Consider the following 57,671-nt stretch of genomic DNA (forward strand, 5'->3'; position numbering starts at 1 on the left):
AGGAAGGAAAGTAGACCAGTAGACAAGGAAGCTTTTTCACGAAAAACAGGGCGTTTCGGCTTTTTACAGTTAGCTTGACAGAACAAAATTCTGTACGGTTTTCCTCCCTTGTCTTCTTGTCACCTTGTCCCCCTTGTCTTGTCCCAACCCTAAAATAAAAAACCTACACCTGTAAGGTGTCAACCCCCCCCTAACGGCACAGGGGGTTCCTCTAGGGGACGAATAATCGTGGGGGCGGGTTCTTGTTCAGGTTGCTGAAAGATTCCCTCCAGCGCCTTTTCTAAACTTTCCGCCATAACGATGCGATTTTCATAAACAACAATCACCCGCGCTAAAATAGGCAAGCTATTGCGTTCGGCTTCCAGGTAAAGCGGTTCGACATACAGTAAGGATTGCTCAATCGGAATCACTAACAGATTCCCCTGAATCGCCCGTGAACCTTGACGATTCCACAGTGAAATTTGCTGAGAAATTACCGGATCTTGATTAATTAAGGCTTCAATTTGTTCGGGTCCGTAAATCAGTTCTTGTTTGGGAAACTGATATAAAAATAATTTGCCATAATTCTCACCATCTGAACGCCCTGCCAACCAAGCAATTAAATTATTACGTGCCTGAGGTGTAAAGGGATGGAGGAGAATGAACTCCTCATTCGTAGCCGTTGGCAATTTCATAATCAGGTAGTACGGTTCCAGAGGTTGCAACTCCCTGCCGTAAATCTCCTGGGGAATCCGCCACTGGTCTTCCCGATTGTAAAATACTTGGGGGTCAGTCATGTGATAGGTGAGCAACCGTTCCGACTGAACACTGAAGATATCAACCGGATAGCGAATATGACGTCGCAGTGCCGGAGGCATAGCATCTAATGGTTGGAATAGCGTGGGAAAAATCTTTGTCCAGGTTTGAATAATTGGATCGTCGGGGTCGGCAACATAGAATGTAATAGTACCGTCATAGGCATCAATGACGACTTTAACCGAATTGCGGATATAGTTAAATTCATTATCACCAGGGTCAGAATAGGGATAATGTTCGCTGGTGGTGTAGGCGTCAACAATCCAGTAAAGATAGGTTTGATCCGTTTCTACTTCCCCACCCTGAGGGTTAACACTGACAATATACGGATCGCGATCATAACGTAAGAACGGCGCGATCGCCCGAATCCGTTGGTTAATGTTGCGACGGAATAATACCTTGGTTTCCGGCGTAAAGTTGTCCGTAAACAGCATCTTCCAATCTTTGAGATACTCGGCAAACAACAGCCTGCGCCATAGTGAACTAATCTGAACACCCCCATTGCCATCGTAGGTGTTGTAAACATTATCCTCACCACTGGGATAATCGAATTCCCGCACTTTAGTGGGAGTCATCACATAATTTTCCGTGAGTTGTCCGTAGTAAATTCGTGGCGCACCAATCGGAATACTTTCGCGAATCAGTTGGCTAGACGTGGATAAATCTCCACCAACACCGAGATCAGCACCGGTGCCAATATCTTTAACAAAATAGTTGGGCAATCCACCACTCCCCACCCGATTCACGGGACTCATCGTAAAGCCATAGCCGTGGGTATAAACTAAGTGTTGGTTAACCCAGGTTTGGGCTTGTTCGGGAACCGATTCGTAGGATAATTCCCTCGGTGCAATAATCACCTGTTGCTTTTCAATCGTGAAACCGGGTGTGGGTACGGTTAGGGAAATCTCTGTGTCTTCTGCTTCTAGTTCATCGACTTCTTCTCCCGCAAAGGAAGGGGGAACACCCGTCACTTCTAACGGTAGTCTGTAGCGATCAATATCAGCATCTGGAAATTCGTAGTAGAGACGGATACGTTGTAGCTGACGATTAGTTTGCAGGATGGGACGAGCATCCCAGAGGCGGATATTGCGAATCGTTAAAATATTTTCATCTAAATCAGCACTGGTGAGTTCGCCTTCGGGGTTAAAGATTTCCACATTAATACTATCCAGATCAAACGCCGCTCGACTCAGAGCGATACTGCGTTCAATATAGGGGCGTTCCCGTTCCAATTCATTCGGCTGCACGCCAAACCGTTGCACCGTAGCCGGGATTAGCCAGCCTGCGATCGCGACCATCATCACATACAATCCCAGTAGGGAGAGTGTTCCCTTGCCACTCCTGTGCAGCGACTTAAACCCGATTATCGGTCTTAGGAGTAAAAATAAAGCAATCCCTAGGGCGAAAACACTTAACCCGGTATTAATCGGTAACTGGGCCTTAACATCGGTATAACTAGCCCCATAGGTAACGCCACGAGTGGAATACAGCAGTTCATAGCGCGATAGCCAATAATGGAACGCTACCGTCGCCATCGCCAATGAACCCAATCCATGTAAATGATAAAGTTGATGATCAGAAAATCCGGGAAACCGCCCATGAGACAGGCTATTTCCAGATACCAAATAGGTTAAGGTTACGGCGACTAAACCAAACAGACACAGCCCCCCCAGCCAAAAGTTTAATAGTTGCCACACCGGAAGTTTAAAGACATAGAAACTAATATCCGTGCCAAATAAAGGGTCATTCGCGTTAAAGGCGGTTGGCTGGAAATATTGCAAAATCCTTCCCCATTGTCCGAATACCACTAAGGCAAAAACTACTGGAAAAGCAACAGCCATCGCCGTTAACCAGAATTGGGAATTAACGACCAATGCGATGACAATGATGACTAAAACAATGAGTTGTATTATCTGTACCAGCAGCCGTAGCAATACATCGTGTATGGAACTCCAATCAAAAGGAGTTGGTAGGGGTGGGGTGACACTGGGTAAATTAAAATCAGGTTGCCAAACGGAGATAGCCACTTCGCCGTAATGGAGTAGCATTATCCCCACGAGTACGTCGAGGCAGAGTACGATTGGCAAGAGTAATCCTAACCTCAGCGCTAACGCTCCCTTTATCAGGTTGACGGGTGTAGAGTCTTGTGTAGGAGTCTTTGGTAGGGTTGGATTGAGTTGAGTAGTCCCCGGAGGTATCCTCGTGGCGTTGCCAACCTCCTTGGCGATAGTGGCGGGATACTTCAGCCGATTGGCGAGAAACAAATTACTGAGTAAAAATCCAGCGGATAAGCAGCCAACAAACGCCCACAAACCTAGCTGAGTCCGTAAGCGTAACCAGAATGCTGACAAATAGTCAAGCTCAATGAACCATAAAATTTCTGCAACCAGGTGAGCCAGCAAATCCCAGGCTAGCCACAACCCCAGAAGTAGGATGATAACTTTAAAAATGTGGTTCCCGAAGCGTTTAAACATATTGCTACAGAGCAGCGATAATATAAGTTATAGTAGTCGCCATCAAGCTGAGGACGAATGGCACTGACTTAAGCTGGGTCTGTAGTCGGCACGAAGCGTGCCAGCAGCGAAGACAGCACTGAATACAAACTCTACAGTTAGTATTATTCAGCTTAGGACAGGTTGAATGGCTCTCGCAACCACGTACCAGTAATCAACCTTTGTCAATAAGCTCTCATCTTTTCAAGGCTTGAAGGGGGAAATGCTTTGCCTGCCAAGCTTTTGAGCTGCTTGTCACCCCTTCAGGTTCCAGCTACAAATGGTTAGCAAACAAAATGATGATAATACGAAAAGCTACAGAAGCTGACATTCCTAACATCATAGCAATTGATCATATTGCAGTTGAAGAGGATGATCGAAAACAGCATATAAAAAAATGGGTGCTAGAGGGGAATACGGTAATTGCATTAGATGATGCCGATTTAATTGGTTACGCTGTGCTTGAATACACTTTCTTCTTCCAGGGATTTATCGCAATGTTGATGGTGAAACCGTCAAATCGAAGAAAAGGTGTTGGTACATCTCTAATCTCGCATTTAGAAAGAAATTGTAAAACAAGCAAGTTATTTACTTCAACGAATGAGTCCAATAAACCAATGCAAGAACTAATGGTGAAAATGGAATATCAACCGAGTGGGACTGTATATAATCTTGATGAAGGTGACCCAGAATTATTTTATTTCAAACTCCTTAAAAATGACTGCTAACAAATTTCTGAAGCCGAGGGCATTTAGGCCGCCGGTATCACCTAAAAATTTGTTTAACACGTAGTCCGTGGTAGCGTCAATACCTTGCTAGCCCCCTTACAAGGGTATGTATCATTCCAATAGGATATCCGAGATCGGATAGCGATGGAGCATGATTTTGACATCATGATACAGCAGAATCTTGTGGCAAACGGTACAACTACCATAAGTTTTGCTCAACTGTCAAGAAAAAGCCACTATTAATTCTATTGAGTCAAAAATAGCTAAAACCCTACCTGTCACAGGGATTCAATCTGGAGAAGAAAAATATTTTCAGTAACTTGTAATATCTAGCGTCATACAGGGAACACTTGCTAGAGTAAAGTCTAGACAGCAAAACAGAAAGGAAAACACCTCTGTATTCCGAGCAAATGGGCAAGCCAGAAATTAGGGATTGGTTTACAAGTCCCCTGTAAAAAGTCCTCCCACAAAAGCCGTGGGTGGCGTAACCAAGCGAAATGGTATCTACTGAGTTGCCTAAATACCCATAAGTCTTATGTCTGAATACACCGCCGCCAGCTTTGCCCCTGTACAAGGATTTATCGAAAAATCCCGCAAACTTCGAGATTTGTATGGATCTTCGCTAATCTTATCCTTTTTGAGTTTTAAACTGGTGCAAAAGGCAGAATGCTTAGGACTCACGGTAATTTCCCCAGGATTGCCCAATGTGGCGAAGGGAATGCCGAATCGGATTCTAGTTCGAGGGAAATTTGACCGCAATCTTGTCCAAAATACTCTCCTAAAAGAATGGCAGACTATTCTAAAGATTTGCCGAGTGTGGATAGAAGATAACTTGGGTATCCCCAAAAACCAGTATTGTTGGTCACAAACTCAAGGAAAAACAGGACAAAGCAAAGGGGAATGGGAACGCTGGGAAAGTTACACTTGGGAAGTCTTTTGGGGATATGGGGACTCGGTTCAAGCCGCCATGGATGACTTGGAAACTCGCAAACTGAGGCGGGATTGGATTGCCATAAACTGGGTGGGCGAGAGTTCCAGTTTAACCGGAACCGATGCGATCGCGTGGCATCAGTTGGGTAAGCTAGACTCTAATCTTGGTCGTTTACTCAGCCAATCGGAACAAGAAGAGATGGAACTATTTTATCGTCGCTTGTCGTGGCTTTTGGATAACCCCGATGAACGAGTCGGACAACCAAGTTTGTCTCTGGAAGAGTTGAGAAAAAAGCAATCTCCACCTGATCAGAATCGCCAATATTTTGAGCAAATTGGCAGGTATGTTGCGCCGAATGAACGCCTGAGTATTCCGGAACTGGTTAAGCGTTTAGTTACCTACGACGTGATTGCTGATCACATTGGTATCGATAGACTCAAAGCCAAAGATGATGACCCAGAATTTAAAGATATTATCCGGGAACCGGGATATTGGACTGCTTGGTTTATGGGGGATGGTGATAAAGTTGGGGATAAGTTGAAAGTCCTGGCGAGTCGCCATGATCATGATCCCCAGCAGCGAGACAAGGAACTCAAACATTTTACCGATTTAATTCGGAAATGGGGACAGGAGTTTCAGAGAAAGCCAGACTTATTTTCCCAGGGAAAAGGACGGGTCATCTATGCGGGTGGGGATGACTTCCTCGGCGTATTGTACAGTAACGAAACCCAATCATCAGAAACACCGGAGAAGCTAAAACCGATAGAGGCGTTGCAGTGGTTATTAGCCTTAGAATCCCACTGGGAAAACCAGCAACAGCAGATTAAACAAGACCTAAATCTGGATTTTACCTATAGTGTTGGCTTTGTTTGGGCAGGACATCAAGTTCCCCAACGGGATATTTTACAGCATTGTCGAGACGCTGAAAAACGGGCAAAGAATCAAGGACGCGATCGCGTGACGATTCGGGTGGTTTTTAATAGTGGTCAATCTGTGCAGTGGACTTGTCCCTGGGATTATCTGCATGTCTTAACCAACTATCGCGATCGCGATGGCAAGACCTGGAGTCAGGAACCGAATTGGGGTCATATTTACAGCGATTGGGCGCAGCTAAAAGCCCGTCATGCTATTCCCTTAAATGATAAATTCGGTAACGCTGATGACTCTATTGCCCTGGCTATCTTTGATTTATATTTTCGCGATCGCTCTCCCCGAACTGACCCAAAAAAACCGATTAACAAAGACTACCTCACCGATAGCGATAACTCTAAACATATTATTGGGCAGGATGCTTTAGAAGCAGATTTTATTCAATGGATTGATGGCTTAATTAATATTGGTTGGCAGTTATGTTCAAATTCTTAATTACAATTCAGCCTTTGGGCTTGATGTACGGCAGTTCTGGGGCATTTCTTTCACCGGAAAACTTAGTCGGGCGATCCGGAAGAAAGTTTCCGCCAGATGCAGCCACATTATCCGGTCTTTTCTTCAGTACCAATAAATCGATAGGCTTGGTGGAGCATAAAGAACTTCGAGAGAACTTAGTTATCGCCGGACCCTTTTGGGCAAATATAGATCAAGTCGATGATTTTTATGTTCCCCTCCCCCATCATAAGCTAATTGGTAAAACTACGTCTGATGAATGGCAAATTGTTGACCATCAATGGCGTCTCAAGTCCCAAGCCAGAAGCGATGAGATTGAGCCAGACGCGATAGAGTCGAGTGAATCCGATTATCACTGGCTCAGATTAGACTATTGGGATGATGAACCCGAACTTATTCAACAGGATGCTAAAGGAGATTCGCCTGCCGTTGCTGAGAATTCCTGGAACTATGTTTCTATCTTACACCCTCGTCTGAAAAAAGATGAGCGACATGTTTTAGGCGAAGATGGATTATTTCTGGAAACAGCAGTTCAGATGAAGGAAGATACCTGCTTAGTTTACCTTTCGACCTATGAATTACCCAAGGGTTGGTATCAATTTGGCGGCGAAAGTCATATTGTCGAAGTCAATAGTATAGAATTAACTCCAGAAACTCCAATCCAACAACGATTGCAACAGCCAATCAAAAAAGCATTTGCTTTAATTACCCCTGGGGTTTGGGGTTCAAAAGACCTATCCTATCGATATCCTAAGTATAAAGACTTTGCCCGTGACTACAACAAAATAAAGCTACTGACTGAAAAAGCCGTTCCCTACCGCTATCGAATTGGTTATGGAGAGCAGAAAAAAGAATCCTTTAAAACCCGCGCTCCCGGTCGTTTATCTCGTGGGCGTTATGCCGTACCAGCGGGTAGCGTTTATGTGCTTCCGGAACCCTTAAATAAGACATGGTGGGATTTTCCTACAGCCTGGTTTCCGGAAAAAGGGTTGTTGAAAAAGTTTGGTGTTAGTTTGTGTTTGCCGATTAATATTGAAGGAGTAAATGGTTAATGTACAAGAAAGCTTATGGTGTGATCGAAACCCTTGCCCCATTGCATGTGGGCGCAACAGCGGGTGAAGAAAGTGGGAATTTAAACCTAATTTTTAAGGATCAGTTTACGCAAACGGGGATTATTCCCGGTAGTTCGATTCGGGGACGATTGCGCTCCCAAATGCGACAGTCTCATGATGAAGCGGAAGCTAGCTATTGGTATGGACATGAAGCCGAATCAGAGTTATCAGAAAAGACAACCGAATCAGTCGTAAAATTTGAATATGCCTCAATTTTATGGTTACCTGTGTTTTGTCCAGGACAGCCGATAGTCTGGGTAAGTTGTCCGAAGTTGTTGAAGCGATATAAACGGATAGCTGGAAATCTTTCAAACTTACCTGACCCAGAACGTCTGAAATATAAAGGCTCACAGACCTTGACGCCCCTGAATATCAATGGGGAGAATAAATTATTTTTCAATTTTGGGTTTCTTACCGTTGAAGGAACGGAAAATTTATCAGCTTGGTTTCCTCTGGGTAACGAACTCCCATCCGTTGTCGTCGGTGATGATGAAATTGGCATGATTCACGATATGGCGTTGTATCGACAAAGTAGAGTGGCGTTGGAAAAAAATCAAAAACGGGTAAAAGGTAAGGCGTTTTTTAATACGGAAGCTTTACCAGAAGGGACGTTTATGGTATTTCCGATTGCGATTAAACAGTTAAATCCCCGTGAACCCAATGGTGAACCCAAATCCTGGCAACCCTTTGGCAAAAGCCACCAAGGGGACGTCTATCTTGGTGGATTAGAATCCATTGGCTTTGGTCACTGCGAAATCACCGTAAAGGGGGTATAAATATGGCTTTTGAAGCTTATAAATTAGATAAAATTGCCCACGATTTAGTGTTTGAGCATTGCGATAAAGGCGCTCATAGCCAAGTCTATAAGATGCGAACAACCGCCTCCTATGGACTGGAGCGATTTTGGGGAGAACAATTGCGACTGTATGATAAGCAAAAAGATATTTACTACCCTACAGCCGCCAGTAACTATTGGGCAGAGACTTGGCAACGGTTTTGTGAAATTCTCTCCCCTGCGGGGATTGAACTGCCTTCAGAGAAACTTGAACCCACGGATAAAGACGCCATCAAACGCATTACCGATTATCTCTGGGCTTTTGATCAAAAGCAGCGAAAAGTAGCCTTAGCGGTACTCATTCAACTGTGTGATTGCATGGTTTGGTGGTCACAACGGTATAAGCCCTTAAAACCAGACAATGATTCTCAGGAGAAGAAGGATGACTGATTCCGATGCTAATCATGTTCCGCTAATGTTCCAGGCACAAATTCCTGATCGCGGTAAAATTCAATATGCGGGTAATGTTAAACCTGCATCAAAATGGGTAGATCAATGGTTGCGAGGGTGTCCCCCATCACCTGCACAAGTTGACAAAACGATTCCAATTTGGAAACGTCGCCCCGTTCAACCCACCGTTAAATTACCCGAATTTGGTGACTCGGTAGAAACCCAAGACTATAAAATTCGCTGGCGGTTGATTACCAATAGTGGTCAAGATGAAGACGTAATTCGTCCGATAATTGGGGCGAAGGGATTACCCTTTTTCTCCGGTTCTAGCATGAAAGGGGCATTCCGTCGTGCTTGCTTAACCGATGCTGAACGCGATCGCTATTGTGGTGGTGAGGAGATTACTCCCCAAGGGGAAACCAAAACCGTTCCCGGTATCCTGCGTTTTCACGGCGGCTATCCGGTGGATATGACATCCTGGGCAAAGCGCGATCGCTTGGTTGATGTGGTTCACGGTCAACAACCCTATCAAGTGATAGATAGTGGTGCGAATCATAGCGCCAATGTGCAAATTTCCCTGTACCAATCCCAATTAAGGTTTGGGATTTCTAGTGTAGAACCCCTGAGTCAACAGGATTGGCAGCAGATTTGGCAGATTTGGGAACGGGCGCTATCCTATGGGATTGGGTCACGGGTGAGTGCTGGTTATGGCTATGTGGATAAAGTGAACCCAAATGGTTCAATTGTCCCCCTTAGCACTTCAGATCGCCGGATTCTCGTGGCTGAGTTGAAAGGAGAGGGACTCGCCTCTCAACTGCTGAATAAAGTCGGCGAGTTTCGCCCCAATATGTTCAAAGCCGTGTTGCGCGGACACACTCTACGCCTCTTAGCCGGGATAACGAATGAAACTGTGGCGCAAGCCTTAACCCAAAGGATTTGGGGAGGGATTGATGGGGATGCAACGGTGGGGAAGGTGGGGATTTTGTTTACCGTAGATGAAGGGAATCTACAGCCAGGAGAACATGTCTATAGACCTAATCGTAAGCCCATCTCCATGCCCACCTATACCCTCAAACAAGGCAGGTTAGAACTCTTGGCATACGGCGACATTTCCCCACAACTGCGGAAATTCCTGCGCTATCTGCTGCGCTTCTCCATGCTACTGGGCGGTTTTGGCAAATCCTGGCGACGGATTCACCACGGACTATTTTATCCTAGTTATTTCCAAAGAGGGGATAAGCCGATGATTGGGTGTCATTGGGAATTTTTACCCGGATCAAAAAAGCTATGGGTATTTAACAATGTGCCTAATCTGGCTTTAGTGACTCGCTTTTTAGAGGAAACCCGACAGAGTGCGATCGCGTGGCTGGAGTCAGCAGGCTATGAACCCCAAGGTTATGTGCAAGACTGGCGGGAAACTTGGCATCCGCATCGGGTTCAGGTTTGGGGACGTATTGCTAAAAATCAGCAGGATAGTCAAGCGGTTGAGTGGTTTCATCGGGCTTATTTTGCTCAACAGTCGATTAAAGATACCGAACTCACTGGATGGGCGGCTAAAAAAGGATTTGACAGTCAAGTGGGGCGAATTTGGCATCGCATGTATCCTCGGTATGTGAAGACGAGGGCGGGGGAATTGATTCGTCTTAAGGATGAATATATTGAGTTGCTGACGGTGTTTCCAGATGACTCAGAAGAAACAGAACAATTTTTGGAATTTTTGGATGAAACCAATGAATTCACCCCCCTTTGGGGAAGAAATCACGTAGGGACATAAGGCTTGCGTCCTTCCCCAAGCTTGCACTATAAATGAGGATCAATAACCATCATGAACATTTGGATTATTACAATAGGCAATAGTGATGTTCAACTCTGGACAAAAGACCATTGGACAAATCTGTACAGAACAGTTAGGAGTCAGTTAGGTGATCGTGGATTTACACCCACAGAGGGAACAGATGACCGCTTTTTAGTTCCTGGGAGAGTGATGGGTACAGTGTATGGTCAATCTCAGGCACAGGACTATTGGCATGACTTAGCCTTTCCCTTACTCGATAATTTTGTTGGGCTTGTTCAGCACGAAAACATAAAAATCGACCAAATTATTTTAATTTTGACCGACCAAGAAGTCGTATTTAGTCGATCACAACGGCGATCAACCCAGTCGGCTTACTGGCAAGACACCTGTACCTTGGAGCCAATTGTAGCAACCTATCTTAAAGACAAACTTCCTCAAGCCCAACTTAAATCCCTCTTACTGCAACCCCAATCCCCAACCGAAGGGTTAGATGATTGGGATAGTGTTCTGAAACTAATTCAGTCAGAATTAGCTCAACTTGACTTTCCTGATTCTGCAACAATTTATGTCAGTCACCAAGCCAGTACCCCAGCTATTTCTTCAGCCGTTCAATTTATGAGTCTCGCCCGATTTGGCAAACGGGTGCAATTTTTAGTCAGTAATGAATATAACCTAGAACGTCCGGCGAATGTTATTGGTAACTCCCAATATCTGCGGGGAATTCAAGTACAACAGGTGAAGGGATTAATTCAATCTGGGACTCCTGGTGCGGCGTTGCACTTGTTAGAATTCGCGGAACTTAAGGGAAGTTTAGAGGCGTCGGTAGTTGCTGAGTTGGAAAAACTGGTGGATTTTTTCAATCTGAATCGTTCCCTAACAGATAAGTCAAGTGAATTTGACGTTCAAGCAGCAACGGCGCGAATTGTTGATGGGATTGCCTTGATTGAACGATTATTTGAGCAAAAGAATTATCTGCCCGGAATTGCGCTATTGGCGGCGGCGCAAGAGACGTTTTTGCGGTGTGCGATTACCACGGAGATTAAGGGGCGTTCAGTTTCGTTATCGATTAATGGAACTCAGCAAAGTTTTCCGGCGGCGGATTTAATTCAATGGCTAAGGAGAGGGTTACAGTTTGTTTCTACGGATGACTTGAAGCACTATTGGTCTGTATCGGGTTCGAGTAAGGAAGCGGTTAATCAAACTATCAAGACGCTGAAACTAGAGACATTAAAGCAATTACAGTTTCCTATTGATGACAACCGATTCAAGCGTCAACCCAACCAAATCGGCAAAAATGAATTTATGCTCAAATGGCTGTGTCATCTCCGGTCAGATTTTCAGCCGTGGGAGTTATTGCAATGGTCATGTATCAAGAAAAATGAAGAAGAAGAATATGAAGATGATATCCGTAACAAATTGATGCATAATTTGCAAGGAGTCAAGCCGGAGGATGTGGTTAAGTATTTATTGGGTAATCAAAAGAGTCCTGATACATCGGTTATCCAGGTGTATCAGACCCAGATAAAACCGCAATTTATCGCAGCGATTCATCTATGGGGTTTGCCGTTTACTGAACCGAAGTTGGCGGAGAGGTTGCAAGGTCTGGCGGATGGGATTCGGATTCAATCAACTTATGATAAGTAATTTATTTTCTCTGGGCAAATTGTCAGTTATTTTCCCGATTAAATAGTTACTGAATTCGATGAACCGATTACTGGACTGGTGTTCTAGGGAGACTTCAGATCAACGATACCGTGCCGCAACTGCTTGTGCGGCTTGGCGATGCTTTTCCACTAAATCGGGTGGGGAGAGGACTTGAGCGCATCCCATATAACGGTAGACCCAGCGACTGAACTCGTGGAAGGAACGCGGGGGAAGCTTGATCATGTAATCGACGTGAATATATTCACCGTTGCTATCTTTCTTGGCACGAAGTTTTTGATGGGGGTGGCGACATTCACCTTCTAAAATAAAAGTGGTTACTGGGGGAAAAAATCTAACTTTCACCTCTTCTAATAATAACTTTCCCTGCCGTTCTAGTTGTTGGTCACAGGGAGTTCCCAGATAAATACCCCAGCCAGTGGTCATCAGCTTTTGCGCTTCCTTGAGACTTTCTCGCTGTTTTTGCTGTCCTCGTCCTGTTGGGTCAATATGATGGCAGTAGTCTTTAAACCGATCTAATCGTCCTACCTCTAGATGTTGGTTTTCTGAGTATTCGTAAAGCAGATACCAGGCAATGTCATGGTAAAACAGTTGTAAGGGATAAACCTGGATATAGCCCGTTCGCTGTCCATAGGGTTCCCGATGGCGGTAAAGTTCGACTAACTGACCTTTGGCGATCGCGACTTCTAATGCATCTAAGCAGTGAAATAAGGTGTGGCGGTTCTTGCCTTTGGCTTGCATTTGCTGGGGGTCAGTGTAGATTATCGGGCGATTCAGATAGGCACGCACCGGGTAAGAGAAGTCGCCGTTACTGTCTAAATCTAATCCCCGCAATCGCTTCTCTAGAATCTGATAAATTTCGCGGATTGTGGGATCGCCTTGGTAAACTGCTTGGGAATGTAGGGCGTTGAATGCTACTTTTAGTTCCTCCCAACTCATGACGCCAGTTCCCAGGTAATATCCCCAACGATACATTCGGCGGTCGAGAATGCCAAACTCTCGTAGGGTTTCTAAGTCTTTGCGGAGAGTGCCAATAGAGGGATAGTTGTCAGGGAAGGTGATACCGAGGGATTGGGCAAATTCCTGTTCCTTCTTTTGCAGAGGTTCTAAGGCATTGTGATGTTGACCCTTTTTGGGTCGGTCTAAAGGGTTGCAACAGCCGATGCCGGGGTGATTGATCAAGGTAGCGATTAGTAGCAAAATTCGCTCGAACGAGAGGCGATCGGCGTAGGGGTGGAGTTGAGGTTTCTTAGGCATAGCTATCTAAGATAATCCAACTCGATATTAACAGGCAAGAGAAAAGAAACTACTATTGAACCTAAAAAAATAGACTGACAAGGATTTTATAAGCGTTAATGTACGGGGATTTTGCTTGACATTGTAATCAAAGTTTGAATAGTGTCTTTTTGTGGTTTTTTCTGGGATTTGAAGTTAGGCTAATTTTTATCAATCGTAGAAATCAACAGGGAAACGCGATCCCGTACAGGTTTTTCATCTCTTAAACTAACCTTAAACCAATCTTCACATTAAGCTAATGACACCTTCAGTTATAACCACAGGATTAATTTTGGCACTGATCACCGTGCAGTGTCATTCACCAGGAAATCCACCAGTTTCTCCCACCGAAGAGGCAGTGAATCCTATGTCCCTATCTGAATCTCCAGTAACAAGTCAACAGGATAACGCTGTCGAATCACCATCACCAAAACCAACAGAAACAGTCAGCCCAAATGGAGAAGAAAATCTGCCGGGATGCGTGAATTGGAACTGCAATTGCAGTGACTTCACTACACAAAAGGAAGCCCAAAGGGTGCTGGACGAGTTCCCGGACGATCCTCATGGGTTGGATAAGAACAATGATGGAGTAGCTTGTGAGAGTTTGCCGTAATTGTTCATTGGTCATTTTTTAGTTTATCACTCAAACATCCTCCAGTAAAATTTGTTACTGCATTAATCATGTATATTTCACCTCGCGCAGCCAGAGTGCGTAATAGTCTGGTGTCTCTATTCATGCCCAAGTGCAATTACCTTTAACAGAACAGATTCTTTTATTCGGAAAGTCACAGGTGACAACTCAGGCAGTTCGAGCCTGTTTGTGGCGGGATATTCCCATCGCTTATTTGTCTCGCATGGGCTATTGTTATGGGCGACTGATGTCTATTGAACGGGGCTATCGCCAACTGGCTCATTATCAGCAGCAGTTGGTGATAGGTGAAAGGTTGACGGCAGCACGGGCAATTGTCATCGCTAAGCTTAGGAATTGTCGCATATTAATGCGGCGACAACGGCAGCACAATCGCTCGAAAAAACTAGAAAAGGTGTTGCAAAGTTTAGATTATTTGGCAAATCAAGCTAGTCAAGCGGATTCGATTGAACAGCTAATGGGGTTTGAAGGGGCAGGAGCAGCACAATATTTTGAGGTGTTTGGAGAGTGTTTGGCTAATTCAGAGTTTGTATTTACCCAGAGAACTCGCCGCCCTCCAGGGAATCCAGTTAATGCAATGCTAAGTTTTGGTTATCAAATTTTGTGGAATCATTTACTGGCACTAATTGAGCTTCAGGGGCTTGATCCCTATCAGGCATCTCTACATCAGGGGCATGAACGTCATGCGGCGTTGGCGTCGGATTTAATTGAAGAATTTCGCGCCCCTTTGGTTGATGCTTTAGTAATGTGGCTAGTTAATCGACATATCATCAATGAATTGCAAGATTTTTTCTATAAAGATGGGGGGTGTTATCTCAATGAATCTGGGCGTAAGAAGTTTCTCCATGCATTTGTACAGCGAATGGAGGAGGAAATTCAAGATGAGGCAGGGGGTAAGCACCCAAAATGGGACTTGCTTAATCAGCAAGTCAAAGCTTATAAGCAGTTTGTTTATAATCCTAGCCAGGGATATCACCCCTATCAAAATCGATAGAGAATGCTTTTGTATGTAGTAGCCTATGACATTCCTGATGACAAACGCCGGAAAAAGGTATCCGATTTATTGGAAGGGTATGGTCGGCGAGTGCAGTATTCGGTGTTTGAGTGCCAACTTTGTAGGTCGAAATTTGATGAATTGCGGTCTAGACTGCAAAAACGGGTCAAGTTATCGGAAGATAGCATTAGATTTTATCCTTTGTCGCGGCACACTCTGGGGCAGGTAGAAACGTGGGGTATTGGTTCACCTGTCCCAAAGCCAACTGGAAGTACAATTATTTAATTTGGCGAAGGTCAGGTAAAATGCCGGAAAATCCTATTGTTTCGTTCTGAACCTCGCTGCCTTGTCCTGTAAGGGTTTGAGCAATTTTCGCGGCAAGATTTTTGGGATTTTGGCAAGTGTTGGCGCTGAACCTCGCTAACCGCCTCTGGAATTCAGGCAGGGCAAGGGGTTAAAATCGAGGGGTCCCCACTCGCTGGGGAAATCAGTTGAATGGAAACACTGTTTCTTGTACTCATCCCAGGCTGGGGTATAGGTCCCCACTCGCTGGGGAAATCAGTTGAATGGAAACTGAGTCCAGAGGTGTAAGCTCTACGTTTGTCGTCTAGTCCCCACTCGCTGGGGAAATCAGTTGAATGGAAACCTGTTTGGATGTAGAATAGGTCGCCGCCAATGTCCTGTCCCCACTCGCTGGGGAAATCAGTTCAAACTGGAAGCATAAGTTGTCCGTTTTCTTTGGCTGTAACCCTCATTCCCTCGTAGGAGGGAGGGAGAGCGACAATCGGACTTGGGTAGAACCATAAAGTGTCCCGCCAGTTGTAAAAATCTGATGTAGCCATAAGTGTATTGACTACAAGGTTTTTGGAGTTCAACCCTTTCAATCAGAGTGCGATCGCGTTGAGGAGCCATCAGGTGAACAAACCCAAAAGATAGTAACTCGAATCGATCCAGGCAAACTATTCACAACGATGAACTTGCAGCTTCTGATTGAGTCGTTGTTGAATTTGGTCTAACCACACCGGAACCACAGGCTGACCTGCCTTTAACAATGCGATCGCTTCTTCCCAGTCAAGTTCTACTAATACGATGACATTTAATTTGTCAAGACGAGACTAATCTGACAACGATTACAAATAATTAGTCAATCTACAGCCTTGGAGCCTTCTGCTTCTTGAGCAAAAAGCCCGTGACGAGGATTGAACTCGTGACCTCACCCTTACCAAGGGTGTGCTCTACCACTGAGCTACACGGGCTTATGTAATGGACGTTTTTAATACACATACCCTCTAAAAATTAGAGTCATGTGATGGGCCGAGTTGGATTTGAACCAACGTAGGCAAAGCCAGCGGATTTACAGTCCGCCCCCATTAACCACTCGGGCATCGACCCATTTCGTTCACAGTTATTAATACTAGCACAACTTTTAATTTGTGTTCAACTTTATTTTTCCGACTTCCCCATCTCCCCCATCTCCCTCATCTTCCCCATCTCCCTCATCTCCCTCATCTCCCCCATCTCCCCCATCTCCCCCATCTGCCCATCTGCCCATCTGCCCCGTATCGCTATTTTGTATCAAAAATAACAATTCCTCAGATAAGCTCGCTCTAATATCACAGCTTAACCTTGTTTATCTCTATCGACAAACAGAATTAGCCGAGGAATATTTATACAAATGGTTAGACGATTAGGGCGACGCAAATTTTTGATCTATGGCTCCGCCACATTAGGCACCAGTATTCTCCTCAAAGCCTGTAGTGAGCCGCCAGCACCGGATACCACCGGAGAGGCGACAACCTCTGACTCGGCGGCGGCTGGTGGTAATGGTGACACGATAAAAGTCGGGATTCTCCATTCCCTCAGTGGCACAATGGCGATTAGTGAAAAAAGCGTCGTGGATGCCGAACAACTCGCCATTGAGGAAATCAACGCCGCTGGGGGTGTCCTGGGTAAGCAGATTGAACCGATTGTGGAAGACGGTGCCTCAGATTGGCCCACGTTTGCGGAGAAAGCCAGAAAGCTAATTGACCAAGATAAAGTGGTCAGCATTTTTGGCTGCTGGACATCTGCTAGCCGTAAGGCGGTATTGCCCGTCTTTGAAGAGAAAAAACATATACTCTGGTATCCTGTGCAGTACGAGGGTCAAGAGTGTTCTAACAATATCTTCTATACAGGTGCTGCTCCGAATCAGCAGATTGAACCAGCCGTGGATTGGTTGCTGGAGAATAAGGGCAAACAATTCTTCCTGATTGGTTCTGACTATGTGTTTCCCCGTACCGCTAATACAATTATTAAGGCACAGCTTGCAGAACTGGGTGGCGAAACTGTTGGCGAGGATTACTTGCCTCTGGGAAATACAGAAGTTACCCCAATCATTACTAAAATCCGCGCCGCGTTACCAGACGGGGGCGTTATCTTTAATACCCTCAACGGTGATAGTAATGTGGCATTTTTCAAACAGCTACAGGGTGCGGGTTTGACCCCGGATAAATATCCGGTTATGTCTGTGAGTATTGCTGAAGAAGAAGTCAAGGCAATTGGTACAGAATACCTGAAAGATCAGTATGCGGCGTGGAACTACTTCCAAACCGTTGATACACCAGAAAACCAGGAATTTGTCAATGCCTTTAAGGCAAAATATGGTGAAGACCGCGTGACTAATGACCCCATGGAAGCGGCTTATATTGGCGTTTACTTGTGGAAGCAAGCAGTTGAACAAGCAGGAACGGCTGATGATTTAGAGGCAGTTCGCAAAGCGGCTTATGGTCAGAAATTTGAAGCCCCTGAAGGGATGGTTACGATGAATCCTAACCATCATCTCTCGAAGGTGGTACGAATTGGAAAAGTGGGAGAGGATGGTTTGTTTGAAATTGTTAATGAGACGGAAGCGGCGGTTGAACCTATTCCCTGGAATCAATTTGTTGCCGATACTAAGGGATTAGGCTGTGATTGGTCTGATCCGAGTAAGGGGGGTAAATACAACTTAAAAGACGTATAGCCCATGAAAGAGGGTGTGGGGTGTAGGGGCGGGTTTTACAGATAACTTATGGCTACAAACTGATAACTTGACTAAACCCGCCCTTGGGGGAAATAGGAGAGAGAGAATATTTTTTCCAATTACCAATCCCTAATCACCCATCAACCATCAACCATTAACGTAGAAAATTGTGTTAGCAGGACTTTTAGATAGTCTCTATGGCGGTATCAGTATTGGCGCTGTTTTATTAATAGCAGCGCTGGGATTAGCCATTGTGTTCGGACTCATGGGTGTGATCAACTTGGCACACGGGGAGTTGATGATGCTGGGTGCTTATACGACCTTTGTTGTCCAAAATGGGTTCAAGTCTCTGGGAGAACCTTGGTTTGAAACCTATATCTTATTTGCCATACCGATCGCGTTTCTGGTAACCGCCCTGGTGGGATTGGTTCTGGAACGGGGGGTTATCCGCTTTCTGTACGGGCGTCCCCTGGAAACCTTGCTGGCAACCTGGGGCGTTAGTCTAATTTTGCAGCAGTTTGTCCGTAGTGTGAATTGGGTGATGGTGATTGGGATTGCCCTATTTTGCCTGCTGTTTTTTGGGGCGCTATGGGTAATATCTCGTCGGGCAGATTTTCAGAGGATTCGCTCTTGGGCAATCCCGCTCATGGTAATACTATCCCTGGGAATTGCCTTTACGATTGGCAAGGTTTTGAGTGAAACTTCTGCCCTCACCTTAACTAAGCCTTGGTTTGGTACTCAAGGTGTTGATGTCACCGCGCCAAGTTGGATGCGGGGGGGATGGATGGTGGAGTTGTCAGAAGGCAGCTTTCAGTTATCGTATGTCCGATTATTTATTATTGGGCTAACGATTCTTTGCATCACGGGAATTTACCTATTTTTACAGCGTTCAGCTTGGGGATTGCGGATTCGCGCTGTAACTCAAAATCGGAGTATGAGCGCTTGTTTGGGAATTCCTACGGGTAAGGTTGATGCGTTAACCTTTGCTATTGGTTCGGGGTTAGCGGGGGTTGCAGGTTGTGCGATTAGTTTGCTGGGTTCAGTTAGTCCGAATACCGGTCAGAACTATGTAGTCGATACGTTCATGGTGGTGGTGGTTGGCGGCGTTGGTAAATTGGTGGGTTCGATTGTGGCGGCGTTAGCGATTGGGACAATTAATTACCTGATTGGTTCGGGAATACTGGCTTTGCTCTTTCAGCCCATTGAGCCGTTATTTGAGTTCTTTACCTTCTTTGCCACCACCAGTATGGCAAAGGTGATGGTGTTTGCCCTAATTATTATCTTCCTGCAAATTCGACCGGGCGGGATTTTCCCACAGAAAGGACGATCTTATGAATTGTGAGGGAAGTGTTCCCTATTCCCTGTTCCCTGTTCCCTGTTCCCTGTTCCCTAACCAATGACATCTGACTCTGTACTTGAAATTCCCGGAATAGACCAACGGCGAAAGCGTCGTCAATCCCTACTGATTGAAGTGGGTGTGGTGACGGTCATCGCCCTGCTGCTGATTATTGTGTTTCCGTTGGCGCTGTCTGACTTTCGCCTGAGCTTGTTGGGGCGATTTTTGGCATTGGCGATCGCGGCTTTGGCAATTGACTTGATTTGGGGCTATACCGGACTTTTAAGTCTGGGTCATGGCATCTTTTTCGCGCTGGGCGGTTATGCGTTGGCAATGCACTTGAAATTAGCCCCCTTGGAAGGCGATGGTTTACCAGAATTTATGAGTCTCTATGGGGTGGAGAAATTGCCCTGGTTTTGGCAACCCTTTGATTCCTTTGGGTTTGCTGTCTTTGCCGTTATTATTGTTCCGGCTGTCGTCGGCGGCTTGTTTGGTTATCTTGTCTTTCGTAACCGGATTCGGGGTGTTTATTTTTCTATCCTCACCCAAGCCGCGACAATTGTCTTTTTCAATTTCTTCAATGGTCAACAGAAACTATTCAACGGCACGAATGGTTTGACCAATTACCAAACCTTGCTGGGGGCTGATGTGAATGCCAGCCGAACCCAGTTTATCTTTTATACCATTACAATTCTGTTGCTGGTTGTCTCTTATGCCTTATGTCGCTGGCTGACTCAGGGGCGTTTTGGACGCTTGCTGGTGGCAATTCGCGATGATGAAAATCGGGTGCGGTTTTCGGGATACAATCCCACCGGATTTAAGGTGTTAGTCTTTGGTATTTCTGCGGCATTGGCGGGAATAGCGGGTGCAATGTTCACGCTGCAAACGGGTATTGTTTCACCGAAGGCGATGGATATTGCCTTTTCCATTGAAATGGTGATTTGGGTGGCGGTTGGTGGGCGTGCCACACTGGTGGGCGCAATTCTAGGGGCGCTGGTGGTTAATTTTGCCAAAAGTATTTTAAGTGAAAACTTTGCCGAAAGTTGGCTCTTTTTCCAAGGCGGATTATTTTTGCTGGTGGTGACGGTGTTGCCGAGTGGAATTGTCGGGTGGTGGCGGTATTCCGGATATCCGGCGTTGCTGAGTCTATTCGGTAAGCGAAAAGAGGTGATTACATATCCCAGTTTAGAAGAAGACCCTGAGGTGCAACGTGAACGAGAGGAGATTAGTCATTAGTTGTTTGTCCTTTGTCATTCGTCATTCGTTCTGGGTTAGCTCAACTTCTGCCAACTATGAATCAACAAATTTTAGCCATTGAAGATTTAACCGTTAGTTTTGATGGCTTTAAGGCACTCAATAACCTCAACTTCAGTATGGATACTGGAGAGTTACGGGTGATTATTGGACCCAATGGTGCGGGAAAAACGACGTTCCTCGATGTGATTACGGGTAAAGTCCAGCCAACTAGAGGACGAGTTCTGTTTAAAGGACGCAATCTGCGGCGCAAATCTGAAGATATTATTGTGCGGATGGGGATTGGTCGTAAATTTCAAACCCCGCGAGTTTACCTCAATCTAACGGTTCGAGAAAATTTAGACTTAGCCTGTAATCGCAGTAAAAATGTTTTTTCAACGCTGTTTGGGCGTCCTGCTGCATCGGAACGACGCACGGTGTTAGGGTTATTAGAAACAATTGGTTTAGTTCCCAAAGCCGATTTACAAGCCGATTTACTCTCCCATGGGGAAAAGCAACGGTTAGAGATTGGTATGTTGGTGGCGCAATCCCCGGATTTATTGCTGGTTGATGAACCTGTGGCTGGGTTGACCGATGAAGAGACCGAAAATATTGCTGACTTACTGATTAATTTAGCTGAGAGTCATTCAATTATTGTGATTGAACATGATATGGAATTCGTGCGGCTGATTGCCCGTAAGGTGACGGTACTGCATGAGGGTTCGGTGTTATGTGAAGGGAGTATCGATGAGGTGCATAATGACCCGCGTGTGGTGGAAGTGTATTTAGGGCGAGAGTCCTCGATTAGCGCCCATCAAATGAAACTGCTGCGAATTGTCACCGCTATGGCTTGGTCTGATGGGGATTTAGCACCGGAAGAAGCAGAGTTAATTATTGCTCGCTTGAGTCAATTGTTTTCAACGGATGTTGAAGAACAGAAGAAGTTACAAACCGAACTCCGGGATTATTTAGCCGCTAATGTTGATATTGATGAGTTGGTGGCTCAAATTGAAAGTCCTGAAGAACGGGAGTTAATTCTGAAGTTGGGATATGAGGTGATTAATGTTAGCGCCCGCACGCCTAATGAACCGACGATTAATGAACAAGAAGCAGCCGCTTACAAAGAACTGGTGAAGCTTCTGGATTTACCGGAAGTCGTGGTGAATCGCTTGGAGGTAGACAGGGAATCCTAACGTCCATTACCGCCGTTGCAAATCGGTTCATATTCTTCTCTTTTTTCTCTTATCGTCTTGTAATCAAGATAGGTTGTATCCCCTACTGCTAGTACGATTGGTAGTTCAGAGATGAGATAAAGTTAAAGAAAAAATTCGGTTCAGTCAAATTGGATACTTAAAAAAAAAAAAATAAACCATACTATTCACAAGCTACTTGTATCAAGGATATAAGGAATGATTGCTTATTTAACTGATACTGGGTATGAAGTTTCGACTTTGGTGGATCTACTGGGCTACAGAGCGCAAAATCAGTCTGACAAAACGGCTTATACCTTTTTGCAGGACGGAGAAACACAAGCAGATAGCCTAACTTATAAAGAATTGGATAGACAAGCACGGGTGATCGCCGCCAAGCTTCAGAGTCTCGGTGTCACTGGCTCCCGTGCCTTGCTGCTCTACCCACCCGGTCTGGAGTTTGTTGGTGCCTTCTTTGGGTGTTTATATGCTGGGGTAGTGGCTGTTCCCGCTTATCCACCCCGGCGCAACCAAAATATGTCTAGGCTACAAGCGATTGTGGCTTCTTCCCAGGCAACAGTAGCGCTGACCACGACATCCTTATTAAGCCGCGTAGAAAGTCGCTTTACCGAGGAGCCAGAATTAGCTCAGTTGCCCTGGCTAACCACGGATAATATCGCCAGCGACCAAGCACAAGCATGGCAGCAACCGGACGTGAGCAGAAACACCCTGGCTTTCCTCCAGTACACCTCAGGTTCAACGGGTACGCCAAAAGGTGTCATGGTTAGCCACGGTAATTTATTACACAATTCCGCTGTAATCCACAAAAGTTTTGCCGATACACCCAACAGTCGGGGTGTAAGCTGGCTACCCCATTACCACGATATGGGATTAATTGGGGGGGTACTGCAACCTCTCTATGTGGGTATGCCGATAGTTTTAATGTCAGCCGTGATGTTTATGCAAAAGCCTTGGCGCTGGCTACAAGCAATTTCCCACTACAAAGCGACGACTAGCGGTGGACCGAATTTTGCCTATGATCTTTGTATTCGTAAGATTACCCCTGAACAACGGGCAAGTCTTGACTTGAGTAACTGGGAAGTAGCGTTCACCGGAGCTGAACCTGTCCGTGCTGAAACACTAGAGCAGTTTGCTGCTACGTTTGCTGATTGTGGCTTCCGACGGGAGGCATTTCACCCCTGCTACGGAATGGCAGAAACAACTTTGATGGTTTCGGGAGGGTTGAGAAACGATCCACCTGTTATGCGCCAAGTTGATGGGACAGCACTCGAACGAAACCAAGTAGTGACGGCGACAAGCAACCAGGAAATCACGCGAACCCTTGTCGGCTGCGGTCAGAGTTTATTAGACCAAAAAATCGTAATTGTCGATCCCGAATTTCTAACTCCCTGTCCCGCTAACCAAGTGGGAGAAATTTGGGTATCGGGTTCGAGTGTAGCTCAGGGCTATTGGAATCGACGTGAGGAGACAGAACAGGCGTTTCATGCCTATCTAGCAGATACGGGTGACGAACCCTTTTTACGCACGGGGGACTTGGGATTTTTGCAGGATGGTGAGTTATTTATCACCGGGCGGATTAAAGATGTAATTATCATCCGGGGACAAAACCATTATCCCCACGACATTGAACTCACCGTAGAGAAGAGCCACCCGGCACTAAGGTCTGGTTGTGGAGCGGCGTTCGCGGTGGAGGTAAAGGGCGAAGAGCGACTGGTAGTTGTTCAGGAGGTAGAGCGGAGTTACCTGCGGAAGCTGAATGTGGATGAGGTGATAGAGAGTATCCGTCGGGCTGTAACAGCAGAACACGCTCTACAGCTTTATGCCACAGTCCTAGTTAAAACTGGGAGTATCCCCAAGACTTCGAGTGGTAAAATTCAGCGCTATGCCTGTCGGTCTGGATTTCTAACCGGGAGTTTGAATGTTGTGGAGGATTGGAGTGAGACTCCTCAGGGCAAATCGAAATTCATCCATCTAAAGGCTGAGGTCGAATCCATGTTACAGGAACTATCAACTAGCCGATAAAAAAGAGTGCTTTTGGTAAAGTGAAATTTGACAAGTTTTATAGCAACTGACTTTTGCTCTTTGGACAACCGAGAGTCATAAAAGAAGGCTAATTCACACGAGTAAGGTCTAAACAATGGAAATTCAGGGTTCTCAAGCAATGACATCTTCAGGCTCGGAAAGTCTCCCAGTCGAGATTCAACGCAATGCAGGCAAGAATCTGCCAACAGCGACAGAGATTCAAGAGTGGATCGTCTCCTATTTAGCTCAACTGCTAGAAATCGATCCAGATGAAGTGAATGTCGCGATTCCCTTCGACCAATACGGGTTTGATTCCTCAGTTGCCGTCGGTATGACCGGTGATTTAGAGGATTGGGTGGGTAGAAAAATTGATCCAACTCTGCTGTACGATTACCCCACCATTGAAACTTTAGCTCAGCATTTAGCTGAGGAATTCAAACTCAGACAGTAGAACGCCATAACTTAAGGGCAAAATACCATTTGTCCTTACTTGGACGCTTTCAGGAGAATTTCATGATCAATGCCACCAAAGATCCGGGTCTAGCAAACAAAAGTTCGACTGTATCCGATGGAAAAGTAAAGAAGCATATAAAACTGGCAGAAATCACCTATCGGCGTAATACTGAGTCTGACTTTACTGAGAAAATAGAGGAACTGGATAGGAACTTCAACTATAGCAGCAACAGCGACTATTATTGGGGCGAACCCGAACTTTCACTGCTTTACGGTACCCCACTCTACGAACAAGCTTCCTCCTCACAAAAGTTAGCTCTCAATCACCTTTATTGGGCAACTCAGTATAATCAGACGGCGGCGACTGAAGCAAATGCCGTACTTTACAATCAGGTGACGGCTGGAGTTTTTCGAGCGTTTAGCGATTACGAAGCGCTCTGCCAAGAGCTAGATCTTGAAACAGCTCAGGAACGGCATCATATTCATGCCTTCCATATGATGGGGTACAAAACGAAGAAAGCTCTGTTAGGTTCCACATTTAATACTTCTATTCAAGGGAAGTCTTACAAAAAAAACGATTCCCGTCGAGGATTTACACCAAAACAGCTCTTCACCTTTAATATGCTAGGTTCGCCTTTGTCGGGATTTCAGGAAACTGCCTTGCGTTTCATCACCAACAAAGTAATGCTGAGAAAGCAAGCCCATTGCTATTCTCAGTATTTAAGAGAGTTGGAAGAGAAAGGCGAGTCAATTCCCGCTCAAACAACTGGTTTATTGGGGCAATTAGCACCTCGACCTTTTCTACAATTCTTTACTGTGAACTGTGGAACTTCGCCCTTCTTGGCGTGTCTGTTTTACGTCACGCGCTTCATGGCAAATATGCTGATCAAGAATTACGAATACCGCTATTCCCAGTATTACAGGAAATTAGAAAAGCAAGGCGAATTTATCCCAGCCCCACTAGCTGTTTCCCATTACCATCTCTTGGACGAAGCCTTCCACACGACAACGTCCCAACTAATTGCTCGAGAGCTATACAAGGATTTTCCGAAGCCAACAGCCTACGAGAAATTTTTAGCTAATCTGACCATCTACAGGGCGCAAGTTGTGGTTCTAAGTGGGCTTTCTGGTGGGATACCTGCCATATTTCGGCAGGATGACACATTCATGCTCTCGTTTTATCGGCTGCTACAATCTCCTGTATTTAATATGTCTGACCGAGAAGCACTTCAGTGGCTCCAGAAGTGCATGTGTCAAGAACACGATGGTTTCCATTTGACTTTCAAGTATCACCAACGTCTCCTATCAGATCTCCGTCGGCTTTTCGAGCCTATCAATTATCTTTGGTCTGGTAACCGTCAAATGAGCGTTATGGCTTCCGGAGGCTCAATTGAAAAGGCTATCCAAAATAACAGTAAGGCTTTTGAGAAGTTCTCTCAGACTGTCACCTAAAGAAAATTCAACATTCTGAATGTTTGAATTGATTCGCTTGCACATCAACAGAAATACTCACAGTTAGAGGTTTGGCCGTGGAACCCATCGCAATTATTGGTATAGGTTGTCGTTTTCCCGGAGCAAAAGATCCCGAATCCTTCTGGCAGCTGTTGCGTAATGGTGTGGATGCGATCGCACAAGTGCCAGAAGATCGTTGGGATATTGACGCCTTCTATGACCCGGAACCCGGTACACCCGGAAAAATGAGTACCCGCTGGGGTGGCTTTTTAGAGCAGGTCGATCAATTCGATCCCAGCTTCTTCGGGATTTCCCCCCGCGAGGTGGAGCGAATGGACCCCCAGCAAAGGCTGGTTTTGGAAGTAGCCTGGGAAGCCCTGGAAAACGCCGGACTAGCACCGGACAAGCTGGCTGGTAGCCAGACAGGGGTTTTCATGGGAGTCGGCAACTACGACTATGGTCGATTGTTAGCCAAGGATATAAGTCGCGTAAATGCCTACGATGGCACTGGCAACACTCTCTCCATTGCCGCCAATCGCCTGTCTTACATTCTGAACCTGCGCGGACCAAGTGTGCTAATGGAAACAGCCTGCTCTTCCTCTCTTGTGGCGTTGCATTTTGCCTGTCGGAGTTTGCTCCAGGAAGAGTCCAATTTGTGCTTAGTTGGTGGAGTCAGTCTGATGCTGTCTCCGGAGCCGTTTATCACGTACTCTCATGCTCGGATGATGGCGGCTGACGGTCGCTGTAAGACCTTTGACGCTAGTGCGGATGGTTATGTCCGGGGGGAAGGATGCGGTGTCGTCGTCCTCAAGCGCCTCTCAGATGCCCTCGGGGATGAGGACAATATTCTAGCAGTCATCAAAGGCACGGCAGTTAACCAAGATGGTCTGAGCAATGGACTCACCGCCCCCAATAGTCCTTCCCAGCAAAGGGTCATCCGTCAAGCCTTGGAAAATGCTGGAGTGACACCCGCACAGATTAGCTATGTTGAGGCTCACGGTACTGGCACATCTCTAGGAGACCCCATTGAAGTTAAATCTTTAAAAGCTGTGCTGATGCAGGGTCGGGAGCCAGACCAGCCCTGTTGGCTGGGTTCGGTCAAGACAAATATTGGTCATTTGGAAGCCGCTTCTGGAATGGCTGGCTTAATCAAGGTGGTTCTTTCGCTCAACCATAAGGAAATCCCACCTCACCTGCACCTAAAGCAGCTAAATCCCCTAATTTCTTTGGAAGGGACGACTTTTTCCATTTCCACCGAGTCTCAACCTTGGTTGGCGGGTACAGAAAGCCGTTTAGCTGGGATCAGCGCCTTTGGCTTCGGTGGCACCAACTGCCACGCGATCCTGGAAGAAGCCCCCTCTGAGGAGATGAGGAAAGTTCCAAATAGAATCTCTCCACTAGCGCAAAACTCCATCACTTCATCAAACGGAGCTTCAACACCTCAACACTCCCTTAATGGCGATCGCCCCTTCCACCTTCTTAGCATTTCGGCAAAAAGTGAGAAGGCTTTGAGGGAATTGGCTCAACGTTATGCAGATTTCTTGGCGACCCATCCTGAGATATCCCTGGCGGATGTTTGCTTTACGGCAAATACGGGGCGATCGCATTTTGACTATCGCCTTGCTGTCGTAACTGAATCTACCGCACAGGTGCAAGGGGTATTAGAGGCTTTCGCTGCGGGTCGGGAAACTGCCGGATTAGTGAGTGGTCAGGTACAACCGAAGAAGCGCCAGAAAATAGCCTTCCTTTTCACGGGTCAGGGTTCGCAGTATGTGGGTATGGGACGCCAACTCTACGAAACCCAACCTATTTTCCGCCAAGCCCTTGATCGCTGCGATGAAATTCTGCGTTCCTATTTAGAGCAGCCCCTGCTGTCAGTCCTCTATCCCGAACCAGGGACGAGTTCTCCTCTAGATGAGACAGGCTATACCCAACCCGCTTTATTTGCCTTGGAATATGCTCTGTTCCAGTTATGGCAGTCTTGGGGTATAGAACCCGCCGTCGTCATGGGTCATAGTGTAGGAGAATATGTCGCCGCCTGTGTTGCCGGGGTATTCAGCCTGGAAGATGGTCTGAAATTGATTGCTGAACGCGCCCGTCTGATGCAGGCTTTGCCTCACGATGGTGAGATGGTAGCCGTGTTTGCCAGCGAGGCGCAAGTAGCCGCAGCCATTCAACCCTATGCCCAAGATGTCTCAATTGCTGCCATTAACGGACCGCAGAATATCGTGATTTCCGGGAAGTGTGAGGCAATTAAAGCTGCGATCGCTACCCTGAAAGCTGACGAAATCAAGACGAAGAGGTTAACGGTCTCCCATGCCTTCCACTCCCCCTTGATGGAGCCAATGCTGACCGCTTTTGAGCGAGTCGCGAAACTTATATCATATTCTTGTCCAAAAATCAAGTTAATTTCTAACGTCACTGGCGAACTCGCCACGACTGAGGTAACAAACCCTGAGTATTGGTGTCGTCATGTGCGACAGACAGTAAGATTTGCCGCAGGCATGGAAACGCTTTACCAACAGGGTTATGAAGTGTTTCTGGAAATCGGAGCGCGACCAACGTTATTGGGAATGGGTCGCTACTGCTTGCCAGAAGGTGTGGGCGTTTTTCTCCCCAGCTTGTATCCAGGACGAGAGGATTGGCAACAGCTACTCCAAAGTTTAGCCGCATTGTACGTGCGCGGGGTGGCAGTAGATTGGTCTGCCTTTGACCGAGATTATTCCCGTCGCCGCCGACAACTACCAACTTATCCATTTCAACGACAGCGCTATTGGGCAAATATTCCTGAAAATGGGTATCAAACAGCAGCGTCCTTATCTCAACAGAAGGCACAGAGTCCACTCGTTAACCTTCTGCTCAAAGGCGATACCAAACAGTTAGCTCAGCATTTAGAAACGACCGGAAAACTATCAGACAATGAGTTGAAATTACTGCCTAAGCTGCTGGAACTACTAGTTCAGCCAAATCAACAGCAACTCACGGCAGCATCCATCAAAGATTGGCTTTATGAGATAGAGTGGCAGTCCCAGCCGCGCCAGTTGACCAGCCAAGAGAAAAACGGGTTTCATACACCTGGTAGTTGGTTGATTTTTGCTGATAGGGGAGGTGTTGGACAAACCCTAGCTAAACGGCTGCACAAACAGGGTTGCACCTGTATTCTGGTCTATGCTGGGGACGCTTATCAGACCCGAGAAGGTAGAACATGGATCATCAACCCTTCCAGTCCAGCAGACTTCGAGCGTCTATTCCAAGAAGCTGTAGAAACCCTCAATTCCCCGTTACAGCGAGTCATCCACCTTTGGAGTTTACAGGCTCAAGTTGCTTCGGAACTGACAATCTCCTCTCTAAAACAGGCTCAAGTTCTAGGTGTTGGTAGCACGCTCCATTTGTTACAAACCTTAGTTAAGCATAATCATTTCCCCCGGTTGTGGTTAGTGACGCGGGGTGCAGTGCCAGTCGGGCGATCGCTTCCAGGAGTGGCTCAAGCGCCTCTTTGGGGGCTGGGCAAAGTGGTTGCTCTGGAACACCCGGAATTGTGGGGCGGAATGCTTGATTTAGCGCCTGAAGCAACTGAGGATGAAGCGACAACACTTTTAGCCGAAATTCAGGATTCACCAGGGGAAGATCATTTAGCCTTCCGCGATGGAAACCGTTATGTAGCCCGCTTGGTGAAGAAGCAACTGCCAGAAGCCAAAGAGATCTCGTTCCAGTCAGACGGTACCTACCTGATTACTGGAGGTTTGGGAGCTTTGGGGCTAAACGTTGCTCACTGGATGGTGGAACGGGGTGTCCGACAACTGGTACTCACAAGCCGTCGTGGAGCTTCTAGCCCAGTGCAGGAAACCTTGAGCCAACTGGAGCAGACAGGAGCCAAGGTTGTAGTTGCTCGGGCAGATGTATCCGAGGAAGGGGATATGGTCAGAATTCTTGAGGAAATTGAGGCATCAATGCCACCCCTACGAGGCATTGTTCATGCCGCTGGCGTTCCCGGATATGAAGCAATTAAGGACATGGACTTTAACACCTTTGAGTCGGTACTTCGTCCTAAGGTAGCGGGGACGTGGATTCTACATCAACTAACCCAAGGGATGAAGCTAGACTTTTTCGTTAACTTCTCCTCAATTTCGTCGGTGTGGGGGTCTAAGGGACAAGCGCATTATGCAGCAGCCAATCATTTCCTTGATATGGTAGCTTGCTATCGTCAAGGATTGGGACTACCAGCTTTGAGCGCGAACTGGGGTCCGTGGGCAGGTGGCGGCATGGCTGTGGAAGAATTCCAGACGTGGATGACTCGGATGGGTATGGAAGTCTTGCAGCCAGAGCAGGCGATCGCGGCACTGGGATATCTACTTGAAACAGGCTGCGTTCACACAACCGTGGCTAATGTTGATTGGACTCGATTCAAAAGCATCTACGAAACCCGAGGCAAACGATCGCTGTTAGAACAAATTGAAGTACGCGAAGCCACCGAGCAACAGCATTCAGAGCCGCGATCGGAGATTTTACAGCAATTGGATGCAGCTTCGGTACAAGATTACTATCCTCTCCTGGTGGCTTACCTTCAAAGTCTAGTGGTCAAGGTATTGAGGCTTGAGTCATCTCAACAGCCCTCTCCGCAGCAAGGTCTTTTTGAGATGGGTATGGATTCACTGATGGCGCTTGAGTTGGTTGAATTAGTTCAGTCTCAGTTACAGGCAAAATTATCGATGCTAGAGATTTTGCAGGCACATAATATTGACAAGCTAGCCAAGCTATTGCTTAAGCAACTTACACCCGATGTCTCTGCATCGTCAGTTATAGAGAACGACTTAAACCTCAACCACGAGGCTGTCCTAGAGGATTCAATCGATCCAGACAAAGCAAAAGCAAATGTTAAGCTGACCGAAATAAATTCAATTCTTTTGACTGGCGCAACGGGATTTTTGGGAGCATTTTTACTTAAAGAACTCCTGGGAAAAACAGACGCAAAGCTTTATTGTTTAGTTCGTGCTGCTGATCCTGATTCAGGATTGCAAAAGATTCATGAAAGTTTACAAAAATACTCTTTATTAAAGGGGCAATTAAGCTATAGAATTATTCCTGTAGTTGGCGATCTATCTCAACCCCGATTGGGACTTTCAGCAGAACAGTTTGAAAAACTAGCTGAGCAAATTGACGTTATTTATCACAATGGAGCAATTTTAAACTTTGTCTACCCTTATTCGGTTTTGAAGCCAACGAACGTGCTGGGGACGCAAGAAATACTGAGGTTGGCTTGCCAATCTAAAGTTAAACCCCTCCACTATGTTTCTACTGATGCTGTATTTGATTCATCTGTCTATTACGGAAAGGAGATCAAAGAGTCAGAGCCAATTAGTCACACTGAAGGAATTGACCTCGGTTATACCCAAAGTAAGTGGGTAGCAGAAAAATTAGTCACTCTTGCCCGTAACAGAGGGCTTCCAGTTTCTATCTACAGACCGCCTTTAATTGCTGGAGATAGCCAAAGTGGTATTTGGAAGACTGAGGACTTTACCTGCCGATTTATCAAAGGCTGTATTCAAATGGGAAGTATACCGGATATGAATTGTGGTGTCACGTTAGTTCCAGTGGATTATGTTAGTCGGGCAATTGTCTATCTATCGCAAAAAAAAGAGTTGCTAGGCAAGGCGTTTCACTTAAATAATCCGAATGCCTCTAGCTGGAGTGAAGTAACAAATTGGATTAACGAGTTAGGCTATCCTATCCGGAAACTGCCTTATGAAGAATGGGAAGCCGAACTTATCGGAACAGTAGGTTCAAAAGAGAATACTTTAAGTAGTCTTTTACCATTCTTCTTGCGAAGATGGTCGGACGAGAAACTAACGTTTGCGGGGCTTGGTCAAAGAAGAGTAAAACTCAACTGTGAGGAGACAGTTGCTGGACTTGCCGATAGTTTTATAACTTGCCCTCGCGTAGATTTTCAATTGCTGAACACCTATTTTTCTTATTTCAATCGTAGCGGCTTCTTAGATGCTCCTAAACAGCGGGTCTGATAGCCATTTAAATAGTGATGAGGCTTGAAATCGATGAAGCCCCTTAAAATCTACACTCTAGCTTTTTTGGTAACTGGTTTTCCTCCAGACGTAAGCGGCGTTTCTCACTTCAACTGGGAGCGTGCCCAATGGTTTGCCCAGCAAGGAATGTATCGTGTGGTTGTATTTGCACCCAATTGGCAAAAACAGTTCAATGATTTATTAGGATTATCAGACTTAGAGGGAAAATTGATTATTGAACGCTATCCCTCAAAACCTTGGGTTCCCTACAAACTGACTCATGTTCCTAGGTTTCGTGCAGCCCACGAAATCAATAAAAAGTTAGCTGATTACAAACCTGACTTGATTGTTGTGACAGACGTAGAGCGCTTTTTCTTATTAAGTACGTGGCAATTGCCAGGTCAGCGTTATGCAAGAGAGCATCATATTCCCTACTTAGCGGAATACCATACAGATCTTTATAATTTTTCAGCGGCTTATCCAGGTTGGCAATGGTTGCGAAATCTTGTTCGTAGTTCTCAGCTAGTAAGTTATTTATATGGTAATATCAACATGACAATATGTTCTAGTACGGCTGCTAGTCAAAGTTGTAAAGAACTGGGGATTGACAAGGTTCAGACAATTCCGTTTTTAGGAATTGATGTTTCCACTTATAGTCCTAAGCGGCGTCACCGCAAATGGTTAGAACCATGGTTGAGTCTTCAGGAAAAAGATAACAAAATTTTGCTATTCTTAGGTCGTCTTGGCTTCGAGAAACGAGTCGATTTACTCATCGAAGCATTTGCAAGGCTAAAAAGCCAACAATCCAATTATTCTCTTCTCATTGCCGGAGATGGACCTGTTGAAGTTGTTAACCAACTCAGACGTCTTGCTGAAAGAGTTGACGACATCCATTTCACAGGTTTTCTGGTTGGAGAAACAAAGGCTAATGTATTAGCTTCGTGTGATGTATTTTGTAGTCCTTCTCCTTACGAAACTTTTGGGCGAACAGTGGTGGAAGCAATGGCTTCAGGGATTCCCGTGGTAACTGTCGATAGCGGCGCGGTATCTGAGTACATAATTCATGGTGTTAATGGATATCTTGTTCCAAGTAACGATGTTGAAGGATTAACTCTTGGTATTCACAAAGCTTTATCAAGCGACAATACACAAATGATTCAGCAGGCATTACAGGATGCAAAGCAGTTCTCTCTCTCTCAAGGATGCCAAAATCTAAATGATTACTATCAGCAATTATTGAATTAAGTTAAATATATATATGGTAGATAAACGATGACACAAAAACATAATATCTCTAGAGAACAGCAAGTTACAAGTAGCTCCACTGCTGCATCAACCGAAGACCTAAACAACCTTCAGGTAAAGGTAAGCATCCCCTCAACATGGGGACTGGGAGAACGACTAGTTCCTGACAAAATGGCGAGTGATCCGGCAAGTCGAAAGATTGTTGAGATCAATTTTCACCACTATAAAATTGCGGGGCGCTACGTCAGAGAAAAAAGGGTTTTGGACATTGCGTGCGGTGCAGGATACGGAAGTCAGATACTACATCTCGCTGGAGCTAGCAAAGTGGTGGGAGTTGATGTATGTCCAGATACAATACAATATGCCCAGCAACATTACTCTGCATCTGGAATAGACTTTGTTTGTAGTGACGCAGAGCAGTTTGAATACCCAGAACCATTTGATGTCGTAGTTTCGTTTGAAACCCTAGAGCATCTCCGCTATCCAGAAAAATTTCTCGAACGTATTCGTCGTTCTTTAGCTCCAAAAGGTGAATTTTTACTGTCAGTGCCGCTGGGTGAAACGCGGCATTTTGATCCTTATCATCTTCACAAATATACCCAAGGAGAAATCTTTGCTCTTCTAGAGAAAGCAGGATTTTTAATAAACCTGTATCGCTGTGACGATTTGTTTCTGAGTCGTTCTGACTTAGAGAATTGGGAGAAGCTCTACCCAGAGGCTCCACAGCCATCAGTCTATGAGTTGCTGTTTACTAACAGGGGACGACGGGTTTTGTCTGACCTGATCTTTCGAGGTGGGTTTAAGTTTCAGCAGCTACTTGTTAGTACTTCAGTAGCTGATAACTCAGGGAATAGTTAGCCATTGTAAATTTTTCAAAACAAAAACTCCAAACTGAACCGACTATATTTTTATTAGGAAAGCTAAAGTGGAACTATCAGCCCCATTACCTCAAACTTATTCTCCCGGTAGCGATATTGCTGCTGGCTTTAGACCGAATCAAATTGTCTGGGGTCGCACAGGAAACGATACCGTTTTGGGTTATTTACCTATCAGCTTTGATAGAGAAAACCCAATAATAGATGTTCTTTTAGGAGATTTTGAAATTCCTCTACTAGTAGATCCGGTTCCTCGTGATTGGAGTGACTCTTTTATTTTAGGAGATTGGAATCGAGCCTATTATGCAACCGATAATTTCTTTGTTACAGAGCTAGAGGACATTGGACTAAACAATTTTGCACTGATTGCGGACTTTAACTCGAGTCTGGATTCCATTCAGCTATACGGCACTCCATCAGACTACCAGCTAACAAATTTTACGTTTGGAACTGCGATTTGGTCGCCAAGAACAATATTTCCAGATTTCACCTATTTACCCGATGTTATTGGAGTCTTGCCTGCATTCGACCTAGATCTAGGTGCTGATTATTTTCAGTTTTCAGGTTATACTCCCCCCGATGGACCTACTGTAAAACAAGTTCAACAGATAGGAACTTCTGGTTTTGACTTCTCTAATACTGTGGCTGTAGATGCCTCAAATAATCTTTATGTAGCAGGGGTAACAACTGGATCTTTGGGAGATTTGAATTCCGGACTTCGCGATGTTTGGTTAAGTAAATACGACAGTGCAGGCGAATTATTGTGGACTAATCAGTTTGGCAGTTCCGAAACTGATTTTGTGATTTCAATAGCAACTGACAATACAGGTGACTTGTATTTAACTGGATTAACAGAGGGTGATTTAGGAGGCGAAAGAGGGGAAGGAATATCAGATGGGTGGTTCGCTAAGTTTGACTCTGATGGCAATCAACAGTGGATTCAAAAGATTAATGGGATAACTGGTCGTCCTACTTCCGGTAACAGTCTCGATATTGATGCTGATGGCAATGTTTATTTGTCAGGTGTAACTGATAGTTTTAACCCAGAAGGAGCGGTACTTCCTGTTTCAACAGACTTCTGGGTAGCTAAATATGATTCCAATGGTAACCAGCTTTGGTTTCAACAATTAGGAATACTTGAAGACGGCAGCGAGTTTGATGAAAATTATAGTAATGCTGTCGATCAAGATGGCAATGTTTACTCTACAGGATTTACAACAAGCAACTTAGCCAGTCCTAACGCTGGGCTTTATGATGTTTGGCTGACTAAACACGACACAAATGGTCAGCTAGAGTGGATTAGGCAGTTTGGCACTGAGGATTATGAATGGGCTTGGGGAGTAGATACCGATAGCCAAGGTGATATCTATTTAGGTGGATATACTCTCGGAAATCTTGGAGGAATCAACGCTGGATCTTATGATGCCTGGATAGCTAAATATGACAACCAAGGAAATCAATTATGGACTCAACAGTTTGGAACTTCTGGGGATGACGAAGTTTTTAGCTTAAAGATTGATTCAAATGATAATATTTTCTTGGCAGGCTACACAAATGATAGTTTAGGAGCAATCAATAGCGGCTCTTATGATGCTTGGGTAGCGAAATTTGATAGCAGTGGAGAGCAAGCCTGGATTCAGCAGTTTGGGACTCCTCAGTTGGAACAAGCCTACGACATCGCCTTTGATGATGTTGGCAATCTCTACGTTACAGGAATCACGGATGGCTCTTTGGGAAACCTTAATGCTGGGTCTTTTGATGCTTGGATAGCGAAGCTTGATATAGCGTCTGGAAGTATTGAAGCCTTTGGTAACCCTTCGCAGCCAATTCCTCCAGAAATCCCCCTGCCTCCTTCTAATAGAGGTTCACCTTTATTCACTGATGAGGAAATAGCTGCTCTTCTTGATGATTTTTTTCTGAATCTTTCTATCTCTGGGGGTGTAAATCCGAATCCTTATGTACCTTATGTGCCTCCTCCAACCCAAGTACCAGAACCATCGTTAGCAATAGGTATTCTTTTATTTGCTGCTTCTGGGATTATTTCAGAGAAGATACTAAAGTTTTGCATTTCACGAATAAGGTAGTAGTTTGATGAAGGCAACTATTCAAAAGTAAACGTTTCTAACGTGTATGTATTGATTAGTTTCTAGTTGTTCAATTATTCCAACTCAAATTTTTAGGAGTTTTAGCTATGACTTTACGCGATGAATTAGTAAAAAATAGATTCAAGGGCATTCAAATTAGCGATTCCCCTGATGTATACGTGGGTGGATCTGGGAATAGCGCAGATTTTCTCCAGGGGGATCGAGGAGGTACTCCGAGAAGAATAACAGTTTGTGTCCTGGAAGGTCCCTTTGGTATATGCCTAAGAAGAGAAACTATAGAACTGCCTAACACCGCTAATGACTTTATATTTGGTTTTGGGGGCAACGACACTCTTTTAGGTGACACTGGTAACGACATCCTTTTTGGGGATGGTGTTGCTGTTAACGAAGAGGGAATTGACGGTAATGACTTTATCGATGGTCAGGGAGGCAATGACATCATCATTGGTGGCGGAGCTAATGACAGTCTTTTTGGTGGCGATGGCAACGATATCCTGAGCGGCGACTACTTACTCGGCTATCAGACTACTATCCCCATCAACATCGGAGACCTAGTCAATTTCAACCTCCGTATCGGCGGCACTGGCAACGAGGGTAACGACTTCATCTCTGGGGGAGCTGGTGACGACATTGCAATTGGCGATCGAGGTAATGATACGATTAATGGCGATGAGGGTAATGATTCTCTCATCGGTAGCGCTGATGATGACATCATCAATGGCGGAGATGGAGACGATATAATTATTGGCGACTATTTAGTTCCAGAAGGCTTTTCAATATCGTTACCTGACGGAGATCCACTCATTATTGATTTAGGTCCCACGGGTAACGACACACTATCAGGTGGTGCCGGCAACGATGTCATCTCAGGCGATGATGGTATCGACACAGTGACTTACGCTCAAGATCCGGGGGGAGTTACAGTCACTTTGGGTCTTCTATTTATTCCGGGAGTTGGTACTGCTCAAGATGGTTTTGGTGGCAATGACCTTCTGTTCGGCATCGAGAACATCATTGGTTCCTCATTTAATGACACGCTCACAGGTGACTCAGTAGGCAACGTTATTACCGCAGGCGCAGGTGATGACAAGGTCTCAGCAGGTGGAGGTAACGATACCGTTACAGGCGGAGCAGGCAATGACTTCTTAGACGGTCATGATGGCAATGATGTGTTGAATAGTGGTGAAGGTGATGATACTGCACTAGGAGGTGGAGGTGATGACACTCTTATCGGTGGAGCGGGTAATGACTTCTTGGACGGTCATGGTGGCGATGATGTATTGAATGGAGGCAAGGGAGCCGATATTCTTGTCGGTGGGTTGTTTGGCCGCGACACAGCGTCCTATTCTACTTCAGATATCGGGGTAGAGGTAAGTTTAACCACTGGTACAGGTAGTTCTGGCGATGCAAGAGGAGACTGGCTGATTGATATTGAAAACCTCGAAGGATCAACCTTTGGAGATATCCTCTGGGGTAACATATTCAATAACAAAATCTCTGGATTAGGAGGCGATGATAAAATTGCTGGCGAAGCTGGAGATGATTCACTTAATGGTCAACTAGGCGACGATTTCCTGTTCGGTGGATTAGGAAATGACGAACTCTTCGGTGAACAAGGAAGGGATGTACTCTTTGGTGAAGCAGGAAATGACCAACTTTTTGGTGGCGATGACCTCGACGAATTAGATGGTGGTGCAGGCGACGATCGCCTCTTCGGTGAAGCAGGTAACGATCGACTTTTCGGTCAAGAAGGTAAGGATCAACTTTTTGGCGGCACTGGCAATGACACCATAGACGGCGGAGCCAATGTAGATATTCTCTGGGGTGACGGAGGCGACGATATCTTACTAGGAAAAGCCGGAAATGATGATCTTGACGGTGGTGATGGCAACGACGAACTCGACGGTGGTAAAGGTGATGATATCTTAGACGGAGGCAGCGGTCTAAATACACTCAAAGGCGGCACAGGTAGCGATTTGTTTGTACTCACTGATTTTGGAGGAGGAATTATTCCCAATGATGTTAACACCATTCTCGATTTTGAAGTGGGCAAAGATCTTTTGGGATTAAAAGGTGGTTTGTCTTTTGGACAGCTCGGAATTTCCCAACAAGCAAACAACACTATTATCTCTGTTGCCCGTCAGACCATACCTTTCTTACCCCCCATTGCCGTTCCCATAGCCATACTCTCAGATGTAGAAGCTAATACTCTCACGGCTCAAAACTTCGTTGCTGTCTAAGTTTGACTTTACCCATTCAAGCATCATAGCCCAGGGGATCGGGTCAGATATTCCAGAAAAGCACGGGAGATTTTCACCCTGTCGGAACCTCCGTCCGACAGGGCAGAAGTACAATACCACAGGATTGGGGGTAGTTTAAAAGTCCCCCTAATCAATTAAAACACCCCACGCAGCATCTCATCAAATTTTTATGTCAGGATAGTTTCAGTGTTTGACGACGAGCGTAATTTCCAAAAACTGACAAAAGAGGGTTAATTAAAGATGGAAACTCAGTCAACGACTTATGAAGCCTGACTTGATCTCAGAAACTAAACCACTTTTGAAACCATCAGGACGATGGACTATCATTGCCGCAGTTATCGCCGCTCTAGTCTTTAGCGGAGCCGCTCTCTACTATGTCTTTCACATCCAACGCAGTTCTTCAGTCTCCTCATCAACTCTTGCCAAAGTCACTCCCTCAATTAGAGCTGTTTCCGCTTTAGGATATTTAAGACCAGAAGGAGAAGTCATTTACTTATCTGCTCCTACTGCTCTTAATGGATTAGGAGCAAGTCGAGTGGCTAAACTTCTAGTGAAAGAAGGCGACAAAGTTAAAACAGGGCAAGTAATCGCTATTCTAGATAACCATGAAAACTTAAAAGCGGCTCTGCAATTGGCTCAAGAACAAGTCAAAGTTGCCCAAGCCAATCTTGCTACAGTAAAAGCTGGAGCAAAAACAGGAGAACTTGAAGCTCAAAAAGCAACTATTGCGCGTTTAGAACTTGAATTGCAGGGGCAACTTAGCGCCCAAGATAAAATAATTGCGCGTTTAGAGGCGGAATTGAACAACAGTCAAACAGAATATCAACGTTATCGCCAGTTATTCCAAAATGGTGCAGTTACAGCCTCCCAATTAGATAATAAGCAGCTTACAATGACAATTGTTCAAGAGCAGCTAAATGAGGCTAAAGTTAATCGAAACCGGATTGAAGCGACTTTTCAAGAGCAAATCAAGGCAGCCCAAGCAACCCTGAACCAGATTGCTGAGATCCGTCCTACTGATGTGCAGGCGGCTCAAGCTGAAATTGACAGGGCGATCGCTAATGTTACTAAAACTAAAGCAGATTTAGATCTAGCTTATATCCGAGCGCCTCTAGACGGACAAATCTTAAAAATTAATACGAGACCTGGAGAAGTAGTTAGCAGTAAAGGGATTGTTGCTTTAGGACAAACCCAGCAAATGAATGTAGTTGCAGAAGTTTATGAATTAGATGTTAGCAAAGTACGAACGGGTCAAAAAGCGACTATTACTAGCAATGCCTTTTCCGGTAAACTTTACGGAACCGTCACTCAAATCGGTCTACAGGTTAATCCCCAAGATGTTTTAAGCACCGATCCAACAGCAGACGTAAATTCGAGAATTGTTGAAGTAAAAATTAGTCTATATCCCAAATCTAGTCAAAAAGTTTCTGCTTTTACTAATTTGCAAGTTAATGTGATAATTCACATCTAAATTACCGTTAAAAATAATTTACTAATAATCGTCATCATTCATACTTTCATAAAATAATGCTTAATATACCTCTAGCCTGGCTGCAACTTAGACGAGAAAAAATTCGCCTGCTTATTGCTTTAGCAGGCATTGCTTTTGCTGTGATTCTCATGTTTATGCAATTGGGATTTCAAGCCGCCCTCTATGATAGCGCCACACGATTTCATCAAAATTTGCAAGGAGACTTAATTTTAATCAGTACTCGTTCTAAGTCTCTCGGTTATATGAGAACCTTTTCTTGGCGTCGTTTATATCAAATTTTAAGCTTCGATGAGATTGAAGAAATTGCTCCAATATATGTTGGCTTTGCCGACTGGAAAAATCCTTATAATGGAAATTATAGAGCCATCTATGTTTATGGCTTTGAGCTAGGCACTTCAGTCTTTAAACTTCCTGAAGTTAGTCAGAACCTAGATAAACTTCAACTCAAGGAAAATATTTTGTTTGATCGAGCTTCTCGCGCCGAATATGGACCTATTGCTAAAGTATTCGAGCAGAGAAAATCCATGACTACGGAGTTAAGTGGAAAAAGAGTCAACGTCATTGGTCTGTTTACCTTAGGACCTTCTTTTGGAGCTGATGGAAATGTGATCGTGAATGACTCAAATTTTCTCCGTTTATTTTCTGCTTACCGAAAATTAGGAGAAATTGACATTGGAGTTATTCAGCTTAAACCTCATGCAAATGCAGAAGACGTTATAAAAAAAATAGAAAATAGCTTGCCTAACGATGTTAAAATAATGACCAAGCAGGGCTTTGTTGATTTTGAAAAAAACTACTGGAAAACAAGTACATCAATTGGTTTTATCTTCACTTTAGGCGTCGGAATGGGATTTATTGTAGGGACGGTCATCGTTTATCAAATTCTTTATACAGATGTTTCCAGTCATTTAGCAGAATATTCAACATTAAAAGCCATGGGATATAAAAATTTATATTTGCAATTAGTGGTTTTTCAAGAAGCAATTATCTTGTCTATTTTGGGTTACATTCCAGGATTTTCTCTCTCTTTAGGATTGTACGATTTAACACAGAGAGCTACATTTCTACCTATTGAGATGCAGTCCGACCGCGCTTTACTCGTGATGATTTTAACAATAGTGATGTGTTCTATATCTGGCTTAATTGCTATGCGTAGACTGTATCAAGCTGATCCAGCGGATCTTTTTTGAAATTTCCGCTTCTTCAGTACCTCTAAAATATTGGGCTTTAGACTAATGTCACAGATAGGGGTAATTTGACAAAAATGTCAAATTAGGCTTTGCTAGGGAGCGCTGCTGCCGGATCAAAATCTCATTATATTATATTTATAAAATTATAACTTAAACTGGGAAATTAAAACTTTTACTTATGTTAGCTCCAACCTAAAACAGTACCTCAACTTGGCACTCCTCAACAATTTTTGAGCGATGCTGCACTAAACTAAGAATACTAATCCAAAGCTTCTAGCTATGAATCAAACTGACCAAGTAATATCTAAAATCGATCATCAATCCTCAACTCAGCTAATGCTGCAAATTAGGGATGTGAATGTTTACTATGGCGAAAGTCACATCCTGCGGGATGTAGATTTAAGTGTACCCGTCGGACAAATGGTTTGCCTGATTGGACGTAATGGCGTAGGCAAAACAACATTATTGAAAACGATTATGGGGTTGCTCAAACCTCGAACAGGTACAATTACCTTCGCCGAGCAACCGATTACCCATAAATCCCCTGATCAACGGGCAAAATTAGGCATTGGTTATGTTCCCCAAGGGCGGGAGATTATTCCGCGCTTAACGGTAAAAGAAAATCTGTTGCTGGGGTTAGAAGCCTGTCGTCGGGGTAGAGGGAACAAAGCCGAGATTCCTGAAGAGATTTTCAGCTTATTCCCCGTGTTAGAATCCATGCTATCTCGCATGGGCGGAGATTTAAGTGGAGGACAACAGCAACAACTTGCGATCGCGCGGGCGTTAATGGGGAAACCTCGATTACTGGTGTTGGATGAACCCACCGAAGGAATTCAACCTTCGATTATCCTAGAAATTGAAGCCGCTATCCGCCAGATTGTCAAGTCTACAGGCATTTCTGTGCTGCTGGTGGAACAGCATCTGCATTTTGTGCGACAAGCGGATTGGTACTACGCGATGCAAAAGGGAGGTATTGTCGCATCAGGTTCAACTAGCGAATTGAGTCAGCAGGTGATTCAGCGCTTTTTGGCGGTTTAGTTTTAGGGAACAGGGAACAGGGGGAGATGAGGGAGACGAGGGAGATGGGGGAGATAGGGGAGATGAGGGAGATGGGGAAGATAGGGGAGATGAGGGAGATAGGGGAGATGGGGGAGATGGGGAAGCAAACGACGAATGACAAATGACGAATGACAAATGACGAATGACTGAAACACCAGATTCACAGGATTGACATCTAAAAATTTTACCTTGGAAAGGCAAAGGGTGCTTTGTCTATAGTAAAACCATGACAGTATCGCATTTGCCTTATGCATCACTCAGAATCGGGTATTTTTTCTAACCATCCAAATGTCGCGACTCCTTCCCCGTCATCGCGTCGCTTTCGTCTGTTTGTTAATCCTGGAGTCTGGATCAATCATATCAGCCGTCGTTGGAGTATTCATCAAAAAATTGGTTCTGGCTATTTTTTAGCGGTGAGTATTGCTGTCTTTGGAACAGCGACAGGATTAATCGTGGGAGAACATTATGATGATCGCGCCAGAGAGTCATTAGAAATTACCCAGGAACGCCTGGATCTTATGGAGGATTTAGAAAAATCATTTTTTGGTATTAAATTATACCAAGAACGGTTAAGATATTTGTCCTTAAATCAAACTATCAAAGTTGAAAATGTTATTGAATTAAATGAAAATCTAATCAAAGCTAATAGTCAATTATCAAAATTACAATCCCATTTAAATAATAATCGCAAATTACCCATCGGTTATTCCAGTTCCACTGTCCAGTCTCAAGCCCTGTTGAATGATTGCGATCGGGATTTAAATATATATCATCAAACTGTCCGCTCTCTTTTAGAAAAAATTAATTCGGAAACGATTACGATTACTCAGGCTCAAACCATTAAGTCATTTTTGCTGACAAACTTGAAGGAGGAATTAATTCCCCAATTTGAAACAATTTCCGCTAATTTAGACAAAATTGTTCGCTTAACTGAAATTCAACAACAGCAGGCAAAGGCGAAATTTAAAGAAGCCAAGATATTACGGGCTAGCATCATTGCGGGGAGTATGATGCTATCGATAGGAATTGCCGCTGTTTTAGCCATCTATACCAGTCGCGCGATCGCACGTCCAATTCAATCCGTAACCCGCGTCGCCGAACAAGCCACTCAGGATGGTAATTTTGACCTGCAAGCCCCCGTCATGACTGAAGATGAAATTGGCGTATTAGCCACATCTCTGAATCATCTTATTCAACGAGTCGCTACACAAATTCGGGACTTACAACAAGCCCAAGTGCAACTGATTCAAAGTGAAAAGATGTCTAGTTTAGGACGTATGGTAGCTGGACTTGCCCATGAAATCAATAATCCGGTTAATTTTATTTATGGCAATCTGACGTATGTCCAAGATTATACCCATGATCTTCTCGAACTCTTACATCTCTATCAGCAGCAGTATCCCCAGCCTTCAGCGGAGATTCAACGGAAACTTGACGACATAGATTTGCAATTTATTCGTGAAGATTTACCCAAAATTATGAACTCCATGCAAGTGGGAAGCGAACGCATTCGCCAAATCATTTTATCCTTGCGAAACTTCTCTCGCCTTGATGAAGCCGAAATGAAACGAGTTGATCTTCACGAAGGAATTGATAATACACTTTTAATTTTAAATTCTCGTCTGACTCAGAATATTAAAGTGATCAAGCAGTATGGACAAATCCCTTTAATTGAGTGCTATCCAGCACAACTTAATCAAGTGTTCATGAATATTATCAACAATGCCATCGATGAACTGAATGTTGAATCAGGTTTGGCGAAACGACAGATTTTAATTCAAACCCAGCACGTTAATTCTAATCAGGTCGAAATCACAATTCAGGATACAGGTTCGGGGATTCCTCCAAACATAAAACCTACAATATTCGACCCCTTTTTCACTACCAAGCCCGTTGGACAAGGAACAGGGATGGGTTTGGCTATATCCTATCAGATTATTGAGAAACATCAGGGGAAAATAAAGGTAATTTCAGAATTGGGTCAAGGTTCAGAGTTTATCGTCAGTTTACCGATTAAGTCGGGGTAATTCCGTAGATTATACAGTATGCTCTCACCGATAACTATAAGTTCTCAGTAGATCCACGGTTTCGTTGAACTGGTATGATTCCTATAATCTTCCTAGTTATATGAGGAACAGTAAAACGATGTATGAACGCGACATAATACCAATGAACAATCAATCTAGTCCTGTAGATACCGTTTGGCAAGCAGCGAATACCCTATCAACAGAGGAAAAAGCGGAACTGGTAGAACGGTTACTGGATCAAGAATCGGGGTTAATTGTCATATCCGCCACCAGTCATCTGGCTGACTATATCATCGCTCAGACTAACCTCTTATCCCGAACAGGTTTGGCGTATGTATGGAGAGCGATCGCGAATCGGATGATTGGCGAAGAACATGATCCTTGGGGTTAACTATGCGACTCCAACACGTTAGGAAAATCACCACGATTCAGGGTGCTATTCTGGTGATTGAAATCAGGGAATGGGAAAGACTGGATATCCAACCCAGTAGGGGCGCATAGCGATGCGCCCATTCCCCATAACAATAAGTGGGTGGACACAATTAAAGTTAACGGTTGAGATTAGGGAACAGGGAACACCTCGACTTACCTCGGCTTCGCTCGGTAACACGCTCGGTGTGTCACAGGGAACAGGGAACAGTAAGGGTTTGAGGCTTGTTTACATGACTTAATCTAGTTCAGTTTATTTCCACCAACCTACTTAAACCCTTTCCAAAGATGACCATAATCACCTAATTTGTAGGATAAAAATATAGTTACCCTCAATCATTATAAATTGAGAAATGATTATAGTTGTAATGGGAGTTTCTGGCTCTGGCAAATCTAGAGTAGGTCAAGCCTTAGCTCAACGCTTAGAATGGCAATTTCGGGATGCTGATGACTTTCATACTCAAGCCGCAAAAGAGAAAATGAAACAGGCAATACCCCTCAACGATCAACACAGACAACCTTGGTTAGAGGCGATGCGATCAGCAATGGATCAGTGGATAATGGCAGGTAAAAATACAGTATTAGCCTGTTCAGCGCTTAAGTCAAGTTATCGTCAAGTTTTACATCTTCAAGATTCACAAGCCCAGTTTATTTACCTAAAAGGTAGCTTTGAACTCATTTATGAGCGGCTTAAACATCGCCAGCACCACTTTATGAAGGAAAGCCTGCTACGCAGTCAGTTTGAAACCTTAGAAGAACCGACTCCCTCTGAAGCTATCCACATTGACGCTTCCCAATCTCCAGAGGTAATTATTCAGAGCGTGATCAATCAGTTGAACCTGGAGTAAATTTTGTTGATCGTTTCTTGTTCATTCTGTTCTCTGCTCCCTCTGCTCCCAGACGTGCCATGGCACGTCTCTACATTGCTCCCTCTGCTCCCTCTGCTCCCCCTGCTCTATAACCCCACCACAAAACTTATTCAGCAACCCCTAATTACCCCCATTTCCCGGCGAACAATCGGGTAACTCACTAGCGGGAACTACTGAATCGGAACTGGCAAATCCTTGCAATTTTTGTTTATAATCAAGTAACTGTTGCCGAACCTCTTGGGAGTCAATCTGACCGATCATCCGATTGATCACATTAATCGCTTGTGACCAGCTTTGAGTACAGACAGCTTGTCGCAATTGGGCATTGAGGTTAGCTGAAGGGGGACTAACTGTTCCGGTAGCACCTTCCGGAGTAACTGTTCCGGTGGCTCCTCCCGCGAGTCGGAAGGAATTAAAAAAGCCCTGAATACTCTTTTGCAAGTATTTTTCTTTGGACGTACCGACTCCTAATAAATAGACCCGTTGATTGACTAAATAAAGCCGATATCTACCAACAACACCTTCAGAGTGCTGCATTCTAAATGCTTTGCCAGAATAATTATTTAAATTAATCGCTTGCTGATTTAATAGTTGACCCGCCATACTTTCGGATAATCCCAGCACTACTCCGGTTAAAAACTCATTGATTTGACCCGAAGTTTGGATCATAGTGCTAAAATCCCCCGGTAAATCAAAGTAAGCCACCAAATAGTTCGCTTCGTTGGGACGTTCAACAGTAAATGCCTTCAAGTCCAGTGGAGCTAATTCAGTGTTGATTGTGTCCTGTTCTTGGCGAGGTGTACCGGGCATTAAGACAGTGAAATTGCCTTCGGCTGAGGAGAAGGGTTTCCAGATGGATTGGGCAACTTGAATCGAGGGTTCAGCCCGCCCGATTCCCGGTGTTGCCGATCCACTCACCAGCAAGGTGGTGATTAAGAATGGGAGTAGTACCTTGGTATTCATGACTCTATTTATTTGGCAAGGTTATCAGCCTCACTTTAGCCGAAAAAGACGTATACAGAAAAGGCGCACTGTCAGTAGTGCGCCCTCGCTTATTCATTGGTAACAGAGGCATAAGTTTGAGACTCCTGCCACAGTTTGCAGAGAAAGAACTCGGTGCGATCGCTCAGCTTGACCACAAAGACACCCTCTTCACCCTGGGGATTAGATGTCATCCAAGTGCCTTTCAGGGTGACTTCGATATAATCAGCATCGCAAATCGACAGAGAAATCTCATCGATTATTTGTTGCCGAACCGCCTTTTCTAAGTCAGCCAAGTGAGGCATATCCACAGGCAGTAAAAACGAGGCGGTGCTAGATTCGACCCAGAGGCTGGACGCGGCTCGTAGAGCCAACATGACTCGTGCCGTCACCCATTCCTCTAGAGACCCCGCTAGACGCTCTAGGTAAAAGCTATTTTCGGTGTAGGTAAGTTTCAGCATGACCTGATATCTCCTATTATTCCAGGTGGACGTGCTGTTGGCGCCAGAACTGTTCGGCAAATGCCACAGTGGGATGCATAGGCGCTTTGGGCTGGGTGAGTAGCGTCATTCCCGCTTGCTCAGGCGTGCGATCGCCTTTTCGACTATTGCACCGTTCGCAGGCAGTAACTACATTGTCCCAACGATGGTTTCCGCCCTTAGAGCGGGGGATAACATGGTCGAGGGTGAGCCGTTTTGGGCTACCACAGTATTGGCAACAATGCTTATCCCGACGCAAGACTTCACGGCGATTTACGGGCGGGACTTTCCAGACGCGATCGCTATTGGCTTTGGTCAAGCGAATCTGTTCGGGAACCAGTAAGACTAAGCTGGGTGAATGCACCGGATATCCTTGATCACTCAACCAATCTAACGGTTCAGCTTTCCCCGTAACCAAAAGCGTCACCGCCCGCTTCATGTTGACTCGACTGAGGGGTAGGTAGTTCTTGGAGAACACCACCACTGAACGCCTTAATCCGTCAGTTACACTCGTCACGCTTTTTACTCCTTGGTATAAGAAACCCCGCTGCTGTTTGAGTCAGAGCGGGGGATTTGAAAAACGGTATGGTTTTCTTGTCCTATATCGGTACGGCTTGGATGCGCCTGTACCTCCCGCTGTTGTGATCCAGTTTTGGATTGATGGTTGTTAAATGCTCGGCGTCAGAATTAAAGAGGGTTTCAATTTGGACTGTACCCTGTTCTATCCGGCGATATCCATCCCCAATAAAAAACTCCACCGACAAACCTGCTGACTGCCAATCGCCGAGGCGACTGGTATCAGAGCAAGTGGTGGAGAGGGATAAATGAATGCTCACAGGAGGTAATTTGTTTCAATACTGCTTTTTAAATACTACACTTGTATTACGAACCTGTCCACATTATTGAGGAAAAAAACATGATACGTGCCATTCCTAAGACTTCAACCACTGACATGGAAGTCACCAGCATCCGCTTGGAGAGGGAGTTAAAGGAGAAGCTCAAGGATCTCTCAGGCAACCAAGGCTATCAAGCTCTGATTCGAGATATCCTCTGGAACTATGTCCAGCATAAGTCGGGGGATTATCGACCCAACTTTTCCGTCTACGATATCAGAGCCAGCATTCGAGCTACCGCCCAGCAAGAAGAGCGGTGTGTACTCACGGGCAAGTTTATTCAACCCCAGGAACCCATGTTATTAGGACTAACGTTTAACGGCGATATGGTACCCCTCAGTCTGGAGAGTATGCCGCAGGAGACATCTAGAGCTAAAGCAGCGCGTTAGGTATCCCCCTATTCAAAATGCCCTATCTGTAGGGACACGACATGTCGTGTCCCTACTAGAGATTTGGAGGCGCTAATCCTAAAAGATATTTCTGATGGCAAGTTGAAGCAAAAATTTAAACGTCGCTCTAGTAAAAATAGTTCTCATCAGCAACTTATGATTAAATTGGGTTTGGATTAGGGGCAAGCTAATCTAGCAGGGGGACAGAGGCGCTAAAGATACGGCGAAGCTAATAGAAAAAGATAGGTCAGCGATCGCTTGCTGGAGGGATTACTTGTGTCTAAACTCAGATGGCTACAACAAATAAAAGTATTGAAACCAGAAATCTGGCTATTGTTCATTGCTTTTGTCATGCCCTCTCTGCTGCTCTATTCAGATTTTTTGACCAGACAGTTTTTCTTTCTCACTCTAGGCGGCTTTCCAACAGTCGTCATGATGATCTATGTGTCTATCAACAGAGTTGCTCCACATAAACTAGGGCTTTCGCTAGAGCTTTCATCAGTACGCGAGATACTGCCCTCTACTTTGTCCCTACTTCTGTTAGGTTGGATATTTTTGGCTTTGCTCCCTTGGTTTTTCGGTTACCCTCGTTCTCTGTATCTAGAGTTCGGTTACTATGGCTGGTATTTTGGCATGTCGGTATTTCAAGAGCTGGTATGGAGAGGATTCGCTTTCCTGATTTTAGAAAAAATAATTGGCTCTCATGAGAGAGCTGTGATACTTTGCTCTGCCAGTCTTTTTGCGTTCTCTCACATTTACTTTCGTAGTGTTTTAATCGTTGCTGGAACCTGGCTGTTGGGCTGGTTATGGGGAAAAAATTACTGGAAGTTCAGAAGTATTTCTGGTCCTGTAGTTGCCCACTATCTTGTGGGGTTTCCTTTTATTCTCTTCAACTACATGGGGGGTAATCAGAGTTGGAGTCTATTCTGACACCTGTGTTATGCTCTTTGCACTTTGGCGTGGTGAGGATGTCATAGGCAATAGTGAAGAAAAACACTTACTCATCAAGGGATTGAGCGATTTGAACTTTTCTTCAATTATATTTTTACAGATTTCGCCATAATGTTTACAAATGAGCAGAGGAGTTGGGTAATTCATATCGTTGGGTACGATACATCCAATAATTCAGGGCTGAGAAGATAATCAGTGAGATGAAGCTCGAATAAATGACAATTGGACTTAAGGGAATCAGCAGAATCGAGGAAACCATCTCAATAACGATGAGTCCAATCAAAGTATTGGCAATGGTTTGACGATGTAAGCGACTGCAAAACATGGCACCGAGGGGAGCGCCAACGACAACGACGGGAATGGCAGCTAGCCAATAACTCTGTGCTGGATTGGTAAAGTCGTTGAAGACGAAAACCTGTAGAGCAAATCCAGCTATGGCATTAATCGCCATGAGAATAACAGAGGTTGGTGTTGCGACTTTTTCACTGAGGCGAAATAGGAGTACCATGACGGAAAAGGTAAAGATGTCGATGCCATTGCCGACTAAACCACTCATGATTCCGCCTAGGAATCCGGCGATGAATAAGACACTTTGTTCTTTAATTGTCCAGATAGGAAGGGTTAAATGGCAGGTTCTGATTCCTTGATTTAGGGTAAATAAGGTAACGGCGAAACTGGTGAGAATTGCTGTGAATACCATTTTCAGCACAGGTGCAGGTATAATCGGGGCGAGAAAACCAGCACCGAGAAAAATGCCGAGGAAACCGCCTAGACTTCCCCAAAAGATTATCCGCCACTCGACGCGAATTCGGGTGAAGCAAATGGCGATTGTCGCCGCACTCATGCCAACGCTTTGAATTGCCAGGGAAAATATTCTGGCGTCGTGGGGGGAAATATGCAGGAGTTTGGTAAAGACTGGAAATGCCACTGCGCCGCCACCGAGACTGGTTCCGCCTGCAATCATGGAACCAAACATCATGGTTATGGCGATTTGCCAATGGTTGATTAGATGAGTGAAAGCTTGACTGGGAGTGAGTAGGATTAGCCATGTTGTCCAAACCGCGATCACAATTAGCCCAACAATAGTTTTTTTATTGGTCATTTGTCAAAACAGTGATTTCACGGATTTATTGGAGAGATTGAAGTAGGGAGGTGAGAGCTTATTCATACACTGATTACACAGAAAAGTTGCTTCTCTCATCTTGATCTGCCTTCTGCTATTTTATGTTTAATGATAGATTTCTAAGGCTTCTTTGAGTGCAGTGGGTACGGGGATTGGTACGAGTTTGTCTCCTTCTCGTCGCATTGAGGCGGTTTGCTGTTCACCTTTGGCAATAAGTTCCTCGCCTTTGTCGGTAATTCGCCAATATTCAAACAGCATGGTAATCCGATTTTGAGTTAGTGAATCTAGGCGCATACGGATGGCTACGGTGTCGAAGGCGTAAAGTTCACTAAAGTATTCACAGGAGACTTTGACGGTGGCGAGTGCTAAGTCTTGGGAGAGTTGGGTGAGGATTTCTGGGGCGTGATCCCGGAGGAACATTTCCCGACATCGCCCTTGCCAACGGATATGATTGGCGTAGTAGACGTTGCCAACTAGGTTGGTTTCTTCAAAGCTGACGATGTGTTGGTGTTCATAGGTTCGCATGGTTGGATGTTGGGGGAGATGATGTTTTTTTAACGCAGAGGGGCGCAGAGGTTTACGCAGAGGGGCGCAGAGGGTTTGGGCGGGTTTTGAGTTGGGGTTTTTGGGTTTTAAATGCTAGTTTTTACCTTCTGATTGGGGATGGGTTGCCAATTATTGATCGAGCGATCGCGCTTTTCCAAGTTCTGGGATGTTGAGTTATTGGTTGGTTGGAGTAATATGGCAAAGACTAAGGGTTGCTCTGTGTCTCGTAAGCGGAGAACAAAAGAGGCGATCGCGCTTTCCCCAGATTCCAGCAAAACTTCCCCATCCCCAGGGGTTTCCAGGAGGACTAGGGGGGAGTTTACCATAGCACCCGCTTTCTTTAAGCATTCACTAGCACTCCAAATTCGGGTGGCGGTAGTATCTAGGGGTTCTTGGGTTTCTTTGGCGATCGCCCGCGCTAGATTCAACCGTTCTTTTCCGAGTAAATCTTGCCATACCTCGGTTGTTCGTGGCATTACGGGTTCGATATCGCAACTGATGGGATTGATGCTAGCACAAGCTAGGGTGATGGTATCGGTGTGGGCGATGGAGATTTGTTGATTTCCAGGGATTTCTGGTTTACCATCAGGACGACGTATCGGTGTTTTGTGTATGAGTTGTTGAATGGCGCGATCGCTCTTCTGTTGACGTTCTAGGTTAGCATCTTCGAGTACGGCGATGTCTAGGGAAATGTTGGGGATTTGTTCTTTGATTCGACGCTCAATATAGGGCGATAATAGGGGCGCTACCCAGGTATCGGGTGTCACAGAATGGACGGCTTTTAGCTGTAATCCTTGCCACTGTTCGATGAGTTTGCCGTCTGGATTGGTGACGTTTACGTCGTAAGTAAAGGTATCTCCCTTTTGGTGTTTCTCTGTGGCGTGGAGGAACCAAGAGTCGGTGGGGGAGGCTGAACCAATGACTATTTTTTCTACACCAATGGGTAAGAGAGTACGATGGGGAATACAGGCTTGAATTCCATGAATGACGGCATCTCTGGCACCGGGATCCCCTAAGACTAATTGGGTGGGTAAATAGTGGCTAAACCAGTTTGTCTGGGAATCCGAGGCAATTTCCGCACAGCATTCTTTTGCCCGAAGTTTATAATACCTCTGTAAGCGTTGGAATCGTCCTTGATGAAAGAGTATATCTCCGTATAAGTCCCGTTTTGGTTGAAGGGGATGTTCCACCGCAAGATGTTCCACCGCAAGACGTTCCACCGGAACGTCTCTACTAGGTTCCCCTGGGGGATTGAATCGACAGGTGGCTTGGAAATGGTTGACGCCAAATCCAGTTGTTTCGGTGCGGAGAACTACTTCTATTTGGTTGGTATCCTGAACTAAGGCGGCGATGCGAATGGTGACAGGGGTGTTTGGGGGAACGACGATGGGACGATTGAATTTTACATCGGTGAAAATCGGCAGTAATTCGGTTTCCCTTAACGCCATGGCTACCTGCGCCATCGCCTCTAATCCCATAACAGCAGGAAAGAGATATTCCCCTTGGACTTGGTGATCGGTAAGATAGGGATCGGTGGGATGGGACAGGTCGCTATCCACGACTAATTCCACACCAGGAATATAGACTCGTGGATGTTCTAAGAACCGTTGGAAAGGAAGTTCGGATTGGTTTAATTTGAGGGTTGGGGCTTGACCGAATCTACCCGCTACAATGACTGAATTAGGGAGCGATCGCGTTTTTAATCGTTGATGAATTAAATGCTGTAAAATCGACACCCCTTTGTCTGGGGGAATGGGAGTAATTCCTTGACGCATCAGGGTATCGATTCGTCCCAACCGTTCTCCCATACCGACACCAGACCAGACTGACCATTCTATCGTTAAGCAGCGACAGTTGGTATAGTGTTGACTAAAGTCTTCAGTTAACTGGGTTAACCATTCATTTGCCAGGGCATAATCGGCTTCACCGGGTAACCCAGTACGGGCAATAATGGAACCAAATGTGACTAGGAGTTTCAGATGATGGGGATTAACGGCGGCGAGGATATTTCGCAATCCCTGAACTTTGGGCGCGAGGGTGCGTTGTAAGGCAGCTTCATCGAGGGAATTGAGGAGTTGGGGAATATTCGTACCCGCGCCGTGTAAGATGGCGGTAATTGTGCCGAACTCTGATTCAATTTGCGCGATCGCGTCCCGCACGGCTGATCCATTGGTTACATCGGTAGAGTGATAACAGAAGGGGATTCCAGCATTCGTGAGTCGCTGTAAATTAGCCGCAAGTTCGCGATCGCTTTCTGGTTGGGATCTGCCTAATATAGCGAGGCGTATTCCTGTTTCTTTTGCCAGGGATAAGGCACTTTCGGCGGCGATGCCTTTGCCCCCGCCTGTGACTAATAATAAATCAGTTGCGCCAATTTTGTTGGGGTGGGTTTCACGATTATCTTTGGTTGTCACCTCGATGTGACTAAACCCGCCCTCATCTTCCTGGGTAAGGGGAAATACCTGGAGAACAGGTTGGCGACGAATACCATTAGTATCATAATGGGCTTCGCTATAACCCACAGCCGCTTGCGCTTCGGCGAGTACCCAGGCGGCGGCTTGGGGATGATCTAGGGGTAAGTCGATGATACAGGTGGTAAGGTTGGGAACTTCTTGGTGTAAGGTACGAACAAATCCCGCACCACCGCCACCTTGTTGCACCAGAATGAAGTGAGTGGTTTGTTTGTTCGCCAGTACAGCTTTTGCACCGGATAGGAGGAGAGGTAAATGGTGTTCGTCAGGGTTGGGAGGAAGACAGACAATCACACCCACGCCGCCCCAGTTATTTAAGGGTTGCTCTAACTTGGAGGCTAAGGGATGATTAGCTGGGGCAAAGCATTGCCATTTTCCCGGAGTGGTAGGAGATGGGGGAAGGCGACGAGGTAAGGGAGATTCCACCTGTTCAATCGTAAAGGTGCGAATCCAAGCGTCTACTCCTGAGGGGAGTTGTTGATTCTGTTGACTGGTTTCATGATTACCAGTATGCGCCAAATCCTCTAACGCTTGCACCATTTCCCCAATTGTGGCGTTGGCATAGTCGGTGGGGGCGACGGGGGCGGATAAACCGAGATGGCGAGAGGCGTCGGCGATGAGTTGGCTGACGGTAATTGAGTTGAGATGTAAGTCGCGTAATAGGTGATTGTCTTCTTTTATAGCGGTAATTGGGAGTTCTGTGCGTTCCGCTACCAATTGGCGCACTGTTTCTAGAGGGGATTGTTTTTCGGTGGAATGTCTGGGAGATGAGGACGTATTTTCTCTCCCTGTTTGCCTGAGAAGGGCGGGTTTAGTCAAGTTATCCGACATCGACAGCAGGTTATCGGTAAAACCCGCCCCTACAGTCTCGTTGCACTGAGACGTTGCATGCAACGTCTCTACATTAATTTCACAGGGATTGACAAAGAATTGGGGTTGCCAGTCTAATTTAAAGGGTCGCGTGAATCGATTGGCATATAGGGCTTGGATGTTAATTGGGGTTCCCAGGGCAAAGGTAGCACCAATGGCGTTGAGTAAACCCTTGAGAGAAGTACCACCTGCATCGAGGGGGAAAATTGGGGTCTTGACAAAATCACCCAGTAGTCCACTCATGACTTGTCCCGAACCCACTTCTAACCATACATCAATCTCTGCGGCTACGTGATCAACGGCGTCAATAAACCGCACGGGGGCAGTAATTTGATGACAGAGGAGCGATCGCACGTCGGTATCCGGTGTGATTTTATCACCTGTAACCGTAGAAATAACTGGACGTTGCAGGGGATGAACAGTTTGTGTCGCCAGATAATCAGCCAGAGGGGGGATGGCGGCGGCGACGAGGGGGGAGTGGAAGGCGTGGGAGACGGGGAGGGTGATGGTTTTGATTCCCTGATGAGTCGCCCGGTTAATGACGGTGGCGATAGCTTGGGCGTCTCCAGATATAATCGTTTGTCGAGGTGAATTGAATCCCGCGATCGCAACTTGTTTTCCTTTGATTAAGGGGGCGACTAGGCGTTTATCCCCACGGATACTCACCATTTTACCTGTGGGATGTCCTAATTCTGCCATGGCTTGTCCCCGAATTTTCACCAGTTGTAATAGGGTTGAGGTATCAAACGCGCCCGCCCAATGGAGGGCGGTGATTTCGCCTAAACTATGACCGATCGCGATCGCACCGTTGATGTTAAAGTGGTTTAGGGTTTGTAGTCCAGCCATGGATGCGGTAACAATTGCGGGTTGTGCGATCGCGGTATTCTGACTATCCCCAATTGGTAAATTGGCTTGTTCGTATAACTGTTTTACCCCAGGGAAACGACGACTCCACGCCCCTCCATTAAAATAAGTGGGTGAAGCTTGTCCAGGAAATAGGAATCCGATGCGGGGTTGAGTATTTCCGGTTCCCAGAAATAGTCCCAATGGTTGATCCAGTTGAGAGGTAATTCCTTGATTTAACCAGGTGGAAAGGGTTTCTAGGCGAGTGGTTAATTCCTGGGGGCTTGAGGCGACAATTGCCGCCCTAATTCCTTTATTATTATTCACTGTTTTGGCTAATTCAGCCGCCAAATCTGTGATTTCTGCATAAGAAAGTTGAGGCGCTAGGGTGAGAAGATGAGTCACTTGCTGGTGCAAATCAGAGATATCTTTACCCCCCAGAAGCAACAATTCGGCATCTTGAGTAGACCATAATGTCGGATTATACCCGGTATCGGTAATCGGATGACGGCTAATCCCTTCTAATACGATATGGGTATTAATCCCACCAAACCCCATAGCACTGACACCCGCTCTTAGGGGATAATGAGGAGACCAGGGTTCCCCTTGTTTTAATACGCGCAAAACTGGGGTTTCCCCAAGGGCGGGTTTAGTCAAGTTATCCGACATTGACACCATGTTATCAGTAAAACCCGCCCCTACATCGGCGCTAATTTCTGCTTCCCCAGCTTCCCCAGCTTCCCCAGCTTCCCCAGCTTCCCCAGCTTCCCCAGCTTCCCCAGCTTCCCCAGCTTCCCCAGCTTCCCCAGCTTCCCCAGCTTCCCTATCGGGAATTAACGCTGGATGGGGGTGATCACAACCTGTGGTTGGGGGTAAGATTTGATGGTAAATTGCCATCGTTGCCTTAATTAATCCAGCGATACCCGCCACCGCTTTGGTATGCCCAATATTGGCTTTAATTGAACTAATTACCGCCGGGGGTAAGGTTTCATTTTTGCCAGACTTCCCGTTTTGTCGCTGATTTTCTTGGATGGCGCCAGAGATTGTCTTTAATTCCGTTGCATCTCCCACAGGGGTTCCTGTACCATGTCCCTCAAAGTAAGCAACCGTATCAGGAGTGAATCCCGCTTTACGATAGGCGCGTTGTAATGCCAAACGTTGTCCCTCGACTTCTGGGCGAGTCATTCCGCCACTCCCATCGGAGGAAATCCCCCAACCTCGAATTGTGCCATAGATTTTGCGACATTGTGCGATCGCGTCTTCATACCGCATCAACACAATAAAGCCACAGCCTTCACCGGGGATGAATCCGGCAGAATGGGTATCATACACCCGCATCTTATCGGGGGTTAACGCCCCAGTTTTGGCAAAACCAATCAGTTCAAAGGGATCAAGACTTAAGTCTACCCCCCCAGCCAAGGCGACATCCAAATCCCCCGCCACTAACGCTGAACAAGCATTCGCTACAGCCAGCAGCGAGGAACTACAGGCGCCATCTAGGGTATAGCCACCGCCTTTGAGGTTAAAGTAATTGCAAATTCGTCCCGCAATGGTATTGGATAACCCCCCAGCTAAGGATTCGGCATCAATTTCTGGGAAGGGTTGTTTATATTTCGCTTCTAAGCCCGCTAGGAAATCCTGACGCTGTTCCGTTGTCCAATTTTGTTCAATCAGGGCAGAATCCAGGACACGGCGCACGTAGGGCCAGCGCAAGCGCATTACATTTGCCCTAGAGAATTCCCCAGTTAGGCTATTGCCAACCAGAACTCCAGTCATATCATGAGGTAAGCCCTCACCCTGAGCAAATCCGGCATCCGTTAAGGCTTTACTGGCGATATCCAATGCCAACCAGTGGGCTAAATCAGCCCCATGATAGGTGTGACTGGGAACCCGGAATTTGACCCGATCAAACTCGTAGTTGGCGATTACAGCAGCTTGCCTAGTATACGTGCGATCGGGGGTATTTGGATCAGGGGAGAAATAATCATTTAAATTTAGACGTTTTGATGGGATTTGGCGAAAGGCTTGACGTTGACTGAGAGCATTTTCCCAGAGTTGGATAGGAGAATTAGCATCAGGATATTGGCAAGCGATGCCGACAATAGCGATAGTATTCATAATTTTGTTATTTGTCATTTGTCATTTGTTATTTGTCATTCGTAACCCAGAGTGCAAGAACACCACTTGGTTAGCTTGAACATGAGGTATAAACTTGACATACTCTGGTTTTGACGGTTTATATCCCCCTAAATCCCCCTTAGAAAGGGGGACTTTGAGTCATTGCTGGTTATTCCCTGCGGAAAATACCTTGAGTCATTTCTAGTTACCCCCATCGGCTTGAATTATTTCTTGTTCCCCCCTTACAAAGGGGGGCTAGGGGGGATGTCTTCCTTTATCCCCAGAACAAAACAGGTTTTAAATTTCCCCTACCGTCATCGGAGTTGGCATCGCCACTCTCGCTGTAGAAATCTTCCCTATCCACACTTGAGCATAAACCCATAAACCCCGTAATAAACAAACCGCCGTCAGGGAGAAGAAAAAGCCAAACACAATATGAGAAAGCATCAACAAACCATACCCCGCCGCCACTGCACCGCCAAATAAAATTTGATCTTTGGTAGCAATTGGACTCGTACCCGGATCAGTCACCATATAAAACGTAAACAGCACAAACGCCACACTGGTAATCGGCATTAACGCCGCCATAATTGGCGTACCAAAGATTAAACTCCTCAGTACCGCTTGAATCACAAATCCGCCCACCCAAGCGCCAATTAGGGGAAGGCGACGGGTAAATTTAGCATTAAGAA

40 protein-coding genes, 2 tRNA genes and 2 pseudogenes (1 of these 44 running past the window's edge) are annotated in these 57,671 nt (G+C 45.4%); 30 read left to right on the forward strand and 14 right to left on the reverse strand.

The features are described from left to right. Positions 1 to 179: 179 nt before the first annotated feature. Positions 180 to 3,269 (reverse strand): UPF0182 family protein, encoded by a 3,090-nt coding sequence (locus RIG66_RS25280; protein WP_446381520.1) that lies wholly within the window; start codon positions 3,267 to 3,269, stop codon positions 180 to 182. A 314-nt stretch (positions 3,270 to 3,583) separates the two neighbouring features. Between RIG66_RS25280 and RIG66_RS25285 the strand changes: the two genes are divergently transcribed. From RIG66_RS25285 to RIG66_RS25315, 7 genes are all read left to right on the forward strand, one after another. Beyond that, positions 3,584 to 4,015, forward strand: coding sequence for an N-acetyltransferase family protein (locus RIG66_RS25285; RefSeq protein ID WP_446381522.1), 432 nt, complete (start codon positions 3,584 to 3,586; stop codon positions 4,013 to 4,015). A gap of 535 nt (positions 4,016 to 4,550) precedes the next feature. Continuing rightward, a complete protein-coding gene (locus RIG66_RS25290) occupies positions 4,551 to 6,311 on the forward strand; it encodes a Cas10/Cmr2 second palm domain-containing protein (protein ID WP_446381524.1) in 1,761 nt (586 codons plus the stop codon). After that, a complete protein-coding gene (locus RIG66_RS25295; protein ID WP_446381526.1) occupies positions 6,296 to 7,381 on the forward strand; it encodes a type III-B CRISPR module-associated Cmr3 family protein in 1,086 nt (361 codons plus the stop codon). Before RIG66_RS25290 ends, RIG66_RS25295 begins: the two co-directional genes overlap by 16 nt. Beyond that, positions 7,381 to 8,217, forward strand: coding sequence for a type III-B CRISPR module RAMP protein Cmr4 (gene cmr4, locus RIG66_RS25300; protein ID WP_446381528.1), 837 nt, complete (start codon positions 7,381 to 7,383; stop codon positions 8,215 to 8,217). The genes RIG66_RS25295 and cmr4 overlap by 1 nt, the downstream gene beginning before the upstream one ends. A 2-nt stretch (positions 8,218 to 8,219) precedes the next feature. Next, a complete protein-coding gene (locus RIG66_RS25305) occupies positions 8,220 to 8,666 on the forward strand; it encodes a hypothetical protein (protein WP_446381530.1) in 447 nt (148 codons plus the stop codon). Further along, positions 8,659 to 10,440: a hypothetical protein gene (locus RIG66_RS25310; protein ID WP_446381531.1), complete on the forward strand. Its 1,782-nt coding sequence runs from the start codon at positions 8,659 to 8,661 to the stop codon at positions 10,438 to 10,440. The genes RIG66_RS25305 and RIG66_RS25310 overlap by 8 nt, the downstream gene beginning before the upstream one ends. Positions 10,441 to 10,491: 51 nt before the next feature. Next, positions 10,492 to 12,105: a hypothetical protein gene (locus RIG66_RS25315; protein ID WP_446381533.1), complete on the forward strand. Its 1,614-nt coding sequence runs from the start codon at positions 10,492 to 10,494 to the stop codon at positions 12,103 to 12,105. A 99-nt stretch (positions 12,106 to 12,204) separates the two neighbouring features. Here the strand turns inward: RIG66_RS25315 and RIG66_RS25320 are convergent, their stop codons facing one another. Then, complete coding sequence (locus RIG66_RS25320) at positions 12,205 to 13,380, reverse strand: helix-turn-helix transcriptional regulator (RefSeq protein ID WP_446381535.1); 1,176 nt, start codon at positions 13,378 to 13,380, stop codon at positions 12,205 to 12,207. 277 nt (positions 13,381 to 13,657) lie between these two features. On the opposite strand from RIG66_RS25320, the gene RIG66_RS25325 reads away from it, so the two are divergent. The 3 genes and pseudogenes from RIG66_RS25325 to cas2 all read left to right on the forward strand — a co-directional run bounded on the left by RIG66_RS25325 (position 13,658) and on the right by cas2 (position 15,326). Then, complete coding sequence (locus RIG66_RS25325) at positions 13,658 to 14,011, forward strand: excalibur calcium-binding domain-containing protein (RefSeq protein WP_446381537.1); 354 nt, start codon at positions 13,658 to 13,660, stop codon at positions 14,009 to 14,011. A gap of 124 nt (positions 14,012 to 14,135) precedes the next feature. Then, positions 14,136 to 15,041 (forward strand): annotated as a pseudogene (cas1, locus tag RIG66_RS25330) (CRISPR-associated endonuclease Cas1); the annotation flags it as partial. Between the two features lie 3 nt (positions 15,042 to 15,044). Then, on the forward strand, positions 15,045 to 15,326 hold the full coding sequence (cas2, locus tag RIG66_RS25335) for a CRISPR-associated endonuclease Cas2 (RefSeq protein WP_446381539.1): 282 nt from the start codon (positions 15,045 to 15,047) through the stop codon (positions 15,324 to 15,326). 417 nt (positions 15,327 to 15,743) lie between these two features. Here the strand turns inward: cas2 and RIG66_RS25340 are convergent, their stop codons facing one another. The 4 genes from RIG66_RS25340 to RIG66_RS25355 all read right to left on the reverse strand — a co-directional run bounded on the left by RIG66_RS25340 (position 15,744) and on the right by RIG66_RS25355 (position 16,620). Next, positions 15,744 to 15,953, reverse strand: coding sequence for a hypothetical protein (locus tag RIG66_RS25340; protein ID WP_446381541.1), 210 nt, complete (start codon positions 15,951 to 15,953; stop codon positions 15,744 to 15,746). Between the two features lie 272 nt (positions 15,954 to 16,225). Further along, a tRNA-Thr gene (locus RIG66_RS25345) sits at positions 16,226 to 16,297 on the reverse strand. Between the two features lie 54 nt (positions 16,298 to 16,351). Next, positions 16,352 to 16,433, reverse strand: a tRNA-Tyr gene (locus RIG66_RS25350). Between the two features lie 34 nt (positions 16,434 to 16,467). Then, the gene (locus tag RIG66_RS25355; RefSeq protein WP_446381543.1) at positions 16,468 to 16,620 is read right to left on the reverse strand and encodes a hypothetical protein; all 153 of its coding nucleotides are present in this window, start codon (positions 16,618 to 16,620) and stop codon (positions 16,468 to 16,470) included. A 96-nt stretch (positions 16,621 to 16,716) separates the two neighbouring features. On the opposite strand from RIG66_RS25355, the gene urtA reads away from it, so the two are divergent. From urtA to RIG66_RS25445, 18 genes and pseudogenes are all read left to right on the forward strand, one after another. Beyond that, complete coding sequence (urtA, locus tag RIG66_RS25360) at positions 16,717 to 18,039, forward strand: urea ABC transporter substrate-binding protein (RefSeq protein WP_446381545.1); 1,323 nt, start codon at positions 16,717 to 16,719, stop codon at positions 18,037 to 18,039. 169 nt (positions 18,040 to 18,208) lie between these two features. Continuing rightward, on the forward strand, positions 18,209 to 19,381 hold the full coding sequence (gene urtB, locus RIG66_RS25365) for an urea ABC transporter permease subunit UrtB (RefSeq protein WP_446381547.1): 1,173 nt from the start codon (positions 18,209 to 18,211) through the stop codon (positions 19,379 to 19,381). A 54-nt stretch (positions 19,382 to 19,435) separates the two neighbouring features. Then, on the forward strand, positions 19,436 to 20,611 hold the full coding sequence (urtC, locus tag RIG66_RS25370) for an urea ABC transporter permease subunit UrtC (protein WP_446381549.1): 1,176 nt from the start codon (positions 19,436 to 19,438) through the stop codon (positions 20,609 to 20,611). Between the two features lie 56 nt (positions 20,612 to 20,667). Further along, positions 20,668 to 21,801, forward strand: a complete 1,134-nt coding sequence (urtD, locus tag RIG66_RS25375; RefSeq protein WP_446381551.1) for an urea ABC transporter ATP-binding protein UrtD — start codon at positions 20,668 to 20,670, stop codon at positions 21,799 to 21,801. 216 nt (positions 21,802 to 22,017) lie between these two features. Next, positions 22,018 to 23,841 (forward strand): fatty acyl-AMP ligase, encoded by a 1,824-nt coding sequence (locus tag RIG66_RS25380; protein ID WP_446381553.1) that lies wholly within the window; start codon positions 22,018 to 22,020, stop codon positions 23,839 to 23,841. Positions 23,842 to 23,980: 139 nt separating this feature from the next. Continuing rightward, on the forward strand, positions 23,981 to 24,292 hold the full coding sequence (locus RIG66_RS25385; protein WP_446381555.1) for an acyl carrier protein: 312 nt from the start codon (positions 23,981 to 23,983) through the stop codon (positions 24,290 to 24,292). Positions 24,293 to 24,354: 62 nt separating this feature from the next. Then, on the forward strand, positions 24,355 to 25,746 hold the full coding sequence (locus RIG66_RS25390; RefSeq protein ID WP_446381557.1) for a hypothetical protein: 1,392 nt from the start codon (positions 24,355 to 24,357) through the stop codon (positions 25,744 to 25,746). A gap of 80 nt (positions 25,747 to 25,826) precedes the next feature. Beyond that, a pseudogene (locus tag RIG66_RS25395) lies at positions 25,827 to 31,763 on the forward strand (type I polyketide synthase); the annotation flags it as partial. Between the two features lie 33 nt (positions 31,764 to 31,796). After that, positions 31,797 to 33,008 (forward strand): glycosyltransferase, encoded by a 1,212-nt coding sequence (locus RIG66_RS25400; protein WP_446381559.1) that lies wholly within the window; start codon positions 31,797 to 31,799, stop codon positions 33,006 to 33,008. Positions 33,009 to 33,035: 27 nt separating this feature from the next. Then, complete coding sequence (locus tag RIG66_RS25405; RefSeq protein WP_446381561.1) at positions 33,036 to 33,866, forward strand: class I SAM-dependent methyltransferase; 831 nt, start codon at positions 33,036 to 33,038, stop codon at positions 33,864 to 33,866. A gap of 67 nt (positions 33,867 to 33,933) precedes the next feature. Further along, complete coding sequence (locus RIG66_RS25410; protein WP_446381562.1) at positions 33,934 to 35,967, forward strand: SBBP repeat-containing protein; 2,034 nt, start codon at positions 33,934 to 33,936, stop codon at positions 35,965 to 35,967. A 107-nt stretch (positions 35,968 to 36,074) separates the two neighbouring features. After that, positions 36,075 to 38,228, forward strand: coding sequence for a calcium-binding protein (locus RIG66_RS25415; RefSeq protein ID WP_446381564.1), 2,154 nt, complete (start codon positions 36,075 to 36,077; stop codon positions 38,226 to 38,228). Between the two features lie 283 nt (positions 38,229 to 38,511). Further along, positions 38,512 to 39,720 carry an ABC exporter membrane fusion protein gene (locus tag RIG66_RS25420; RefSeq protein ID WP_446381566.1) on the forward strand — a complete coding sequence of 403 codons (1,209 nt, stop codon included), beginning with the start codon at positions 38,512 to 38,514 and terminating at the stop codon, positions 39,718 to 39,720. Positions 39,721 to 39,776: 56 nt separating this feature from the next. Next, entirely contained in the window at positions 39,777 to 40,931 is a 1,155-nt protein-coding gene (gene devC / locus RIG66_RS25425; RefSeq protein WP_446381568.1) for an ABC transporter permease DevC, read from the forward strand. A gap of 336 nt (positions 40,932 to 41,267) precedes the next feature. Next, entirely contained in the window at positions 41,268 to 41,969 is a 702-nt protein-coding gene (urtE, locus tag RIG66_RS25430) for an urea ABC transporter ATP-binding subunit UrtE (RefSeq protein WP_446381863.1), read from the forward strand. Between the two features lie 269 nt (positions 41,970 to 42,238). After that, positions 42,239 to 44,017, forward strand: a complete 1,779-nt coding sequence (locus RIG66_RS25435; RefSeq protein WP_446381570.1) for an ATP-binding protein — start codon at positions 42,239 to 42,241, stop codon at positions 44,015 to 44,017. A gap of 142 nt (positions 44,018 to 44,159) precedes the next feature. Then, positions 44,160 to 44,408, forward strand: a complete 249-nt coding sequence (locus RIG66_RS25440; protein WP_446381571.1) for a hypothetical protein — start codon at positions 44,160 to 44,162, stop codon at positions 44,406 to 44,408. A gap of 391 nt (positions 44,409 to 44,799) precedes the next feature. Further along, positions 44,800 to 45,294 (forward strand): gluconokinase, encoded by a 495-nt coding sequence (locus tag RIG66_RS25445; RefSeq protein ID WP_446381573.1) that lies wholly within the window; start codon positions 44,800 to 44,802, stop codon positions 45,292 to 45,294. 141 nt (positions 45,295 to 45,435) lie between these two features. Here the strand turns inward: RIG66_RS25445 and RIG66_RS25450 are convergent, their stop codons facing one another. The 4 genes from RIG66_RS25450 to RIG66_RS25465 all read right to left on the reverse strand — a co-directional run bounded on the left by RIG66_RS25450 (position 45,436) and on the right by RIG66_RS25465 (position 47,611). Beyond that, positions 45,436 to 46,278: a hypothetical protein gene (locus RIG66_RS25450; protein ID WP_446381575.1), complete on the reverse strand. Its 843-nt coding sequence runs from the start codon at positions 46,276 to 46,278 to the stop codon at positions 45,436 to 45,438. Between the two features lie 89 nt (positions 46,279 to 46,367). Then, positions 46,368 to 46,757, reverse strand: a complete 390-nt coding sequence (locus RIG66_RS25455; RefSeq protein WP_446381577.1) for an alr0857 family protein — start codon at positions 46,755 to 46,757, stop codon at positions 46,368 to 46,370. Between the two features lie 16 nt (positions 46,758 to 46,773). After that, entirely contained in the window at positions 46,774 to 47,292 is a 519-nt protein-coding gene (locus RIG66_RS25460; protein ID WP_446381579.1) for an HNH endonuclease, read from the reverse strand. 82 nt (positions 47,293 to 47,374) lie between these two features. After that, the gene (locus tag RIG66_RS25465) at positions 47,375 to 47,611 is read right to left on the reverse strand and encodes a hypothetical protein (protein WP_446381581.1); all 237 of its coding nucleotides are present in this window, start codon (positions 47,609 to 47,611) and stop codon (positions 47,375 to 47,377) included. 80 nt (positions 47,612 to 47,691) lie between these two features. On the opposite strand from RIG66_RS25465, the gene RIG66_RS25470 reads away from it, so the two are divergent. After that, entirely contained in the window at positions 47,692 to 48,057 is a 366-nt protein-coding gene (locus tag RIG66_RS25470) for a hypothetical protein (RefSeq protein ID WP_446381583.1), read from the forward strand. A 276-nt stretch (positions 48,058 to 48,333) separates the two neighbouring features. After that, a complete protein-coding gene (locus tag RIG66_RS25475; protein WP_446381585.1) occupies positions 48,334 to 48,987 on the forward strand; it encodes a CPBP family intramembrane glutamic endopeptidase in 654 nt (217 codons plus the stop codon). Between the two features lie 136 nt (positions 48,988 to 49,123). Here RIG66_RS25475 and RIG66_RS25480 read toward each other — a convergent pair whose 3' ends face one another. The 4 genes from RIG66_RS25480 to RIG66_RS25495 all read right to left on the reverse strand — a co-directional run. Then, positions 49,124 to 50,110: a sulfite exporter TauE/SafE family protein gene (locus RIG66_RS25480; RefSeq protein WP_446381587.1), complete on the reverse strand. Its 987-nt coding sequence runs from the start codon at positions 50,108 to 50,110 to the stop codon at positions 49,124 to 49,126. A 126-nt stretch (positions 50,111 to 50,236) separates the two neighbouring features. Further along, positions 50,237 to 50,656 carry an acyl-CoA thioesterase gene (locus RIG66_RS25485; protein WP_446381589.1) on the reverse strand — a complete coding sequence of 140 codons (420 nt, stop codon included), beginning with the start codon at positions 50,654 to 50,656 and terminating at the stop codon, positions 50,237 to 50,239. Positions 50,657 to 50,763: 107 nt separating this feature from the next. Next, the gene (locus tag RIG66_RS25490) at positions 50,764 to 56,997 is read right to left on the reverse strand and encodes a type I polyketide synthase (RefSeq protein ID WP_446381591.1); all 6,234 of its coding nucleotides are present in this window, start codon (positions 56,995 to 56,997) and stop codon (positions 50,764 to 50,766) included. 279 nt (positions 56,998 to 57,276) lie between these two features. Further along, positions 57,277 to 57,671, reverse strand: partial view of an enediyne biosynthesis protein UnbU gene (locus RIG66_RS25495; protein WP_446381865.1) — the end only. The gene runs 532 nt beyond the window's last position; 395 of the gene's 927 nt are visible here — the last part of the coding sequence; its start codon lies beyond the right edge, outside the window; the stop codon is at positions 57,277 to 57,279.

Source organism: Coleofasciculus sp. E2-BRE-01 (assembly GCF_040221695.1).
Taxonomy (GTDB): Bacteria; Cyanobacteriota; Cyanobacteriia; order Cyanobacteriales; family Coleofasciculaceae; genus Coleofasciculus.

Coding starts and splice junctions, on each gene's coding strand:
- RIG66_RS25280 (WP_446381520.1), bottom strand. CDS start 3,269: ATGTTTAAACGCTTCGGGAACCACATTTTTAAAGTTATCATCCTACTT.
- RIG66_RS25285 (WP_446381522.1), top strand. CDS start 3,584: ATGATGATAATACGAAAAGCTACAGAAGCTGACATTCCTAACATCATA.
- RIG66_RS25290 (WP_446381524.1), top strand. CDS start 4,551: ATGTCTGAATACACCGCCGCCAGCTTTGCCCCTGTACAAGGATTTATC.
- RIG66_RS25295 (WP_446381526.1), top strand. CDS start 6,296: ATGTTCAAATTCTTAATTACAATTCAGCCTTTGGGCTTGATGTACGGC.
- cmr4 (WP_446381528.1), top strand. CDS start 7,381: ATGTACAAGAAAGCTTATGGTGTGATCGAAACCCTTGCCCCATTGCAT.
- RIG66_RS25305 (WP_446381530.1), top strand. CDS start 8,220: ATGGCTTTTGAAGCTTATAAATTAGATAAAATTGCCCACGATTTAGTG.
- RIG66_RS25310 (WP_446381531.1), top strand. CDS start 8,659: ATGACTGATTCCGATGCTAATCATGTTCCGCTAATGTTCCAGGCACAA.
- RIG66_RS25315 (WP_446381533.1), top strand. CDS start 10,492: ATGAACATTTGGATTATTACAATAGGCAATAGTGATGTTCAACTCTGG.
- RIG66_RS25320 (WP_446381535.1), bottom strand. CDS start 13,380: ATGCCTAAGAAACCTCAACTCCACCCCTACGCCGATCGCCTCTCGTTC.
- RIG66_RS25325 (WP_446381537.1), top strand. CDS start 13,658: ATGACACCTTCAGTTATAACCACAGGATTAATTTTGGCACTGATCACC.
- cas2 (WP_446381539.1), top strand. CDS start 15,045: ATGCTTTTGTATGTAGTAGCCTATGACATTCCTGATGACAAACGCCGG.
- RIG66_RS25340 (WP_446381541.1), bottom strand. CDS start 15,953: ATGGCTCCTCAACGCGATCGCACTCTGATTGAAAGGGTTGAACTCCAA.
- urtA (WP_446381545.1), top strand. CDS start 16,717: ATGGTTAGACGATTAGGGCGACGCAAATTTTTGATCTATGGCTCCGCC.
- urtC (WP_446381549.1), top strand. CDS start 19,436: ATGACATCTGACTCTGTACTTGAAATTCCCGGAATAGACCAACGGCGA.
- urtD (WP_446381551.1), top strand. CDS start 20,668: ATGAATCAACAAATTTTAGCCATTGAAGATTTAACCGTTAGTTTTGAT.
- RIG66_RS25380 (WP_446381553.1), top strand. CDS start 22,018: ATGATTGCTTATTTAACTGATACTGGGTATGAAGTTTCGACTTTGGTG.
- RIG66_RS25385 (WP_446381555.1), top strand. CDS start 23,981: ATGACATCTTCAGGCTCGGAAAGTCTCCCAGTCGAGATTCAACGCAAT.
- RIG66_RS25390 (WP_446381557.1), top strand. CDS start 24,355: ATGATCAATGCCACCAAAGATCCGGGTCTAGCAAACAAAAGTTCGACT.
- RIG66_RS25400 (WP_446381559.1), top strand. CDS start 31,797: ATGAAGCCCCTTAAAATCTACACTCTAGCTTTTTTGGTAACTGGTTTT.
- RIG66_RS25405 (WP_446381561.1), top strand. CDS start 33,036: ATGACACAAAAACATAATATCTCTAGAGAACAGCAAGTTACAAGTAGC.
- RIG66_RS25415 (WP_446381564.1), top strand. CDS start 36,075: ATGACTTTACGCGATGAATTAGTAAAAAATAGATTCAAGGGCATTCAA.
- RIG66_RS25420 (WP_446381566.1), top strand. CDS start 38,512: ATGAAGCCTGACTTGATCTCAGAAACTAAACCACTTTTGAAACCATCA.
- devC (WP_446381568.1), top strand. CDS start 39,777: ATGCTTAATATACCTCTAGCCTGGCTGCAACTTAGACGAGAAAAAATT.
- urtE (WP_446381863.1), top strand. CDS start 41,268: ATGCTGCAAATTAGGGATGTGAATGTTTACTATGGCGAAAGTCACATC.
- RIG66_RS25435 (WP_446381570.1), top strand. CDS start 42,239: ATGCATCACTCAGAATCGGGTATTTTTTCTAACCATCCAAATGTCGCG.
- RIG66_RS25440 (WP_446381571.1), top strand. CDS start 44,160: ATGAACAATCAATCTAGTCCTGTAGATACCGTTTGGCAAGCAGCGAAT.
- RIG66_RS25445 (WP_446381573.1), top strand. CDS start 44,800: ATGATTATAGTTGTAATGGGAGTTTCTGGCTCTGGCAAATCTAGAGTA.
- RIG66_RS25450 (WP_446381575.1), bottom strand. CDS start 46,278: ATGAATACCAAGGTACTACTCCCATTCTTAATCACCACCTTGCTGGTG.
- RIG66_RS25455 (WP_446381577.1), bottom strand. CDS start 46,757: ATGCTGAAACTTACCTACACCGAAAATAGCTTTTACCTAGAGCGTCTA.
- RIG66_RS25470 (WP_446381583.1), top strand. CDS start 47,692: ATGATACGTGCCATTCCTAAGACTTCAACCACTGACATGGAAGTCACC.
- RIG66_RS25480 (WP_446381587.1), bottom strand. CDS start 50,110: ATGACCAATAAAAAAACTATTGTTGGGCTAATTGTGATCGCGGTTTGG.
- RIG66_RS25485 (WP_446381589.1), bottom strand. CDS start 50,656: ATGCGAACCTATGAACACCAACACATCGTCAGCTTTGAAGAAACCAAC.
- RIG66_RS25490 (WP_446381591.1), bottom strand. CDS start 56,997: ATGACAAATAACAAAATTATGAATACTATCGCTATTGTCGGCATCGCT.